This window comes from Nostoc linckia z4 (assembly GCF_002608075.1).
In the GTDB taxonomy this organism is placed as follows: domain Bacteria; phylum Cyanobacteriota; class Cyanobacteriia; order Cyanobacteriales; family Nostocaceae; genus Nostoc; species Nostoc linckia.
The window spans coordinates 1-57,671 of the sequence record NZ_LAHA01000036.1 but is presented as its reverse complement, the minus strand read 5'-3'; the positions used below and the strand labels follow the sequence as shown (position 1 = coordinate 57,671).

The 57,671-nt window shown below is 40.0% G+C and carries 51 protein-coding genes, 3 pseudogenes and 1 riboswitch (1 of these 55 running past the window's edge); of the genes and pseudogenes, 37 read left to right on the top strand and 17 right to left on the bottom strand.

Translation table 11 applies throughout. The features are described from left to right. Together VF06_RS24515 and VF06_RS24510 are read right to left on the bottom strand one after the other, a co-directional pair. Positions 1 to 616, bottom strand: partial view of a GUN4 domain-containing protein gene (locus tag VF06_RS24515; RefSeq protein ID WP_099069843.1) — the 5' portion only. It extends 647 nt beyond the left edge of the window; only the first 616 of its 1,263 coding nucleotides appear in the window; its start codon is at positions 614 to 616; its stop codon lies off the left edge, out of view. A gap of 211 nt (positions 617 to 827) precedes the next feature. Further along, the gene (locus VF06_RS24510; protein ID WP_099069844.1) at positions 828 to 1,568 is read right to left on the bottom strand and encodes a Ycf66 family protein; all 741 of its coding nucleotides are present in this window, start codon (positions 1,566 to 1,568) and stop codon (positions 828 to 830) included. Between the two features lie 331 nt (positions 1,569 to 1,899). On the opposite strand from VF06_RS24510, the gene gnd reads away from it, so the two are divergent. From gnd to dnaB, 9 genes and pseudogenes are all read left to right on the top strand, one after another. Next, positions 1,900 to 3,333 carry an NADP-dependent phosphogluconate dehydrogenase gene (gnd, locus tag VF06_RS24505; protein WP_099069845.1) on the top strand — a complete coding sequence of 478 codons (1,434 nt, stop codon included), beginning with the start codon at positions 1,900 to 1,902 and terminating at the stop codon, positions 3,331 to 3,333. A 449-nt stretch (positions 3,334 to 3,782) separates the two neighbouring features. Beyond that, the gene (gene rplU / locus VF06_RS24500; protein WP_099069846.1) at positions 3,783 to 4,187 is read left to right on the top strand and encodes a 50S ribosomal protein L21; all 405 of its coding nucleotides are present in this window, start codon (positions 3,783 to 3,785) and stop codon (positions 4,185 to 4,187) included. Positions 4,188 to 4,224: 37 nt separating this feature from the next. Next, positions 4,225 to 4,506, top strand: a complete 282-nt coding sequence (rpmA, locus tag VF06_RS24495; RefSeq protein ID WP_099069847.1) for a 50S ribosomal protein L27 — start codon at positions 4,225 to 4,227, stop codon at positions 4,504 to 4,506. Positions 4,507 to 4,756: 250 nt separating this feature from the next. Next, positions 4,757 to 5,674 (top strand): annotated as a pseudogene (locus tag VF06_RS24490) (YifB family Mg chelatase-like AAA ATPase); the annotation flags it as partial. A gap of 105 nt (positions 5,675 to 5,779) precedes the next feature. Beyond that, entirely contained in the window at positions 5,780 to 6,952 is a 1,173-nt protein-coding gene (locus VF06_RS24485; RefSeq protein ID WP_099069848.1) for a tyrosine-type recombinase/integrase, read from the top strand. Then, on the top strand, positions 6,949 to 8,394 hold the full coding sequence (locus tag VF06_RS24480; RefSeq protein ID WP_099069849.1) for a site-specific integrase: 1,446 nt from the start codon (positions 6,949 to 6,951) through the stop codon (positions 8,392 to 8,394). The genes VF06_RS24485 and VF06_RS24480 overlap by 4 nt, the downstream gene beginning before the upstream one ends. A 12-nt stretch (positions 8,395 to 8,406) precedes the next feature. Next, entirely contained in the window at positions 8,407 to 10,881 is a 2,475-nt protein-coding gene (locus tag VF06_RS24475) for a tyrosine-type recombinase/integrase (RefSeq protein ID WP_099069850.1), read from the top strand. Further along, positions 10,838 to 11,773 (top strand): DUF6262 family protein, encoded by a 936-nt coding sequence (locus VF06_RS24470; RefSeq protein ID WP_099069851.1) that lies wholly within the window; start codon positions 10,838 to 10,840, stop codon positions 11,771 to 11,773. The genes VF06_RS24475 and VF06_RS24470 overlap by 44 nt, the downstream gene beginning before the upstream one ends. Continuing rightward, positions 11,766 to 13,076, top strand: coding sequence for a replicative DNA helicase (gene dnaB / locus VF06_RS24465; protein ID WP_099069852.1), 1,311 nt, complete (start codon positions 11,766 to 11,768; stop codon positions 13,074 to 13,076). Before VF06_RS24470 ends, dnaB begins: the two co-directional genes overlap by 8 nt. A gap of 126 nt (positions 13,077 to 13,202) precedes the next feature. Here dnaB and VF06_RS24460 read toward each other — a convergent pair whose 3' ends face one another. The 3 genes from VF06_RS24460 to VF06_RS24450 form a co-directional block, all read right to left on the bottom strand. Further along, complete coding sequence (locus tag VF06_RS24460; protein WP_099069853.1) at positions 13,203 to 13,766, bottom strand: hypothetical protein; 564 nt, start codon at positions 13,764 to 13,766, stop codon at positions 13,203 to 13,205. A gap of 143 nt (positions 13,767 to 13,909) precedes the next feature. Next, positions 13,910 to 14,788 (bottom strand): DNA adenine methylase, encoded by an 879-nt coding sequence (locus VF06_RS24455; protein ID WP_099069854.1) that lies wholly within the window; start codon positions 14,786 to 14,788, stop codon positions 13,910 to 13,912. Then, the gene (locus VF06_RS24450) at positions 14,788 to 15,000 is read right to left on the bottom strand and encodes a hypothetical protein (RefSeq protein ID WP_099069855.1); all 213 of its coding nucleotides are present in this window, start codon (positions 14,998 to 15,000) and stop codon (positions 14,788 to 14,790) included. Before VF06_RS24450 ends, VF06_RS24455 begins: the two co-directional genes overlap by 1 nt. 672 nt (positions 15,001 to 15,672) lie before the next feature. On the opposite strand from VF06_RS24450, the gene VF06_RS24445 reads away from it, so the two are divergent. The 4 genes from VF06_RS24445 (at position 15,673) to VF06_RS41205 (ending at position 20,272) form a co-directional block, all read left to right on the top strand. Continuing rightward, positions 15,673 to 15,921, top strand: coding sequence for a helix-turn-helix domain-containing protein (locus VF06_RS24445; RefSeq protein WP_099069856.1), 249 nt, complete (start codon positions 15,673 to 15,675; stop codon positions 15,919 to 15,921). A gap of 102 nt (positions 15,922 to 16,023) precedes the next feature. Beyond that, positions 16,024 to 18,231 carry a helicase HerA domain-containing protein gene (locus VF06_RS24440; RefSeq protein WP_143863073.1) on the top strand — a complete coding sequence of 736 codons (2,208 nt, stop codon included), beginning with the start codon at positions 16,024 to 16,026 and terminating at the stop codon, positions 18,229 to 18,231. Positions 18,232 to 18,392: 161 nt separating this feature from the next. Beyond that, the gene (locus VF06_RS24435) at positions 18,393 to 19,760 is read left to right on the top strand and encodes a DNA double-strand break repair nuclease NurA (RefSeq protein WP_099069858.1); all 1,368 of its coding nucleotides are present in this window, start codon (positions 18,393 to 18,395) and stop codon (positions 19,758 to 19,760) included. 320 nt (positions 19,761 to 20,080) lie between these two features. Beyond that, positions 20,081 to 20,272, top strand: coding sequence for a hypothetical protein (locus VF06_RS41205; RefSeq protein WP_143861744.1), 192 nt, complete (start codon positions 20,081 to 20,083; stop codon positions 20,270 to 20,272). Positions 20,273 to 20,276: 4 nt separating this feature from the next. On the opposite strand, the gene VF06_RS24425 is transcribed toward VF06_RS41205, so the two are convergent. Further along, positions 20,277 to 20,642 carry a hypothetical protein gene (locus VF06_RS24425; RefSeq protein ID WP_244918134.1) on the bottom strand — a complete coding sequence of 122 codons (366 nt, stop codon included), beginning with the start codon at positions 20,640 to 20,642 and terminating at the stop codon, positions 20,277 to 20,279. A 239-nt stretch (positions 20,643 to 20,881) separates the two neighbouring features. On the opposite strand from VF06_RS24425, the gene VF06_RS24420 reads away from it, so the two are divergent. The 5 genes and pseudogenes from VF06_RS24420 (at position 20,882) to VF06_RS24400 (ending at position 25,884) form a co-directional block, all read left to right on the top strand. Beyond that, positions 20,882 to 21,499 carry a nuclease-related domain-containing protein gene (locus VF06_RS24420; protein ID WP_099069860.1) on the top strand — a complete coding sequence of 206 codons (618 nt, stop codon included), beginning with the start codon at positions 20,882 to 20,884 and terminating at the stop codon, positions 21,497 to 21,499. Positions 21,500 to 21,744: 245 nt separating this feature from the next. Further along, positions 21,745 to 22,371: pseudogene (locus VF06_RS24415) on the top strand (ATP-binding protein); the annotation flags it as partial. A gap of 171 nt (positions 22,372 to 22,542) precedes the next feature. Next, positions 22,543 to 23,574, top strand: coding sequence for a YihY/virulence factor BrkB family protein (locus VF06_RS24410; protein ID WP_099069861.1), 1,032 nt, complete (start codon positions 22,543 to 22,545; stop codon positions 23,572 to 23,574). Positions 23,575 to 23,831: 257 nt separating this feature from the next. Continuing rightward, positions 23,832 to 25,127: an adenylosuccinate lyase gene (purB, locus tag VF06_RS24405; protein WP_099069862.1), complete on the top strand. Its 1,296-nt coding sequence runs from the start codon at positions 23,832 to 23,834 to the stop codon at positions 25,125 to 25,127. Between the two features lie 205 nt (positions 25,128 to 25,332). Continuing rightward, on the top strand, positions 25,333 to 25,884 hold the full coding sequence (locus VF06_RS24400; RefSeq protein WP_099069863.1) for a DUF4126 domain-containing protein: 552 nt from the start codon (positions 25,333 to 25,335) through the stop codon (positions 25,882 to 25,884). A 210-nt stretch (positions 25,885 to 26,094) separates the two neighbouring features. Here VF06_RS24400 and hemH read toward each other — a convergent pair whose 3' ends face one another. Further along, entirely contained in the window at positions 26,095 to 27,261 is a 1,167-nt protein-coding gene (hemH, locus tag VF06_RS24395; protein ID WP_099069864.1) for a ferrochelatase, read from the bottom strand. 94 nt (positions 27,262 to 27,355) lie between these two features. Here hemH and VF06_RS24390 point away from each other — a divergent pair, with 94 nt between their 5' ends. The 10 genes and pseudogenes from VF06_RS24390 to VF06_RS24345 all read left to right on the top strand — a co-directional run bounded on the left by VF06_RS24390 (position 27,356) and on the right by VF06_RS24345 (position 35,893). Next, positions 27,356 to 27,979, top strand: coding sequence for a class I SAM-dependent methyltransferase (locus VF06_RS24390; RefSeq protein ID WP_099069865.1), 624 nt, complete (start codon positions 27,356 to 27,358; stop codon positions 27,977 to 27,979). A gap of 413 nt (positions 27,980 to 28,392) precedes the next feature. Then, positions 28,393 to 28,830 carry a hypothetical protein gene (locus VF06_RS24385; protein ID WP_099069866.1) on the top strand — a complete coding sequence of 146 codons (438 nt, stop codon included), beginning with the start codon at positions 28,393 to 28,395 and terminating at the stop codon, positions 28,828 to 28,830. Between the two features lie 12 nt (positions 28,831 to 28,842). Next, a pseudogene (locus VF06_RS42905) lies at positions 28,843 to 28,953 on the top strand (peroxiredoxin); the annotation flags it as partial. Positions 28,954 to 29,404: 451 nt separating this feature from the next. Next, positions 29,405 to 30,400 (top strand): ABC transporter permease, encoded by a 996-nt coding sequence (locus VF06_RS24375; RefSeq protein ID WP_244918133.1) that lies wholly within the window; start codon positions 29,405 to 29,407, stop codon positions 30,398 to 30,400. Between the two features lie 473 nt (positions 30,401 to 30,873). Continuing rightward, entirely contained in the window at positions 30,874 to 31,455 is a 582-nt protein-coding gene (locus VF06_RS24370; protein WP_099069868.1) for a Uma2 family endonuclease, read from the top strand. A gap of 97 nt (positions 31,456 to 31,552) precedes the next feature. Continuing rightward, on the top strand, positions 31,553 to 32,482 hold the full coding sequence (locus VF06_RS24365) for a polysaccharide deacetylase family protein (RefSeq protein WP_099069869.1): 930 nt from the start codon (positions 31,553 to 31,555) through the stop codon (positions 32,480 to 32,482). Then, complete coding sequence (locus tag VF06_RS24360; RefSeq protein WP_099069870.1) at positions 32,451 to 33,377, top strand: ABC transporter permease; 927 nt, start codon at positions 32,451 to 32,453, stop codon at positions 33,375 to 33,377. The genes VF06_RS24365 and VF06_RS24360 overlap by 32 nt, the downstream gene beginning before the upstream one ends. A 117-nt stretch (positions 33,378 to 33,494) precedes the next feature. Next, the gene (locus VF06_RS24355; protein WP_099069871.1) at positions 33,495 to 34,454 is read left to right on the top strand and encodes an XdhC family protein; all 960 of its coding nucleotides are present in this window, start codon (positions 33,495 to 33,497) and stop codon (positions 34,452 to 34,454) included. Between the two features lie 114 nt (positions 34,455 to 34,568). Next, positions 34,569 to 35,159 carry a nucleotidyltransferase family protein gene (locus tag VF06_RS24350; protein WP_099069872.1) on the top strand — a complete coding sequence of 197 codons (591 nt, stop codon included), beginning with the start codon at positions 34,569 to 34,571 and terminating at the stop codon, positions 35,157 to 35,159. A 290-nt stretch (positions 35,160 to 35,449) separates the two neighbouring features. Then, positions 35,450 to 35,893: a hypothetical protein gene (locus VF06_RS24345; protein ID WP_099069873.1), complete on the top strand. Its 444-nt coding sequence runs from the start codon at positions 35,450 to 35,452 to the stop codon at positions 35,891 to 35,893. Positions 35,894 to 35,964: 71 nt separating this feature from the next. On the opposite strand, the gene VF06_RS24340 is transcribed toward VF06_RS24345, so the two are convergent. Further along, positions 35,965 to 37,911, bottom strand: a complete 1,947-nt coding sequence (locus VF06_RS24340) for an APC family permease (protein ID WP_099069874.1) — start codon at positions 37,909 to 37,911, stop codon at positions 35,965 to 35,967. 1,053 nt (positions 37,912 to 38,964) lie between these two features. Between VF06_RS24340 and VF06_RS24335 the strand changes: the two genes are divergently transcribed. From VF06_RS24335 to VF06_RS24320, 4 genes are all read left to right on the top strand, one after another. Then, positions 38,965 to 39,978, top strand: coding sequence for an alpha/beta hydrolase (locus VF06_RS24335; protein WP_099069875.1), 1,014 nt, complete (start codon positions 38,965 to 38,967; stop codon positions 39,976 to 39,978). Positions 39,979 to 40,144: 166 nt separating this feature from the next. Next, positions 40,145 to 40,241: riboswitch (TPP riboswitch) on the top strand. Between the two features lie 6 nt (positions 40,242 to 40,247). Continuing rightward, positions 40,248 to 41,621 (top strand): phosphomethylpyrimidine synthase, encoded by a 1,374-nt coding sequence (thiC, locus tag VF06_RS24330; RefSeq protein ID WP_099069876.1) that lies wholly within the window; start codon positions 40,248 to 40,250, stop codon positions 41,619 to 41,621. A gap of 160 nt (positions 41,622 to 41,781) precedes the next feature. Then, positions 41,782 to 42,414, top strand: coding sequence for a chloramphenicol phosphotransferase CPT family protein (locus VF06_RS24325; RefSeq protein WP_099069881.1), 633 nt, complete (start codon positions 41,782 to 41,784; stop codon positions 42,412 to 42,414). Positions 42,415 to 42,516: 102 nt separating this feature from the next. Continuing rightward, complete coding sequence (locus VF06_RS24320; protein ID WP_099076773.1) at positions 42,517 to 42,732, top strand: hypothetical protein; 216 nt, start codon at positions 42,517 to 42,519, stop codon at positions 42,730 to 42,732. Positions 42,733 to 42,745: 13 nt separating this feature from the next. Here the strand turns inward: VF06_RS24320 and VF06_RS24315 are convergent, their stop codons facing one another. Beyond that, entirely contained in the window at positions 42,746 to 44,734 is a 1,989-nt protein-coding gene (locus VF06_RS24315) for a S8 family serine peptidase (protein WP_099069878.1), read from the bottom strand. Positions 44,735 to 44,738: 4 nt separating this feature from the next. Beyond that, entirely contained in the window at positions 44,739 to 44,852 is a 114-nt protein-coding gene (locus VF06_RS39450) for a histidine kinase (protein ID WP_143861743.1), read from the bottom strand. Positions 44,853 to 45,230: 378 nt separating this feature from the next. On the opposite strand from VF06_RS39450, the gene VF06_RS24310 reads away from it, so the two are divergent. The 4 genes from VF06_RS24310 to VF06_RS24295 all read left to right on the top strand — a co-directional run bounded on the left by VF06_RS24310 (position 45,231) and on the right by VF06_RS24295 (position 48,507). Continuing rightward, positions 45,231 to 45,797, top strand: a complete 567-nt coding sequence (locus VF06_RS24310; protein WP_257208138.1) for a hypothetical protein — start codon at positions 45,231 to 45,233, stop codon at positions 45,795 to 45,797. A gap of 111 nt (positions 45,798 to 45,908) precedes the next feature. Beyond that, on the top strand, positions 45,909 to 46,286 hold the full coding sequence (locus tag VF06_RS24305; RefSeq protein ID WP_099072601.1) for a type II toxin-antitoxin system HicB family antitoxin: 378 nt from the start codon (positions 45,909 to 45,911) through the stop codon (positions 46,284 to 46,286). After that, complete coding sequence (locus tag VF06_RS24300) at positions 46,283 to 46,708, top strand: type II toxin-antitoxin system VapC family toxin (RefSeq protein WP_099072600.1); 426 nt, start codon at positions 46,283 to 46,285, stop codon at positions 46,706 to 46,708. The genes VF06_RS24305 and VF06_RS24300 overlap by 4 nt, the downstream gene beginning before the upstream one ends. Positions 46,709 to 46,779: 71 nt before the next feature. Beyond that, positions 46,780 to 48,507, top strand: a complete 1,728-nt coding sequence (locus tag VF06_RS24295; protein WP_099072599.1) for an asparagine synthetase B family protein — start codon at positions 46,780 to 46,782, stop codon at positions 48,505 to 48,507. Positions 48,508 to 48,530: 23 nt separating this feature from the next. Here the strand turns inward: VF06_RS24295 and VF06_RS24290 are convergent, their stop codons facing one another. From VF06_RS24290 to VF06_RS24265, 7 genes are all read right to left on the bottom strand, one after another. Beyond that, positions 48,531 to 49,967: a toprim domain-containing protein gene (locus VF06_RS24290; RefSeq protein ID WP_099072598.1), complete on the bottom strand. Its 1,437-nt coding sequence runs from the start codon at positions 49,965 to 49,967 to the stop codon at positions 48,531 to 48,533. 124 nt (positions 49,968 to 50,091) lie between these two features. Then, the gene (locus tag VF06_RS24285) at positions 50,092 to 51,393 is read right to left on the bottom strand and encodes a toprim domain-containing protein (protein ID WP_099072597.1); all 1,302 of its coding nucleotides are present in this window, start codon (positions 51,391 to 51,393) and stop codon (positions 50,092 to 50,094) included. Between the two features lie 118 nt (positions 51,394 to 51,511). Further along, positions 51,512 to 52,945 (bottom strand): diaminopimelate decarboxylase family protein, encoded by a 1,434-nt coding sequence (locus tag VF06_RS24280; RefSeq protein ID WP_099072596.1) that lies wholly within the window; start codon positions 52,943 to 52,945, stop codon positions 51,512 to 51,514. Then, positions 52,933 to 54,732 carry an asparagine synthetase B family protein gene (locus tag VF06_RS24275; RefSeq protein WP_099072595.1) on the bottom strand — a complete coding sequence of 600 codons (1,800 nt, stop codon included), beginning with the start codon at positions 54,730 to 54,732 and terminating at the stop codon, positions 52,933 to 52,935. The genes VF06_RS24280 and VF06_RS24275 overlap by 13 nt, the downstream gene beginning before the upstream one ends. 7 nt (positions 54,733 to 54,739) lie before the next feature. After that, positions 54,740 to 55,363, bottom strand: coding sequence for a DUF3859 domain-containing protein (locus VF06_RS24270; protein WP_099072594.1), 624 nt, complete (start codon positions 55,361 to 55,363; stop codon positions 54,740 to 54,742). Positions 55,364 to 56,166: 803 nt separating this feature from the next. After that, positions 56,167 to 56,451, bottom strand: coding sequence for a hypothetical protein (locus VF06_RS39445; RefSeq protein ID WP_143874526.1), 285 nt, complete (start codon positions 56,449 to 56,451; stop codon positions 56,167 to 56,169). 5 nt (positions 56,452 to 56,456) lie between these two features. After that, the gene (locus VF06_RS24265) at positions 56,457 to 56,855 is read right to left on the bottom strand and encodes a hypothetical protein (RefSeq protein ID WP_099073529.1); all 399 of its coding nucleotides are present in this window, start codon (positions 56,853 to 56,855) and stop codon (positions 56,457 to 56,459) included. Between the two features lie 98 nt (positions 56,856 to 56,953). On the opposite strand from VF06_RS24265, the gene VF06_RS24260 reads away from it, so the two are divergent. Next, positions 56,954 to 57,628, top strand: coding sequence for a response regulator transcription factor (locus VF06_RS24260; RefSeq protein ID WP_099073528.1), 675 nt, complete (start codon positions 56,954 to 56,956; stop codon positions 57,626 to 57,628). Positions 57,629 to 57,671 lie beyond the last annotated feature (43 nt).

The window sequence follows — 57,671 nt, the reverse complement described above, 5'->3', positions numbered from 1 at the left end:
TTTCTCGTAGTCGTTGCAGGTTGTCTGCTTCGTTCAATTGTCTGTTGGCTTCTTCTGCTTGTTGTAGTTCCAGTTTCGGTGTTTCTTCTTGTTCTCTTAGTCTTTGTAAATTCTCGGTTTCTTCTTGCTGCTTGAGTTTTTGTTTACGCGCCTCGATTAATTTATCAGCCGCATTCCAAATTCCTTCAACTACATTTGTGAATGCCTCATCTCGATTATGCCAAGAATTCGAGATCACAGGTGTGGCATTCTTAGGCAAAGCTTGAATTTGAGCTAGGGTTAATGGTGGGTACTTCCAATAAACGCTTCGCAGAATAATTGGAATAACACAAGCCTCTCTAGCTTTATGGCGTTCTATTGCTGTATTAACTTCGACTTCCCAGCAGTATCTGGAAGCGAGGAAGTCTGAACTAATGAGCAACAGAATAATGTCAGCTGTCTTCAGATTTTTCTTAATTTCGTCATCCCACTCCTCACCAGGCAGGATTTTGCGATCGTGCCAAGTAGAAATAATACCACTTTGTATAAAGGGACTCAAATGTTTATCTAGTTCATCCTGTAGAGGTTCGTCTTTGTGAGAGTAAGAACAGAATACCTTGAGCGATACTTCTGCCATTTTGCGTTTCAGGATTAGGATTAAGTTACGCTTTTAGCAAATTATAGTATTTTTACCTGATTTTCCTCAAAAGCTAATAGTAACAGTTTCAGTAGTTTACTTAGGCCATAATAACTAGAGCGATCGCTTTTTTAATGTTGTTCGCTCGATAGATAGCAGAATTTAGTAAAACCCAACATTAACTTAAACATAACGTTGGGTTTCACTTGATTTAACTACCCGGATTATTTGGTGGTGTTGCATCCGGTGGCGTTTCGGCTGGGGGAGCCAGAGATGCATCTGGAGCAATTTCCTCTACGGGAATCTTTTCCTTGTTCTCAGTTTCGGTATCTGGTTGGGCTGCTTCTACCGATTCCCAGGAAGGAGGATTTGGTGGAATTGCTTCTGGTACACTCTCGCTTTTTGCTTCGGTGTCGCTACTAACTGTCTCTTGTGCTGGTTGTTCTGGTGTGGCAGTAGTATTGTCGATAATCTCAACAGCAGGTTGCTCAGTTAATACAGAAGTAATGTCTTCAGGTTTGGTTGTTGTGGATGTCTTTTGACCCACACTTTGTTGCACCTTGTCTTTCACGCCACTCAAAGTGCTACCAATATCCTGTTGCAACTGAGCTACCCTCTCCTGAAGAGACAATTTATTCACCTGTTCCTGAATGCCAGTTTTCACCGTCTCAGGACTAGGCACTTGGGTTTGTTGCGCCTGTGGTGTTAGTTGGCGACGTAACGAAAGAGTTTGCCAGCCAAACCACACCAAAAGAGCGACACTAGCCACATGACCGAGCAATAACCCCCCAGAAATGCGCGGTGCAAACACCCATAAAACTAAGGCATAGAACAACCCGACACCGCTCCAAATAAAATCATTCTTGCGGTGGATTTCTGGGAAAAAGAACGCTGCAATGTAAATGGCTAAACTACCAAGACCGACCACCAAAGCTAGGACATATGCCAGCATTATTCGGTTACTCCTTTGACTAGGGATTGGATATGGGGCATGGGGCATTGGGCATTAGAAGTTGGGAGTTAGGAGTTGGGAGTTAGGAGTTAGAAGTTATTTTCCTTGTCCCCTTGTCTCCCGGTTGGTGAGCGAAGTCGAACCGCATCTCCCCATTCCCCATTTCCTTTTATCAATTGTTGATTTAGATACAACTTAAAATTAATTATCTGTGTTACTTGTGGATTTTTGTCGTTGAGATCAACTCTTAAGGTCTTCTTTAGGAGATCGACGAAAATCTCGGACTACCCTAAAAGATGAAAGGATCTGCAAGAGTTAGCCAAACAAATTTATGACACTACAAAGCTTTGGTGTGATTGGATTAGCCGTTATGGGTGAGAATATCGCTCTAAACGTCGAGCGTAATGGCTTCCCAATTGCAGTTTACAACCGCTCGCGAGAAAAAACGGATGCTTTTATGGCGCAGCGTGCGCCAGGACGGAACGTCAAAGCCGCTTTTACCCTAGAAGAATTTGTCGCCTCATTGGAACGTCCCCGCAAAATCCTGGTGATGGTGCAAGCTGGTAAGCCAGTGGATGCGGTGATTGCTCAACTCAGACCTTTGCTAGATGAAGGCGATATCATTATCGACGGTGGTAACTCTTGGTTTGAAGATACAGAACGACGCACTCAAGAATTAGAACCTACTGGACTGCGATATCTTGGTATGGGTGTCAGTGGTGGTGAAGAAGGAGCGCTAAATGGCCCTTCACTAATGCCCGGTGGTACAACTAGTTCTTACGAATATCTATCACCAATTTTCAACAAAATTGCTGCCCAAGTCGATGACGGCCCTTGTGTAACCTACATTGGCCCCGGTGGTTCTGGCCACTATGTCAAAATGGTACACAACGGTATTGAGTATGGCGATATGCAGCTAATTGCTGAAGCCTACGACTTGCTGAAAAATGCTGCTGGACTAGACCATAATCAGCTACATGAAGTGTTTGCTGAATGGAACACCACCGACGAACTCGATTCATTTTTGATTGAGATTACGAAGAATATCTTCCCTTACATTGACCCAGATACAAATCTACCCCTGGTGGACTTGATTGTTGATGCAGCTGGTCAAAAGGGAACTGGACGCTGGACTGTGCAAACTGCATTGGAATTGGGAGTTTCGATTCCCACAATCACAGCGGCTGTGAATGCCCGGATTATATCTTCTATCAAAGAAGAACGGGTAGCAGCATCTAAAGTCCTCACAGGCCCCAGTGGCAAGTATAGCGGGCAAACCAAGGACTTTATCAACAAAGTACGCGATGCTCTCTATTGCTCAAAAATCTGTTCTTACGCCCAAGGTATGGCGCTACTTTCTACAGCTTCAAAAACATATAACTGGAATTTGAATCTGAGCGAAATGGCGCGGATTTGGAAAGGTGGTTGTATTATTCGCGCTCGCTTTTTGAATAAGATTAAGAAGGCTTTTAACGAAAATCCAGCTTTGCCTAACTTGCTGTTAGCTCCCGAATTTAAGCAGACAATTCTCGACAGACAGACTGCTTGGCGGGAAGTGATTGCGACAGCTGCAACACTGGGAATTCCAGTACCCGCATTTAGCGCATCCTTGGATTATTTTGACAGCTATCGCCGCGATCGCCTACCCCAAAACCTCACTCAAGCACAACGCGACTACTTCGGCGCACACACTTACCTGCGTCTCGATAAGCCAGGAACCTTCCACACTGAATGGGTACCAATTGCTGAAGCTGATAAAAAATAGGCTTTCGCACTCATACACCAGCATATTGTGAAAGTTTAAAGCGTTTTCAACTGCAATTTTGAGAGTGACTCTGAATTTCAGAGTCATTTTTTTATCAAAACCCACCCCTAACTACCACAAAATAATACCATTTTGGATTTTAGATTTTAGATTTTGGATTAGGAATTGCTTTGTACATTTCGATTCTGAAAATCCATCTGTATCATTCTTTTTTCAAATTGGTATAGTCTTTGTTTTGTAAGGTACGTTTTGCCGTGAGCGTCAGCCGAAGGGTTGAAACCCTATCCGCAAGTGGCGTGGCTGAATTTTCCCTGTTCCCTTTTATTGACTTAGACCCTTTAAATAGAATACGATTATAGATTGTCTGTCTAATTCCGCTCGGAACAGGTAGACATATTGCAAAAGCTGGGAAAACCAGCTACCTGTACGGCAACTTCAAGGACAATTCCATGACCTACGCAATTATTGAAACTGGTGGCAAACAAATCAGAGTAGAGCCAGGACGGTTTTACGACATCGAACTGCTTCCTGTGCAAGCAGATGAAAAAGTTACAATAGATACAGTATTATTGCTCCAGCATGATGGCGAAGTCACCATTGGACAGCCACGAGTATCAGGTGCAACTGTAGAAGGGACTGTACTGCGACATTTTAGAGATCGTAAAGTCCTGGTATACAAAATGAAGCCGAAAAAGAAAACCCGCAAAAAACGCGGACATCGCCAAGAAGTTACCAGGCTTTTCATTGACTCCATTAGTCTTAATGGTGCGGTGTTTACTGCTTCAGCTGCAACCGATGGAAGTCCTGCTGTAGATGACACTCCTGCTCAAGAAGCGGAAACCGTTGCAGAATAATAGAGAAAAGATAACGTAGATAAATAACAAGGAAATCATGGCTCATAAGAAAGGAACAGGTAGTACACGCAACGGTCGTGACTCTAACGCCCAACGTCTAGGCGTCAAGCGCTATGGCGGTCAAGTTGTACGTGCAGGAAATATTCTCGTGCGTCAGCGTGGCACTAAATTTCACCCTGGTAACAATGTCGGTATTGGTAGCGATGACACTTTGTTTGCCTTAATCGACGGTGTAGTCACCTTTGAAAGAAAGGGCAAAACCCGTAAAAAAGTTAGTATTTACTCAGTGGCAACCGCTACTGAAGAAGTAGCAAGCTAGAAAATAAGGTGGGGACAAACGACCATTTGCCCCGCCCTTAATTTGATTTCTCAATTTAAAATCCAAAATCTAAAATCCGTCTTGAAAAGTTTAGATGCCTGCGGCAAGTCCCTTCGGGTCTACGCCAGAAGCCTGCGCTCTAACTTTTCGCAAAATCTAAAATACTCTCAAAATTGTCTGTGTGGTTTCACCCATGCCAATTTCCAGACTCATCTGCTAGAGATGCTAAAGGTTTAGTGTTATAGAAAAAATGCTTGCTAGAGTCTGGAGTGCATCAATTGTTGGTATCGATGCTGTTAAAGTAGGCGTGGAAGTCGATGTTTCAGGAGGATTACCGGGAATTGTTGTCTTGGGGCTTCCAGATTCAGCGATTCAAGAATCAAGAGAAAGAGTGAAGGCAACCCTGAAAAATGCAGGTTTCGCCTTTCCTATGCGAAAAATTGTCATTAATTTAACTCCGGCCGATTTACGCAAAGAAGGCCCCTGTTTCGATTTACCTATTAGTGTGGGAATTTTGGCGGCTTCTGAGCAAATTAGCGCTGATTTATTAGGAGATTATCTATTTTTAGGTGAGGTATCACTGGATGGCAGTTTGCGTCCAGTGGCTGGTGTATTACCCATCGCTGCTGCTGCCCAAAAGATGGGAATTATAGGTTTAGTTCTCCCTGCTGATAATGCCCAAGAAGCAGCAGTGGTGGAAGGTTTGGCTGTTTATGGTTGCCAACATCTCTCGGATGTGGTGGACTTTTTAAATAATCCAGGGCGTTACAAACCTGTGCAGATTGCTGATAATTTAGAGACGTTACATGTAACGTCTGTACATTCACCAGATTTACAAGATGTTAAAGGACAAACTCATGCGCGTCGTGCCTTAGAAATTGCTGCGGCCGGCGGGCATAACTTGGTGTTTGTCGGGCCGCCAGGTAGCGGTAAAACTATGTTAGCGCGGCGTTTACCGGGAATTTTGCCGCCTTTGAGTTTTGCTGAATCTTTAGAGGTGACTCGAATTCATTCGGTGGCTGGTTTATTGAAAAATCGTGGTTCTTTAGTACGCGATCGCCCTTTTCGCAGTCCCCATCACTCAGCATCCGGCCCCTCTCTGGTAGGTGGTGGTAGCTTTCCTCGTCCTGGGGAAATATCATTATCTCACAATGGCATATTATTTATGTTTTATATACATTAACTATCTATTCAAAAAAACAACAACAACATTACCATTAATCGTGTAGACTTGCTTTTAAGTAAGTTATTCACGCTATTCACAGTATTCATAGTGGCTAAAGTTCTGGACTCAGTACAACGCCTACCGGACGGTAAAGAATTAGTTCGGTGGCATCTGGTAGATGATAATTATCAGGTTATTAAACCTGTTGAGCAGTTTCTGCGGTTTAAGCAATTAGGCGGTTCTGCTGTCGGAACAATTAAGACATACGCAGAGAAGCTTAAAGATTTCTGGAAATATCTAGACATAAAAGTGCTTAACTGGCAGGACTTTGATCTAGAGGAAATGGCTGAGTTCAACCACTGGTATTTAACTGGTGGGTTGCTGCTTGATGAAAATTTTGTCTCTTCTAACTCAGAAAATATCTTGGTTCCACGTAACGAATCTACAGTGAACCTAGCATTGACTGCTGTGGTGCAATTCTATGATTTTCACGTCAGGAGAAAAACTTTTGATGACAAAAATCTGTGCGTATATAGCAAATTCCGTAGAGAGAAGCAAAGTGGGATGTTTGCAGGCTACAGAAAAAAGTCACCTGTTAAAGTCAGGTTGGTAAAAAATAAGGAGCGGGAAAAGTTTCCTGGTTGTTTAACCCCTGATCAAGTGCATACCCTGATTGATGCCTGTTACCAAGATCGAGACAAGCTAATCCTTTGGCTCCTGGCTGACACTGGTATGCGGAAAGGTGAACTACTGGGGCTTCATTGGTCTGATATAGATTGGAATGCTCGAACACTGAAGATAGTACGGCGAGACAATATTAATCATGCTTATGCTAAAGGTCGGGAACGCGAACTTTCTTTAGCTGGACTTATGACAAATCGAGAGTTTTGCAAAATCCTTAGTAAATACTCTGATATCGATTATCCCCATGATGTTGTCAAAAATTTGGGACATGACATGGTTTTCGTCGTTTTACATAAAGGTTCACCCAGTTACGGTAAACCATTAGAACCGCAAAATCTAAACAAGTTACTAAAACGACTTCATCAAAAAACAGATATCGACATAACAAGGGTATATCCGCACTTGTTCAGGCACACCTTTGCAACTCACAACATTCGTAAGGGAAGGGAAAAAGGGCAAGATCAAGAGAAGACAGCAAAGAGTGTACAACGACAATTGGGGCATAAGTCAATCGCTACAACCTTAGATATTTACGAGCATTCCTTTGACGAGGCTGAAATGTTGAATGAAATGGAACGTGTAACAGAAGGAAAATGACCCTAGCATTACAAGAGGCACAACTGTTTGAAATACTTTCTGATCCTGGAAATATAGCATCTACATATATCACTGATGTAAAGTTGCAACGAGATATCTGGAATATAGAGCAGGACTTACCTCTACTGAGAGAACAGGCACATATAATCGGACGTCAGACTATAAATTTTCAGGGAATTACTCTAGATTGGTTGAAAGATTTACTTAAGCTGGCAACACTTATTGCGGTCGGAAATCGGCGGTGGAGCCTATCTAGGTTAAAGACTATTATTAATTCAGTGAATAGATTTAGTGTTTGGTTGGTTAATCAGGGCTATGTCACAGTATCTGTATTAAATTATCAAGTTGTGCAAGAGTGGGCAGAAAGTGTAAACCCAGTAATAAAAGGTGGTCTTTTAGGATTCCTTTCTGTACTAAAAGAACTAGATTGTATTCAGTTTAAAATTCAATGGAGTTCGCGCTCTAATAAACAAGCGAAATCTCCTAACATTATCCCAGAGGAGGTTAAATATAAAATTGATTTAGCTTTGGAACAACTAGAGAAACCTATCTATCTCATCTTCAAGTTACATGAGGCGTTGGGAACTAGAAGTATAGAACTTTCTAAAATTCCTTTGGATTGCTTAAGGAGACGCAAGGAGATAGACCGAATCCGTCTGTGTACAGGTAAACAAAATGACATAGAACAAGAGCAAGACATACCTGAAGAATTGATACCGCTAGTGCATCAACAGCAGGCATTTGTCCGGGAGCATTTTGGGGACACATTCCCGTGGTTGTTTCCCAACTGGAAAAGCCGTAGGCCACAGTTTTCTAATCAAGGTTGGCCACTCATTTTTGAGTACCATCAAGAGCAAATTAAACAAGTAGGGAAAAAACTTAATCGGATACTAAAATCGCTTATTGAAGAAAACGATATTCGTACTAATGATGGCAAACTGCCGTATGTAACGACTCACATGTTTCGACGCACTTATGCAACAGTCGCTGATCGTATGGGTAAACGCCCAGATTTAATTCAGCATGGGTTACGACATACTAATCCCGATATGCAGGACTCGTATGTTTACGTTTCACCACAACAGCAGGAAAAGCGTATAGAGAGAGTGCTAGTAAACAGAGATGGAGAACGGACTACTATTTATTTTACAGACCAAGATAGTGAATTCATTCGTGAAGAATGGGCAGCTAGACAGGTGGAACTAGGACTTTGCGCTCGACCTGACATTATTAAAGAATGCCAGTCTGAATATGTATGTTTAAGTTGTGAACATATTCGCTTTACACAGGAGCATTTACTTAAATTAATAGAGATAAAACAGACGAACGAACAGTTATTAGATAAATGTCTGGAGAACAATCAATCAGACAGTCGTCGCGCTAATAGCGCTCGTCATTTCATCAGTATTCTCAACCCTATCATTGTTAGCTTGCAACAGTAAAAGAGATACATAATGAGTCAAAGAAAAGCTCAACCTGTGGGTGTAAATTGCCCATATTGTGATAGTTCTGAAACTTTTAAAAAACAAAGACCTCAAGAACGCAAACATGGAATTGTCCAGAGATGGCAGTGTAATAAATGTCGCAAGAGCTTTACTTTGGGCGGTAAGAAAACTCAAGCTCAACCTGCGGGTTTAAATTGTCCATACTGCGAGAGTTCTGAAACTATTAAACATGGAAGCCCTACAGAACGCAAACATGGAATTGTCCAGATATGCTTATGTAATAAATGTCGCAAGAGCTTTACTTTGGGCGGTAAGAAAACTCAAGCTCAACCTGCGGGTGTAAATTGCCCATACTGTGATAGTTCTGAAACTATTAAAAAAGAAAGACCTAAAGAACGCAAACATGGAATTGTACAGCCATGCTTATGTAATAAATGTCGCAAGAGCTTTACTTTGGGCGGTAAGAAAACTCAAGCTCAACCTGCGGGTGTAAATTGTCCATACTGCGAGAGTTCTGAAACTGTTAAACATGGAAGCCCTACAGAACGCAAACATGGAATTGTCCAGAAATGCGAGTGTAATAAATGTCGCAAGAGCTTTACTTTGGGTGCTAAGAAAACTAAAGCTCAACCTACGGGTGTAAATTGTCCATACTGCGAGAGTTCTGAAACTATTAAACATGGAAGCCCTACAGAACGTAAATATGGAATTGTCCAGATATGCTTATGTAAGAAATGTCGCAAGAGCTTTACTTTGGGCCGTAGAGAGAAAAAAAACATTTACCGTGAAGGTAAAGTTATACATAGCTATTGGGATGACTCAGGGTTGCTGATTATAGACAATATTTCTTGTCCGAATTGTAAGCAAAATGAGGTAGTGTTAAAGGGCAAGCATTATGACAATAGAAGCTCTAAGCAAATAAAAACAATGGTTTGCTTAGGTTGTGGTCAACAGTTTAGGGGAGAAGGAAAAGACTGGAATAATAATATAAGACGAAAGCTTGGAAAAACAATCCCTTCTGAGCCTTGGGAGTTTGAGAAAGACAAGTGGGATTTCCGAGAACTCTATCCAGGCATTGAGGAGTACAAATTAAAGGCCTTATTTCTAAACTTTACTAACTGTGGTTCAAAATGGTTCGTAAATTTGCTTAAAACTTATTTCATTTGGCGTATCAATTCTGGCATAAAAGCAACATCATTGTATACGGACATAGATATTTTTAAGCCTTTTGGGCGGTTTCTTGAACAGCAGGACGTAACTTGTATGGAGGAAATAGACCGAAATTTGCTAGCAACTTATTACAATCAAGGACTTTGCAATTTAGCAGATAGTACATTCAGCAAGACTCTTTCCCAACTGTCCAATTTTTTTAACTGGGGAAATGAAACGCAGAATTTTATCACTCCATCTACACTAATTATTTCTTTTGACTTTCCAAAGCTTTTCAATGAAGAACCTGATCCATTAGAAGACTCTGTTATCGAGGCAATTATAGAGAATCTTCATATTTTACCAGAACCACTACAGCTAATGTTCATGCTAGGTTTTCATCTTGGTACACGTCCAAGCGAACTGTGCTATCTTCTTAAAGACTGTTGCAAGCTCGACCAGGACGGGACTATTTGGTGGGTGGAGTTTGAGCGTCAAAAACAATCAGACGAACATAGGCTACCCGTTCCAACTGAGATTGTTCACCTTATTAAAAAGCAGAAAACTTACATTAATCAACTTTTTGGTGATGACTATCCTTACCTTTTCTGCCATTATCAGGGATTAGGGATAACTGGTTATCCAAACTATCCACGCATGAAAGCTATAAAACGCCCGCCAATAGTTGTAGCTCCTGCTAACCCTATGGTTAAAGTCATTAAATCTCTCATCGAAAAATGTAATATCTTAGACAGCAACGGAAAACTGGTAAACTTCACTGGAGCTATTCTACGGCCATCACGAGCAACACAACTTATAAACATTGGCTATAGCCTAAATTTTGTCCGTAGGTGGCTTAAACACCGCCGTCAAAGCACTACAAAGCAGCACTATACGCGCTATGAGCCTGGTCAACTGCTGGATGTAGCTACTGTAATGGCAAATGTTGATCAGAAATTTTATCCCTACGATAGCAATCCTGAAAGCCTAAATCCTGAAAGCCTGCGCCAGAATCCAGAATTACACGAATTGGATGGGCTAAAAATGCTCAACGGGGAACCCCTTTATGGCTACTGCTCCTTCCGTGAATTCTGTCCCCGTTTTGGACGCTGCTACACCTGCGGTTTTCATGTTGCTTCTGCCGATAAACTTTCCCATTACAAATCTCAACTTGAGCAATTAAAAATAAAAGAGGAGATTGCCTTTAGTCAGGGCTCTTCAGAAATTTATGAAAGTTATCAACAAATTGTAAACGCTCTAGAGAGTATTATTGATGCACTAGAGGGAGCAGATGAGCGAGACAATAAAGCGACAAATTCACCGAAACTGGGATGAGGCAGAACGTAACCGTCATGGTCAACAGGTGCGAGAACGTTCTGCCCGTGAACGTGAAGAGAGAGTTATTTCTGCTAAAGCTGTCATTCAGGAAATGCAAGATCAGGGTGTCACTATTAGCCAGAATGAGGTGGCGAGGCGAACTGGTTTCAGTGTTGGCTTTGTTAACAAACACCTGCGTAATGAAATTGAACAAGCACAGAAACAACAGAAGGAGTCCACCCAGAAACCACGCACTGCACGTAACATTGATGTATTAGAAAATGAACTAGAAAAACTCAAAGCATCAAATAAGCGATTGCAAACAATACTAGATGAGCAGCGGCGAATGAACAAAGAGCTTCTAGCACAGGCTGCACAGGTTGTAGACTTAGAGGATGAGGTAAAGCGTTTACGAACTGTAATTAAAGAATTGCAAGGTTCTTCGCTTACTGCCCAAGGAAAGGTAGTTGATTTACCTGTACAAAATCTACCTGCTCAAGGAGATAATGTTGTACCAATTAGTGTTAAAACATCTAAAAATCACAAAGATGAATTAAAACCTCAGCCATTCAGCTTTCTGGAACAAGTTAAAAACGAGTTATCCTTGCTAAATATTCCATTTAATAAAACCTTTCAGGAGCAGATTAAATCAAAACCAGAATCTGTTGTTATCAATGCAATTGAAGCTTTAAAAGAAGCCATAAATGAAGGCGCTAAAATTAATAATTCTAGTAAATGGCTATATGCAGCAATTAATAAAGAATCTGTACCAAATAAAATACTTAAGCCCATATCTAATCGCTATACAACAGATAATTGGAATTATACAGAGTCAACAATAGAGGAAGAATTGGCTTCACTAGAAGAACTGAAAGTTTTAAGTAGTATTTTTAGTCAACCCAATGACTGATAAATTTCTCCCACAGGATACAGATGCCGAAGAAAGCATACTAAGCAGTATTTTGCTAGATGCTAGTGCTATTAGTAAAATCGTTGATAAACTTCCTGTCGATGCTTTTTATTTATCTGCCCATCAACGAATTTATAAAGCAGCTGTAGAATTATATTATCAAGATAAGCTAACAGACATAACGACTGTTGGCAGTTGGTTGTCCGACCACAAGCTGCTGAGAAACGTTGGCGGACGAAATAAACTAGCCCAGTTAGCCAATAATAAAGTATCAACAGACAATATAGATAGCTATACTGAATTAGTTTTAGAAAAGTATAAACGCCGCCAATTAATTGAAGCAGGAACTAAAATTGTTGAGCTAGGTTTTGACACTACTATTGATTTAGAGAACATTATTGACTTATCAGAAGATAAAATATTCAAAATTACAGAAAATAAAGTTGATAAATTTAGCCCAGAAGCAATTAGCAATTCTCTAGCCTTGATTGTGAAGCAATTAGGGCAGGAAGTAACCCCTGCTTTATCCACAGGATTAATGGACTTAGACAAATTAATGGGTGGATTGCTGAATGAAGATTTAATCGTGATTGCAGCCAGAGCTTCAATGGGAAAAACTTGGCTCGGCTGTCATTTTGTAAATCACATTGCTCTAACCTACAATCTTCCCGTAGTGTTTTTCAGTGCTGAGACAAATAAAGAACAGCTAACGAAGCGATTTTTAGCAATGCACGCTAAAATTGACTCTCATCGGCTGATTCATAACAAAGTTTATAAAAGTGAAATAGCTAAACTTCGTAAAGCTTTGGAGGTATTGTATAGCTTACCTATCATTATTGATGATACACCAGCTAGCCTCCAGAATCCCACTAAAATGCGCTCTGCATTGCGTCGAATTAAGTTTGAAAGAGGGAATTTAGGATTGATAGTCATGGACTACATCCAAAAATTAGGAGACAGAGCAGCCTCGAATCGAGCGCAAGCAGTTGGGAAATTTTCTGGTGCATTTAAAGACCTTGCAAAAGAATTTAGCTGCCCTTTTGTGGCATTAGCACAAATTAATCGGGGTGTCGAAAATCAGACTGATAAACGCCCTACAATCGCAGATATCAAGGATTCAGGAGATATAGAACAGGATATGGATGTAGGACTGCTTCTTTATCGAGATGAATATTATAATTCTAATACCTCAGATAATGGTGTAATGGAAATTAACGTAGCAAAGAATCGAAATGGTGCTACTGGAGTTTGTAAAGTTCTTTTTGATGCTACTATTGGAGAATTTCGTAACATCACAGTTTGATTTAAATAACTAATTCACTTAAACTGCCTGTGTTAATACCTTATAACTTAAGTCATTTGCTGAATTAAAAAATCCTGGGTGGGTTATTGGGTTGACGGATATTGCAGGAGTACTCCATTTCAATTGTTAGGCAATACCTTCGCTTGAAACAAAACTTAGCATTTGCTCAATTGATTTTAATGCCGATTGAATATCTGCATTTAGTGCATCTGCCTCAACTTTAATTACAAATGCACTCTTCCCAATTTCTGTCAGAGATTTTTTTATAGTTCTGATTCGTCCCAACGCTGTACGAATTTGCTGAATTTGTTGTTCAACAGCAGCCACATCGAGTTCTGATTCAAAAGTACGCAATTTATTTAACCTTTGCTGGATCACCAAAAAGCGGATAGCAATAATTAAAAATGGATGAGTTGTGGCGATCCAATAACCTGACTCAGAAACTCCCTCTGCCCAATCACCAATTTCCTGCGCTAATCCCTCACGAGAATAACTTAAAAAAATTGCCGAATTTGCAGAACGCCGTACCATTGCTGATTGTAAATGTTGAGTGATTGCTTGGCGACCAAAAGGTTTTGAGGGTCGGCTTCTAACTTCAATGACTATTGACAGTTCTATTGCCACAAGAGATTTATTTGTTAACTTGACCAGAATATCGCCAGTATCTCCATCATGGCCAAGATGCTCCACCTCTGCTCCACTTAACTTCGACCAGTGTTGTAATTCAGCAACGACTAATTGTTCATAAGTTATGCCTATTTTGTTAATTTTTATTATTTACTGCACTTATTGTGACAATTTGATGAATAAAAGCAAAAAGTATTACTCTAACTTTAAGATAATTGTATATATTGCTTTTTATTTAAATTTCCAATAGTAAAATTAGCTACAAGTAATTCTTCACCCCGTTTAGATTTTCGTCCACCAAAGTTAGTCATACCATAAGCTTTTTCCCATTCTAATTGTTTAGCCCAACCATATAATTCTTTAATTTCTTGGCAGCTATCAATTGTCATTAACCAATCATGAGGACAATCTTTTAATAGGTTTGATAAACGTTGATGATCAAATGTTCTGTGTAGGTTGCCATTTTTCCCGTACAAACCAGAAGCCTTAGAAGAAAAGTAAGGTGGATCTAAAAAAATAAATACTTCCTTTCCTGGAGCTTTTATAACTTCCTCATAGTCTAAATTAGTAAAATCAACATTTTCTAAAACACCCATCATTTTTTTTAATGTTTCAATGCTAGATAATGTAAAGCGTTGACAATATGCAGCTTGAGTCATACCCCCACATTCAGAGGAGCCACTAGATGTACTACGATTTAATATAAAAAACTTAGCTGCTGTATTTAATTGGTTATTAGTTAATTTATTAAGTTTAGACATAAATCTTTTGCGGAAAATTTGCCATTCTCTACAATTCCCTTGCTCTCCTTTATATTCTTCTCTAATTTCTTCAACTATATTCGCTAGTTGATATGCATCAAGTTTAACTTGTTGCCAAAAATCTATTAGTGAAGTATTTAAATCATTTCCCCAATAGCTTTTTGCTAAAGAGTTTTCCACAGCATAAATAAGTACGTTAGCACCTCCTAAAAAAGGTTCTCTAAATTCTTGACAATGAGGTAAAAACTGAGATAAAAATGGAACATCTTTTTGCTTTCCTCCAGGATAACGAAGAGGTGATCTATAAATACGTTTAAAACTCATTAATCTCCTACAAATACTTCTTCTGCAAGGTTTAACACTTCTTCCCAATTATCATCAAAAGGAAGAGGAATATATGTGAATGTCTCAAAAATATACAAATAAAATTGATATAACACTGAAATAGGTAAATTTCCAAAACCAGCTTGACATAATCCTTCTAAAAATGCTCTAAAATTATTATCTATATTATTACAATCAAATTGATCTACCATAATAATTGTATTCCAAATCGATCCAAGTGTTATAAGAATTTTTTTCGGCTTACCCTTTTGAAAACTTATTTTATATAAATACAATTATTTACTAGTATGGAGGAGATGCAACTAGTATTCTTAATACAACCATTAAATAAGTTTAACGCTTGTATTGATAATTTTAAGTATTTATTATATAGTTTATTACTAGTATACTTGAGGTTTGAACATTTATTGTATTGCCCAAATTTTAAATACTTGTAATACACAAATTTATATGTCTTAATAAATTAATTTTTTACAGTTTTGACATAACCTAAAATAATAAATATATTATTGCTAAATATTATTGAAAATGTCTAAGCCTATTTTAAATAGGTATATAAAGTTGGTTCTTCATTATTTAGTATGCTGAATATGTATTCTAAAAAGCTTAAAACTTTTGCTAGATAATAATAGCATTTATTATTTTTAGCATTTTATGCTTATGTGCCAGATTTAGGCTTTTAAACTGGATTCTAAAGCCAAGTTATGAGAATTAACTAAAAGTTTGGAATCACAGATACTAAAGAGCCGTAAAGTTTTGTATCAAAATTTAGTATTCCTGGTTTATGAGTGTCAATGCGGGTATGATGTACCAAATGGTATAGCACCTGCTATTTTAAGCTAGTGAATCAAGTTTAGAGGTTAATGATTATTAGAAAACCCTTAGCTATCAACCAGCCAGAGGTAGGACAGTTACTTCGTGAAATGCGGCTATTGGCTGGGCTTACACAAGAGCAATTTGCTATCAATCTAAACGTCAGATATAGCACAATTAATCGTTGGGAAAACGGACATTATAAACCCTCACCATTAGCAATGGAGAAGATTGAGGGGATATTAGAGTCAATGGGTTCTAAAGGAGAGAGCTTGTTGGCGAAATATTTATTAAATTAATTTGAATTAAAAGTTTTATGCTTGTTCAGGTTTCGTATATGCAATGGGTTTAGTCATTGCATCTTAATAAGTGCAAATTTAAAGTTGATTTGTTACGCAAAATTGATTAATAAAGGAAAAATTATGCTAAATATGTCTCTTGGGTCTCAAATTATTAACGAAGAACTTCTAATTAGATCATTATTATCTGATGCTACTCTTGTAGGTGGTATTTATACTATGGGTTACAATGAGTGCCTTGTCTTAACTAATGATTTATGGAAAAAGCAAGCAGGAGGAATTCCACAACATTGCTTTCTGCTTGCTACAGCATTAACTCCAAATGAAGCATTAGATGCAGATGATGAAGAAATAATTTTGTTACGCGTTGTTAACCCAGCACCACTTCCTGCTGAGTCGGAGTTAGTACAAGTACGCTCTGAAGCTATGCGAACAATGATTGAAACTAGTGGTTCAACAACTGCTGCAACAACACCAGCAATTTTAGATGTATTGACTCGTAACGAAATTCAATTTTCTGCACTCAAGGCTAAAGTTTTAGGAACCTTTTATGACTTAGAAGTAGGCCCAAAAACAATTTTGGAGTTCGGTAGCGATATTGAAACATTTTATTCATCCAGTCGGTATAAAGTTTATAAACCTTATGGTCAAAGTCTTGCAATAATAACAAGTTATCCAGAGATTACACAAGCAGAAGAGCTAGAACGTCAGAATACTAATACTTCCCCAAGACGTATACAAATTGGGACAGTACGATATAGTTCTACCAATCGAAGATCCCGAATGAATGCTGGACGCCCTCAGGACGTTGCAGTACCTGTAAGGGTTAATGTTAAAGATTTTGTGGCATTAAAAACTGCTGTTTTTGGTATGACTCGACTAGGTAAGTCTAATACCATGAAAACGATTGCTACTGCTGTTTGCCAGTATGCTGCTGAAACAGGACAAACGATTGGTCAACTTTTGTTTGATCCAGCAGGTGAATATGCTAATGTTAACGTTCAAGATCGGACAGCTTTGAGCCAAATTGGGCATGAATTTGTAACAGTATTTAGATATGGTATCAATAGTGTCGAACCTGGAATTAGACCATTGGCTTCTAATTTTTATTCAAATGACACTATAGATGTAACTTGGGCAATTATAACTGCTTATTTAAACCCAAGGAGCCAGACATCAAACTATATTAGAAGTTTTCTTTCTGCGGACGTTATTGGCCCTGCCGATCAGCAAACTGATCGCGGGGCTTATCAAAGAGCCAGAAGAAGACGTGCTGCGTTGTATGCCACGCTTGCAAAAGCTAATTTTTTAGTTCCTGATAATTTTAATATCACTATTGCTGTTAATGCTAGCATTTTAGCACAAATAAACCAATCTTTACCAAGTGATATAGCCCAATTAAAAACAGTTAGTAATGGAATATTAACTTTAAACAAACAAAACTTAGTTTCTTTTTGGCAAGCTTTCCTGGCTGCTCACTCTACTGCTATTGATAATGCTAAAAATACAGCAAAAGCTGCCAATAAAAAAAATCCTACTCCTACTCAAGATGAGCTAAGAGCAGCAAAAGAAGCATCGGATATAGAAAACCTTTTTAGCGATTGGTTAGATGCTGAATTAGAGGCAATTTTAGCTTTGTTCAAAGGCTCTGTTGGTACTGGTTTTCGTTTATTAGAACCACTACGTGTTTATCATTCACTTGTCAGCACAAGTGACTATGCTGAAGCAGTTCTTCAAGAGTTAGTGCAAGGTAAAATAGTTATCATAGACCTTTCTTTAGGCTCTGAAACAATTCTTAAGTTTTGTTCTGAAAGAATAATAAATTATATAGTACAAGATGCTTCACGCCGATTTTCTGCTGGAGATGAGCCACACCAAATTCAAATTTATATTGAAGAAGCCCATCGCTTATTTAATCGCGATCGCATGAATGTTCCTGAAGAAGCTGACCCTTATGTGCGTCTAGCTAAAGAAGCCGCTAAATATAAAATTGGTCTAATTTATGCTACCCAAGAAGTTAGTAGTGTTGACCCATTTATTCTTTCTAATACATCTAATTGGCTTGTAACGCATTTGAATAACCATGCAGAGGTTAAAGAGCTTTCTAAATATTACGATTTTCAAGATTTCAGTGATTTGACGTTGAAATCAGAAGATGTAGGGTTTGCACGTATAAAAACCCGTAGTGGTCGCTACATTATTCCTACACAAATTGATCTGTTTGACGAAGCTAAAATTTTAGCAGCACGCGCTGCTTGTCTTAGTAATCTGGCAATAAAATCTTTAAACACCTCGACACCAGAGCCATAAAACAGGGCTTTACCGAAATTACTAAAGTTATTAGTAAGCGAAAGCCTGACTAAGCAAAAATTTATTTAATTTATTCTCTATTTCTTGCTCAGTCAGGCTTAAGTTAGTTTTTACATCACAGGTTGCTTAAGTCTAAAATACTGTCTTTACTTAGATACTAAATGGGGAATATCATGCCTTATTTGAATCAATCTGGCGGCTTTGAACGTTCTAGAAGTATTGGTCATGTCCCTATAGCAGAGAACGAGTTAATTAAAGAAAGCCTAAGAAGCTTTCGCATTTATAACGATCAAGAAAACCTTAAAATTGATTCTAGCCTCCTTATTAGCGCAAATACGCTTGGCACAACAGAAACTTCTATTCGCTGGGTTTTTTCTTTTGATGGCTCTCCCCAAGAAGTAGTTACCAAAAAAGCTTTTCCGAGTACTCGAATTGGCTATGTACAAATTGCTGGTATTTTAGTGAATCTAGAACAAATTCTTAATCAAGGACGAGAACACTTAGTTGACCCAGCTATTGTCCGAACAGCTACCAAAGAAGCTTTATATTCTATAGTGCTTCCGGGATCTAACGTCTGTCGTCTTGATATGCCAACTGTCAAAGATTCCTGGCGAGCGCAAATATTTGATATTTTTGAGAGCTATACAGTCGAAGGTACTTCCCTCCTTAACATATTCAAGCTTTTAGTGGAACGCAGTAATAAAAACTCTCGCAATAATGGAGTAATTCTTGCTCGTTGCTCTGCTTCCCATTCATGTTCTAGTAGAGATATTGATGTGCCTTTTACTGGAACTGTCTGTCCTTCTTGCGGTGGGCAATTGTTTCCTACGGATGCACTGAGGGTACACGAAGAAGTATCGGAAGAGCAGAAAAATGAAGCTGCCCTTAATCGTTTAATGAGCTGCCTTGAACATATTACAATGGTTGGATACTTGTATTTTCTTTGGCAGCGGCAGCCACGAACTCTAGGATCTGTGTCTTGCATTATGGATGGCCCACTTGCTATTTTTGGCCCACAAGCTTGGCTTCATGCTCCCATCCTGAGATTTCTGCATGAACTACAAGAATCATTAACACAAAAGCGGTTAAAACCTCCCCTAATTATAGGTATTGAAAAGGGTGGTCAATTTGCTGAACATGCTGCTGCTATTAAACAGCATATTCCACCTCAGAACCTGATGTTACTACCTGATAATTACATTTACCAACATATTTTAGCTTCCAGACCATTATCAAACTCTATTTACGGCTACGAAACTTACTATGGTCAAAAATTCTTTTATAAAACTGCTACTGAGCAGTTGTTAACAATAACTATTCCTAAACTAAGCCAGACAGTAAATGATCCACATAACCCAATATATTATCAAATCTTGCCTGATAGCTTGGCATTATTAGACCGTATTGGAACAGCACTCTACAAAGATGCTGTTATTCCTGTTGCCTTAGCCCATTCTTATGCTTCTATTCCTTTGAGAACTGGCTCAAGAGTTTTAACACTTCTCTCAAAAGATTTTTTAGGTCAATAATGCCGAGATATTTAATGGACTTCAGATAAAAAATAGCCTCAAAAATCATTACAATTGTTTATCTATGCCAGAGCAAGCAGTGAAGAGACTAGTTTAGCAGGCGGCACTACAAAATTTTGTAGGCGTCGTGCTTTATATAATGTTCGGCTAATCACTTATGATTACTGCATCTGTGCAAAAATCCCAAAAGCATCTTCTCCGAATAGATTATATGTTGACAGAAGCTAATTTTAGAATAGTTCAAAATTTATGACAAAAACTTATAAAGTTACTTTGATCAATGAATACAAAGTAAAGCTCAAGAAGATGGCTCAATGGGAATGAGCGAGATCGTCCTCGTGAAGCCAAGACTTGATTGGCTAGAAAATTATCATACTCAACAAGCCTTGCTAGACGCAACAAGGAGTGTACAACATTCTAATGATCATTGGGGATGGCTTGCCAAACTGCTATCCTGGGTGTCTGGATTGAAACCTATCAATGCTGAAATTCGCTTGATAAAGATGGAATAATAATTTACCGCTCCAAGACTTCCAACTGATAAATTCTCAAAGATGGATATTCTGTCATTAAGCGCCAGCAACAGTGTTCAGGTGGTAAAGAAGGTCTGTCATTGCAGCGATATAAAAATACTGGCTCATCTCTTAGCAGCCCTGTTACCGCTATTTGTTTCCAATCCTGATCGCCTAAATCCCAAATTAAATGCGACCTACCAAAATATCCTGCATTCATTAGGCTAGCAAACAACCACTCCATAATTTGTTGAATTTGCTCTGCATCCTGTCCGCTATCGCTTTGACCGTAGCATTCGATTTCAAATTTCTCAGATTTTGACTTTATCAGTCCGAACAGCAGGGATGGTATTTTTAAAAGACTGTTCATTATCCAGACACACCCATTAAATACACTTATAGCGGCAAAAGGTTAATTTTAGTGTTCCCAATAATTGAGATGGTGTATCAAATATCTATAAATATTTAATTAGCTTTTTCAAGTAGACATTTTATAAATTAATAGTTAAAAATAATTTATTGTTGTACAAACGTTCCAGCATAAAATTTTTAACTGACAATTAAATTACAATGTCAGCAATATTTTATATAAACTAACTAGCTATATTTATGGTTACAGCTACTAATAGCCAAGTTGTTACTTGGAAATTTATTGAAACTGAGTCAATTGGTGGAGCAGGTTATCAAGGCGAACGAATTGTTTGGGACACACTTCGTCAGAACTTGACCCAAGGAGAAGGGATTGCAATATGGGGGTATCGCGCTTTCTCCCACGAGGAACAAACTCGCCGTGAGATGGATATTTTAATTCTTAGCAAGAATTTGGGGTTAGCAATTATCGAAGTTAAATTTATCGATATCAATGATATTGAAAACATTAAGGCTAACCAATGGAAAGTGATACCTAGTTTTCACAGCAAATACCTCGCTCCCATCGAGCAAGCTGAAAAACAAGCGCTTGCTATCATAAATCGCTGTGACGAAAATTTATTACTTAATAATAAGGTTGCAGCCAGAGTTATTGTAGCTCTACCAAAAATTACACGTCGTGCTTGGAGAGATAAAGGATTTGACGATAACCATCTTGCCTGTCCACCCATTATCTTTAAAGATGATTTAGAACGGCAACCAGATTTACTTGATTATATTGACAAGAATGCTACGGTAATTCGTAAAGTTAATTCAAGTTTTAACGATCGCAGCTTTTTATCAATCGTATATTTTTGAGTCTTACACTTGAATTTTTGAGCCATTTATGTTTTAAGGTGGCGAGTCCCATTGGGGTAGCATTTTTGCTACTACTTACCTTGGTATAAACAAAGCCATCGGGTAATGTTAATTACAGTTTGGTCAAAATTGCGTGTCTTATTTGAATGTAAGAGAAATGTACAGGAAAAAGGTATTATTTATCGTTTATATGAATGTCATACAGCTACAAAGCTTATTTTGCAAGGGTTATAAAAAATAACTATATAAAATATCCTGATGAACTGACGGAATTTAAACGCGATGTTTTAGAATTTCTGCGTCAACCTTTAGAAGATGGTTTTGTGACGATTTCCCGTACTAAATTATCAGTGATGTTTCCCGCGCAGTTTACTTTGGTGGCGAGTACCAACCCTTGTCCTTGTGGTTATTATGGCGATACTATCCAACAGTGTACTTGTTCTCCCAGGCAACGCGAGCAATATTGGGCAAAACTTTCTGGGCCGTTGATGGATCGAATTGATTTACAAGTGGCGGTGAATCGCTTAAAACCAGAAGAAATTACCCAACAACCCACAGGAGAAGCATCAACATCGGTGCGTCAACGAGTACAACAAGCACGCGATCGCGCAATTAATCGTTTTCAAACAGAAGCAAATCTGCGTTGCAATGCCCAAATGCAAAGTAATCATTTGCAAAGATGGTGCAAGCTAGATGATGGAAGTCGCAATTTATTAGAAACGGCAATTAGAAAATTAGGTTTATCTGCAAGAGCAAGCGATCGCATTCTCAAAGTAGCACGGACGATTGCAGATTTAGCAGCCGAGGAAGAGCTAAGACCGAATCATGTAGCAGAAGCAATTCAATATCGCACAATTGACAGAATGCAGTAAAAAGGAGTCAGAATTCAGAATCACAAGTCAGGAGTCAATATATCGCAGTACAACTCGGAATTCCTCCTCAAGTCAGCTACAGTAATATCCTGGGGAAGATGTGCCTCATTAGCAAATCAGTATCCAATATATCAGGGACTAAAAAACATCCCCTAGAAGGAGACTGGCTTAATGAATTTGCAGGCGATTTGGAAGTTGTTCCAAGAGACTTTTCAGGAATGGAGTGAGGATAAAGCCTCTCGGTTAGCCGCAGCGTTGGCTTATTACACGATTTTTTCTATTGCACCATTGCTAATCATTGTAATTGCGATCGCTGGTGCGGTGTATGGAGAAGAAGCCGCTAGGGGTGAAATTGTCCGACAAATTCAAGGTTTAGTCGGGGCGTCTGGAGCAGAATTCATCCAAACAGCCATTCAGAATGCTAACAAACCACAAACTGGTATGATGGCGTCGATTATTAGTGTTGGAGTTTTGCTGTTAGGTGCTACTGGTTTATTTACTGAATTGCAAGATTCTCTTAATACAATTTGGGAAGTCAAACCGAAACCCGGACGCACTGTAACTAACATGATTCGCCTACGCTTTCTCTCCTTTGCAATGGTGTTAGGTATTGGTTTTTTACTTTTGGTATCTCTGATCATTAGTGCAGCTTTAGCAGCATTAGCCACTTACTTTAGTAATTTAATACCAGGTGTTGATTTTCTCTGGCAAATTCTCAATTTCATTATTTCTTTTGTCATTACTACATTCCTATTCGGACTAATTTTTAAAGTTCTACCAGATGTCAAAATTGCTTGGAGTGATGTTTTAATTGGAGCTAGTCTCACTTCATTTTTATTTTCCATTGGCAGATTTTTATTAGGGCAATATTTAGGGAATGGTAGTTTTGGTTCCACCTATGGTGCTGCGGGTTCCCTAGTGGTGATTTTGGCCTGGGTTAATTATGCAGCACAAATTCTTTTTTTTGGTGCTGAGTTTACTCAAGTATATTCTAGGAGGCATGGAAGTGGAATTACACCTACTAAACATGCTATACCTCTGGATGAGAAAACCTCTACCGATCAAACAACAAACAGCAACAATACTCCTCAGAAAAAGCAAAGTAATAATAAACAGTCTTTTTCTAAATTAATCAGCCGCTTAATTCGCAATTTTACCAAACCCAAACGCTTGAGATATAAAAGAAGAAACCAGCATTTTTAGTTGCTCAAAAGTCAAGTTAATGGGTATGTAATTAATTCGTCAAAGCAAAAAAGCTGGGCGTAGCCCGTCGTAGACATGGCTACTTACGGCTGACGGTAATAATTTTACTGTCAGATTTTTCATTTACATTTTCTGATTGCCTATTGCCCATTGCCTATTCCCCATTTCCCACCTGAACAAGCAAATTCACAAATCAAATCAGATTCCTATATGCTAAATAAACTGTAAAATATGACCGTTGTATTCTGTGCCAGATTGTGATTGAGCGTTATACTCTGCCCGAAATGGGTAATTTGTGGAGTGAAGCCTATAAGTTAAAAACCTGGCTGCAAGTAGAAATCGCAGTTTGTGAGGCTCAGGCTGAGTTGGGTTACATTCCGTCTGAGGCTGTTGAGGAAATTAAAGCAAAGGCAAATTTCGATCCAAAGCGGGTGCTAGAAATTGAAGCTGAAGTTCGCCACGATGTAATAGCTTTCTTGACAAATGTCAATGAATATGTTGGACATGCCGGACGCTATATTCACTTGGGATTAACTAGTTCCGATGTACTGGATACAGCTTTAGCACTGCAATTGGTTGCTAGTTTGGATGTATTATTGCAACGTGTGGAAGATTTGATTGGTGCGATTCGCCAAAAGGCACAGGAGCATCGTCATACAGTGATGATTGGTCGATCGCACGGTATTCACGCCGAACCGATCACTTTTGGTTTCAAGCTAGCCGGTTGGTTAGCGGAAGTTTTGCGACACCAAGAACGCCTGAGAATTCTGCGTCAAACCATTGCCGTGGGTAAAATTTCTGGTGCAGTGGGTACCTACGCCAACGTCGAACCGCGAATAGAAGCCATCGCTTGCCAAAAACTCGGACTGCAACCAGATACCGCGTCAACACAAGTAATTTCCCGCGATCGCCACGCCGACTACGTGCAACAATTAGCTTTATTAGCGGCATCCATCGAACGCTTTGCGGTAGAAATTCGCAATCTCCAAAAAACAGACGTTCTAGAAGTCGAAGAATTTTTCGCCAAAGGACAAAAAGGCTCCTCAGCCATGCCACACAAGCGCAATCCCATCCGTTCCGAACGGCTCACAGGAATGGCACGACTTGTGAGAAGCCATGCCGGTGCAGCCTTGGAAAACGTTGCCTTATGGCACGAACGGGATATTTCCCACAGTTCCGTAGAACGGGTAATTTTACCAGATAGTTGCATTTTGACTCATTTTATGCTGGTAGAAATCACTGAGTTAGTGAAAAACCTGCTGGTTTATCCTGAGAACATGGAACGCAACCTCAATTGCTACGGCGGCGTTGTCTTCAGTCAAAAAGTGCTACTAGCTTTGATAGACAAGGGATTGAGCCGTGAAGAAGCTTATGCGATCGTTCAAGGAAGCGCCCACGCCGCTTGGAACAAGCCAGAAGGCAATTTCCAAGACTTAATTAGCAAAGACCCCCGCGTTACCGAAAAATTGTCCCCAGCAGAACTAGAGGTGTGTTTCGACCCCCAACAACATCTGCGGCACTTAGAAGAAGTTTACCAACGGTTAGGAATTTAAATCTTATTGGGGAAAGGGAAAGGGGTAAAGGGAAAAGGGGAAAGATTAAATTGATTCCTTTTCCCTTTAACCTTTAACCTTTTCCCCTGCTTCCCCCATGCCCCATGCCCAAAAAATACTTCTAATCTGCTGCTGTAATTACCAACAACGGTGGGTAGTATACATAACAAATACTTACTTGTTTATTCGTGCTGCGAGTGCTTTGATGATTGAAATCCTAGCTACGCTCTCTGCTTCTGCGGCAGCAGGAATGAGAATAGGCATACCTTTGCTGATTATTGGACTGTTGCAGGGAAGCAATTTGTGGTCGCAAGTTCCAATTTTATCTCATATTTCTCCACCAATATTATTAACCTGCCTTACCAGTTGGTCGTTAGTTGAATTATTAGCCTCAAAGAAACTATGGGGACAAAGACTCCTACAAATGATTCAGTTATTAATGTCTCCCCTTGTGGGGGCAATTATGGGGCTAGCGGTAGCTTCTGCCACAGCAACACCACACTGGCTGATTGGCTTAACTGGTGGTTTGTTAGCTTTAGTACTCCAGCTAGTTCAAGTGGGTTGGTTCTATAGGTTACGCGGCTTACCCTTATGGGCAGTATTTCTTCAAGATACCTTATGTATTGCTCTGGTACTTTTTGCCTTTGATGCTCCCTGGCAAGGAGGATTAATTGCTTTAATTTTGCTGTGGTTTGCAGTTCGTAGCGCTAAGCAGTGGTATGACTGGTATCGCCAGGGAGTGGTGATTAGGGAGTAGGGAATCGGGAATCGGGATTGGGGAAAAGGGGAAAGGTTAAAGGGAAAAGGAGGGATCTTTCTTTTTCCCTTTGCCCTTTACCCTTTGCCCTTTACCCTTTACCCTTTACCCTTTACCCTTTGCCCTTTACCCTTTACCCTTTACCCTTTACCCTTTACCCTTTACCCTTTCCCCTTTCCCCTTTACCCTTTACCCTTTACCCTTTCCCCTTTATTGCAATATTCCAATCATATGCAATATACCCTGACCGGTAATCAGCTCGATGATTAAGGCAATGAAGCCCAGCATGGCAATGCGACCGTTCCACACTTCGGCGCTAGTGGTGAGACCCCACTCCCAACGTTCTTGGGGATACATTTTCACCATTTTTTTCATTTGGGCTGCTTGGGACAGCTTGAAACTGGGGTTTTTCAGCGCATCAATCACTAATTCGGCTAGTGCGTTAATAAATACTGGATGGGTATTGGGAGCTGGTACGCGACGGAAGTTGTGAATTCCTGCTTCTTCTGCCACTTCTCGATATTCAATATCGATTTCTTGTAGTGTCTCAATGTGTTCTGAAACAAAACTGATGGGTACGACTACCAAATCTTTCACACCTTGTGCGGCTAGTTCTTTCAGGGCATCCTCAGTATAAGGTTGCAGCCATTCCACTGGGCCGACGCGACTTTGATAAGCCAAGGTGTGGGCATTGGGTCGATTGAGGGTCTCCATAATTAAGGCAGTACATTCCTCAATTTCTTGTTGGTAGGGGTCGCCTGCTTCTTCAACGTAGCTTTTGGGGACTCCGTGAGCGCTGAAGAAGATATGAACGTCATTTGGGTTGGGAAATTGTTCGAGTTCTTGGGCTATGAGTTCCGCCATTACTTGCAGGTAGCTTGATTGTTTGTACCAGGAAGGAATGACGGTGTAATCAATGCGTTGAAGTTTGGGGTCTTGTTGCCAAAGCTTTTCTAAAAGCCGGAAGCTGGAACCACTGGTACTGATAGAAAACTGGGGATAAAGTGGCAAGATTACCAGCTGTTCTACATTATCCTGGGTAAGCTGGGCGATCGCTTCTTCTGTATACGGATGCCAGTAACGCATTCCCACATAAATATTAGCTTGTTGCCCTAAATAACTTAATTGTTCTTTGAGGGCTTCACCTTGGGCTTCTGTAATCCGCCGCAGTGGGGAACCGCCACCAATTTGCTTATAATTTTCTTGAGATGTTCTGGTTCGTCGGGTGGCTATGAACCAAGCTAGGGGTTTTTGCAACCAACGAAACGGTAGGCGAATAATTTCCGGATCGGAAAATAGGTTGTACAAAAACGGCCCCACATCCTCTAGCTTATCGGGGCCACCGAGATTGAGTAATAAGACGCCTACACGACCCATAGCAGTTACTTTCCCCCGATACTTTTCAGGTTTTTTACTAATGTTAACAATATATCTTTATTAAATATAAAGCTTAATAGCAAGGAAATATGCAATGGCAACAATTTTAAGAGATTGGAGTTACCGCTATCAGTGGTTATATGACGGTATTTCTCGTTTAGCAGCCTTAAGTGTAGGTGGTGAAGGTCGTTTTCGACAACTTGCTTTGCAAGGCTTAACAATTGACTCAGCTACTCAGGTTTTAGATTTATGTTGCGGTAGTGGCCAAACAACACAATTTTTGGTAAAACTGTCACAAAATGTAACAGGACTAGATGCTTCGCCTTTTTCCTTGCAACGGGCACGGCAAAATGTACCATCAGCTTCTTACGTGCAAGCTTTTGCTGAGGAAATGCCATTTGCAGATAATCTGTTTGATGTGGTGCATACCAGCGCTGCACTACACGAAATGCAACCCCAGCAATTACGAAAGATTATTAATGAAGTTTATCGGGTGTTGAAGCCAGGAGGAGTATTTACTCTGATAGATTTTCACGCTCCCACAAATCCCATATTTTGGCCTGGAGTATCACTATTTTTGTTGTTGTTTGAGACAGAAACGGCTTGGGAATTATTAAAAACTGATTTACCTGGTTTGTTAACAGAAACTGGGTTTGAGGTGGGTAAGCCAACTTTGTATGCAGGTGGTAGTTTGCAAGTTATACAAGCAAAGAAGTAAAAAATGGGGCGTTTGTATTCAGGACTTTAGTCTTTGCTTTTTTAAGCACTAAAGTGCTTACTACAAACCTCTCAAAACTTTTGCGATAGGCCGTGAGTTGGTACTCGCGCACAATCTACCAGACTCACACTATCTCAATTAAAAACAGGAGGCCAAAGTTCTGATACTAAAATTTATCGCTCACGGAACAACTCACAGACATCGACTAGCGATTTACTACAGAAGATCTTCGCCTCCAACTTAACCGAATTTATCCATCAATTCAAACTTAATAGACCACTAATCGCAATATATTTTTGCTTAAGTGTCTTATCTGTCCTTATATTTCTGCTTAAGTGTCTTAACTGTCCTTGCATCTGTTTTTCAGTCATGTTAAGTTCTTTACGAAGTTTTCGATTTACGTAGAGAAAATCATGAAAAGTATTGCTAAATTCGGACGACGCTTAGTATCAGTGTTGTTAGTTGTGGTTGTAAGTACCTTGATGTTTTTGCCATCACCAGCGATGGCGGCTAATTGGGTGACCGTTAATGAAGGAAATTTTGAAAGCGAATTATTAAAATCCGACAAGACTGTAATTGTACTTTTGGTTTCGGATGCGTTCCCTGAAGATGTCAAAACAAAGTTAAAATCTGAAGTTGAAAAGACTTATGGTGATAAATACAAACTTGCTGTAGGCAGTGCTGAAGAGAATGGATACATTTACAACACTATTCTCGCACCACGAATATACCCACCTTTCCCAGGAATTACTGTCGTCAAAAACGGTCGACCGTTACAGGGAATATATATTAATCCAAATTACCCCTCACAAGCATTTGAATTCATCAACCGTATAATCGAAAATAGCTAATTTTTAATACCTGAATACGTGCAAACTCATCTTGATGAAGTTTGTCTAGCAGGTTGGCAAGAAGGAGATCGAACAATGGTTCCCGATGGCGTCAAATCTAAAAGTTACTTCTCTGCCGTATAAGTTTCTCAAGATTGACAATATGAACTAACAATTAACCCGTTTATGCGGGTTTTTTTATTGCCAAAATGGTTTTACCGTACTTAGTCGGTGTTGGGTTTCACTTCGTTCAAACGCCACTTGCTACCCTATGAGTTCCGCGTTAGCGTTACAAGCCTCTTAACCCGTCCAACGCAGGGCTGCCCCAACCTACAATTTTTGGCTACATTAGACCTCTTGCAAAAGTACTTTTTGCAAGAGGTGGGAAAAGGGAAAAGGTTAAAGGGTAAAGGAAAAATACCAAACCTTTCCCCCTTTCCCCTTCTCCTTTTCCCGACTTCTGCAAGAAGTCTATTTTAGCTTTGCCACCCCACTACTTAAGATTTACTTTATAAATAGTTTCTAATTTACATTTATGCTCATTCAACTTGAACCCCGTAGTGTCCCGTCGAAAATATGGCAAGTTTTATCACCTATGGTTGCAATACTGGCAACGGTGATTCTGGGATTTATATTATTTTATTCACTGGGTAAGCCGCCGATCGCTACTTTACAAACTTTATTAATTTCGCCTTTAACCAACTTTTATGGATTGTCAGAATTAACTGTCAAGGCAGCACCAATTTTATTAATTGCTGTTGGTTTATCGGTGTGTTTTCAAGGTAAGGTGTGGAATATTGGTGCAGAAGGACAGTTTACTATCGGCGCGATTTGTGGTAGTGCTGTAGCTTTAGGTTTTCCTAGTATTAATAATTATAGTTTATTGCTACTGAGCTTAATTGCTGGCGTGTTGGGTGGTGCTATTTGGGCAGGTATTTCTGCTTGGCTGAAGGTGAGATTTAATACGAACGAAATTCTTACAAGTTTGATGTTAAATTATATAGCAATTTCTGTTTTAAATTATTTGGTACATGGGGTATTAAAAGATCCCCAAGGATTTAACTTTCCTGAATCTGCACCTTTTAGTAAATTTGCTAGCTTACAACCATTAATTGCTGGTACAAGGTTGCATTTAGGTGTAATTTTCGCAGTTGTGGCGGCTGTGTTAATTTGGGGAGTATTGCGACAAACGTTTTTTGGTTTCAGCGTCCGGGTAATTGGTTCTAGTGCTAAGGCTGCGGTATATGCTGGGATAGATAGCGATCGCATTATCTGGCTAACTCTCCTCATTAGCGGTGGCTTAGCAGGTTTAGCTGGTGTTTGCGAAGTGTTAGGCCCTATTGGTCAACTACGCCCTAGTATTTCTCCTGGTTACGGCTACACTGCTATTATTGCTGCTTTTATCGGTAGATTAAATCCACTGGGTATTATTTTATCTAGTTTACTCATAGCACTTTTGTATGTAGGCAGCGAATTAGTACAAATTAAATTGGGACTTCCTTTAGCTTTAGCTGGAATGTTTCAAGGTATTTTATTCTTTTTTGTTTTAGCAGCAGACATACTAATTTACAACAGATTAATAATTAAATGAAGATTAATTTCCTAGTCTAAATGATGAATTATCAATTCTGACTCCTGACTTGTGAATTACAGGAATTACGCACAGGTAGTACCATTTCACTTTATAAATGATACAAATACAAGCGTAAGGGCTAACAGCCGTTCGCCCCTACAGGTTATTGTATGTGTATCAATATTTTGGTGAATTGGTATAACGGAAAATCGTAGACGCATTAGCGAAGCGGTAGCGACGTTCGCGCAGCGTCTCGCAGAGAAGGAGCGTCAGCGGCTTACCGCAGGCTACCACAGAGAACGCAGCGAAAAGTCGGAGCGCCGGCTTCCGGCGTACACCGAAGGGGTTGCCGCAGGCATCTGAACTTTTCAAGACAGAGGACACGGAGGAATAAGAGTTTCAAAGAGTTTTTGCGTAAATTCTAAATTAGTTAAAAACTTATTAATTAGCACTATTTAGCTACAATCAATCCAAGCTTATAAAATCTTGGTATGATAGCCATCCCCCAGCAACCCCAAAAAATGACCGTTGAGGAATATCTGGAATGGGAACCTCAGCAAGACGTTCGCTATGAATATGTCTATGGCGAAGTGTTTGCCATGACAGGTGGTACAATTCCCCACAATGACATTGCTTTAAATCTCTACACTGCTCTACGTCCTCATCTGCGTTCTAGGGGTTGCCGAGTGAATGTGTCAGATGTAAAAGTGCAAGCCAATTTTCAGAATCAGTACTACTATCCTGATGTTATCGTCAGTTGTGACCCTCAAGACATCAACGCCCGCAAATTTATTCAAAACCCCAAGTTGCTTGTCGAAGTTCTTTCTCCTAGTACAAGTGCTAAAGATAGAGGGGAAAAATTCACTTACTATCTGACAATCCCCAGTTTACAGGAATATATCTTGATTGACTCCGAAAAAATCTCCGTTGAGCGTTACTGTCGGGGAGAAGGAAGAATGTGGCTTTATTGTCGTTATACTGCTGGAGATACCATCACCTTATCAAGCATTGAATTTGAGTTTCCTATAGAATTGCTGTATGAAGGTGTTGTCTTAGAAACAGAAATATACTAAAAGCATACCTGATGTTGTTGTAAGCTGTAATAAATATGTATTAGCTAGTTATGAATGGCAAATTATAATCAAAAATAATAAAGTGAGGAGATTGAATGTGTCTAAGGAAAAATTATCTGTAAGTTTAAAATTGATAATTATTACGTTAGCGACTTGTACTACAACTTTAGGTATAAGTTTGCTGCTAGATACAACAAAACTTAATTATTTATTGGGAATTCAACCGTTAAAAGGTGAAAAAGAGAAAGTAAGTCATGATAAAGCAATCATTGGCTCTGCACAAGCTGTCTTTTCAACAGCAAATCAAATAAATCAAGTACCGAACAAATTTCAGGGAACAGTTATTTATCAAGGGAAACTCAAACCAACTGAAAAAGTCATCGCCCTCACTTTTGATGATGGTCCCAGTCCTAAAAATACAGCGCAGATATTAGAAATTTTACAGAAAAATCAGATTAAAGCTACGTTTTTTATGATTGGGCAAATGGTAAAATACTTTCCCCAGGTTGCCAAGCAAGTTGCAGCTGATGGGGAGGTAATTGGTAACCATACATGGCATCATTCCTATCGCCGTATGAATGTAGTGAGTGCGGCTAATGAAATAAATACTACAGCAGACATCATCTATCAAACTACAGGAGTGAAAACTACTCTCTTTCGTCCCCCTGGTGGCTTTTTAAATAATGGATTAGCCGACTATGCTAAAACTCAGAAATATACTGTCATTATGTGGTCAGAAGTATTGGGAGACGCTGAACGTCCTTCACCTCAAGTGGCAAAGATGGTCAAAAATGTACTAAAAAATGCCAAACCAGGAGCAATTGTACTAATGCATGATGGTGGCGGAAATCGTTCTCGCACTGTCCAAGCTTTACCGCAAATTATCGATGGTTTAAAGGCACAAGGTTATAAATTTGTGACAATACCCGAACTACTGGAAATACAAGCCCAAGAAAAAAATTTGGTCACACCAGTATCACCTATAGTCACAAATCATGAATATCCAAACCATCAGTTTCATCATTAGTGATAGCATACGAGCAGCAACACCTCTGATTTTTGCAGCATTAGGTGAATTAATCACTGAAAAATCAGGGGTGTTAAACCTTGGTGTTGAAGGAATGATGTTAGTTGGAGCTGTGGCTGGTTTTATTGCTGCTTCAGTAACAGATAATATTTACTTTGGATTATCCATCGCAATCATATCGGGAATAGCGATCGCTCTCATTCATGGATTATTAACAATTACTATAACTGCCAACCAAGTGGCAACAGGTTTAGCCCTAAGTATTTTTGGTTCCGGACTCAGCGCTTTTATTGGTACAGGTTATGTGGGTAAGACAATTACCGGAATACAACCTGTTGACATCCCGATTTTAAAATCTATTCCGCTTTTGGGTGAAGTTTTATTTCATCAAGATATTTTGGTGTATGCTTCAGTCGTTTTAGTGATAGCGGTTTGGTGGTTTTTACGAAGTACCCGCGCGGGTTTAGTGTTGCGGAGTATTGGCGAGTCACCTGATGTTGCTGAGGCTTTGGGTTTACCTGTTAACAGAGTTCGTTATTTGGCGGTAATGTTTGGTGGGGCCATGGCTGGGTTAGCGGGGGGTTATCTTTCCCTTGCATATACGCCCCTCTGGACGGAAAATATAACTGGTGGACGAGGATGGATTGCGATCGCATTAGTTGTGTTTGCCACATGGAAACCTGAGAGAATCCTTCTTGGTGCATACTTATTTGGCGGCGTTGGTGCTATACAATTAATACTCCAAGGATTAGGAGTTAATATTTCTCCTGATATTTTGTCTTCTTTACCTTACCTAGTTACTATCTTGGTATTAGTGTTTATCTCACGAGATAATACACGCATAAAATTAGAGACGCCTGCATCATTAGGACAATCTTTTAGATCTAGTCATTAGTTATTAGTCATTGGTGATTTAGGGTTAGTGTAATAAGGGTGATTTCCAAAAAGATAGATTTTTAAGTTTTCAGTGATTCAACTTCATTTAAATAGTTAATTAGAGATTACTAATCATGTGCTTGAGTTCTACCAACAACTAGCAAAAACATTAAAAAATAGTGCGGCAGTTCTAGCCACTGTCACTAATACGAAAGGTTCCACACCCAGAGAAGTAGGCGCGAAAATGTTCGTTGATGCTGATGGTAAAACCGTGGGAACAATTGGCGGTGGTGCTGGGGAAGCAAAAGTTTATCAACAAGCTTTGCAATTACTAAAAATCGGTAAAAAGCAATTTGTAGAAATCGATTTATCTGGCGTACTTCAACGAGAAACTCAAGGTGTTTGTGGCGGCACAATGCAGGTATTATTGGAATTGTGGTCAGGCTCTCAAAGCTTAAATTTAGTCAATAAAATTATAGATAAATTAACATCTGGATATTCGGCAACAATTATCACTCCATTTAATACAGATGAAAAACCTTATTTAATCCCAGAAACAAACGTAATTGCATCATTACACAACACAGGATTAATTGAAACTTTAGTACCACCGCCAAGACTTTTAATTATTGGTGGAGGACATATTGCAATTTACCTAGCGCAAATAGCTAAAATAGCAGGTTTTCAAGTTATTGTACAAGACGATCGCCCTGATTTTGCCACAAAAGCAAGATTTCCCGATGCATCGCTGGTGCTAGCGGAACCCATCGACTCAATTCAAGAAATATTAAATAAAAATACTAATTTATATGTTGCTTTAGTTACTAGAGGTTATCTCCAAGATTTAGCTGCTTTACGGCTATTATCTAATTATCAATTGCCATATATTGGGATGATTGGTAGCAAAAAGCGAGTCAACACTGTATATAAAACACTGCAAGCTGAAGGTTGTTCAACTGAATTTTTTAATCAAATATATGCACCAATTGGTTTGGATATTGGTGCTTTAACACCAGAAGAGATTGCTGTTAGTATTTGTGCTGAATTAATTAAAGTGCGCCGTGGTGGAACGGGAAATTTTTTATCTAGGGAGTAGGGAATGGGGAATCAAGGCTTGCTTTTTATCATAAATAAGGTGAGAAATTCGGGAATTGTGAGGGCGTATGGCCACTTGATAAAACGCTGTAAATAGGAGTCTTATATTTAATTTGTGAACTTTGCTATTGTTCTTGCAGCCGGAAAATCTACCCGCATGGGTACTTGTAAAACTTCACTTCCTTGGGGTGCAGGTAAAACATTATTAACTTATCAACTAGAACAGTGGTTAAGTTTAGGTTTTACCCCTGTGGTAGTGCTAGGTTTACACAATAGCCACAAACAAAAAGATTGTCTTGTTGGGAGTTTAAGTGTAATTAATCCTCATAGTAATGCGGGGAAAACAACCTCGATTTTGGCAGGGTTCAAACATGTTCCCCAAGACTTTGATGTGTTGGCAATTTCAGCAGTTGACCAACCGAGAAAATTAGAAATTTACCAAACATTATTACTAGCACACGAAAATAATTCAGCGTTGATTACTGCACCGACGTATCAAGGCAAAATGGGGCATCCATTGTTATTTGATAATCAAATGCGATCGCATTTAGAAAATATTCGAGAAGAGACTCTCGGTTTACGTCAAGTTATCCAAGAATTTTATCAGGAAATTTGCAAGGTAGAGTTTGATGAATCTTCTGTTTTATTAGATATCAATACGCCAGAAGTTTATCAAATTCATTTGGGATTGTGTACGAAAGCTTAATTTTTTTAACGCAAAGGTTCGCAAAGGTTAACGCAGAGGTTCGCGGAGTTTTTTGAGTCGAGGAGTTATGAAGCCCATTTTGATGGACAGTTGTGGTAATGAGAAAATATAGCAAAAGTTTGAAATGTTCTGCTATTAACTTTAGGCTTAATTGAGTACTATTGAAATCTATTAAAAGAGCGAATTTTTTTGATAACTTATGATGACATAACCTCTATCTTGGGAGTGATTTGGCTCATGAACCAGATGGAGTAAATATAAAGTACAAAAGCAAACGGACATTGTGTTCTATGAAACTGAATTATTTTACAAAGGGGCTTTCTGTTGTAGGACGTTGGGTAGCTACAACATTGTTTTGTGTATCAGCGATCGCTTTTATTTGGCATGGTGGATTTGTTGTCAATAACTCAGCAATGGCTAGTCCAACAACAAACTTAATTGCATCTGCTGATTTGGATGATGCTAAAGGTAAAGCTAGTGAAGATGCTGGACGCACCAAAAATTTCGTCCGAGATACACGAGATAAGCTCAAAGAAGCAGCAAGAAGCAATGCTAATAAAGTAGACGAAGCAACGGATAATGGTAGCTTTGTTGGCCGCAAGGCACAAAGAGATGCAGCCCGCATCCAACAAAGAGCAGATGAAGATGCAGCTCGCACACAAAAGGCAGTAGACGATACCAAAAATGCTGTTCAACGCACTGTTGATAACATTAAGGACGCTTTCAGTAAATAGGCACTAGGCAATGGGCAATAGGCAATAAGAAAAGTTATTGGTTGTCTGTTGCCTATTCCCCGTTCATTCCTTCATCCTCCAACATGCACGCCAGGACGGCTTTCGGGATTTTTTTCAGCGCGACGGAGTACTTCACGGGTGAGGACGGCTATATCACCTTCACCAAATAAAATAAAACGCAGTAAGTATTGTATGGGGTTTCCCTCTACCCAACCGAAGTAAGCATGGGGAATTTTACCTGTTCGATCGCGAATGTACAATAATAAAGCGGCGATGGCATTGGGTACTGCGGCACTCTGGGCACGTAAAATGCGATAATCTCCAACTTGCACGCCTTTGACTTTAATCACCTCGGCAAATTCCGAAGCATCTGACACTAGAATTTCTAAAAACAAAATTGGATCGTCGGTTGGTATGTGGTTGTCTTCGCGTACCTCTTTCTCTTTGTAAGAATACTCTTCGATATCCCCTGTATTCAAACGATTAGCAATTATTCGTATTGCTCCCCGGCTTTCTTCGGCGATGAATTGCTGGGCAATATCATCAATTTCAATTCGCTCGACTCGCAGTTCAGTGGAACGCCAAACGCGAGAAATCAAGGAAGTGAAAATGATTCCACCGATAAAACATGCAGCAATGCGAATCCCTTCTGGTCTTTCGATGATATTAACTACAGTGGTATACACAAACAACACTGTAATGATGCCAAAGATCAAGGTTGCGCGCTTCTCTCGGTGACGGCGAGCTGATAAGGTGACGGCAAAGGCGGCTGAGGTAATCAACACTAACACGCCAGTTGCATAAGCCCCGCCTTGAGCTTCGACATTAGCTCGAAAAATGATTGTGACAATAAAAGCGATCGCTGTATACACTAACACTAAAGGTCGGCTGACTCGTGCCCAATTGGGAGCCATACCATAGCGCGGCAAATAACGAGGCACAATATTTAGTAGTCCCGCCATTGCTGATGCACCAGCAAACCACAAAATAGAAATCGTGCTTAAATCGTAAATTGTACCAAAGCTATTGCCTAAATAAAGATGGGCTAAATAAGCAAGGGCGCGTCCGTTGGCTTTGCCTCCCTCTGCAAATTCTGGGGCGGGAATCAGTAGACTAGTTATAAAACTACTGGTGAGTAAAAAGAAACTCATAATCACAGCAGCAGTAGTCAGCAGCTTACGTGTATTCTGAATCCTGGTTCTAGGATACTGATGAGTGTCGCTGCTACTACCTTTAACCAAGGGCATAACGGTGACGCCAGTTTCAAAGCCTGATAATCCCAGCGCTAATTTGGGAAATACCAAAAGAGCTAAACCGACGAGTAACAAAGGATTAGAATTGCGGGCAAATAAGGCAGTTTGCCAATCGGCGATCGCTTGTGGGCGAGCTACGATATGATACAAGCCGACGCTAACCACAATCAAGTTGAGCAGCAAATAAACTCCCACTAACAACACTGCAATACCGATGGCTTCTTTGAAACCTCTCAAGAAAACTGCCCCTAGTAATGCAATTAATATCAAAGTAATAGCGATAGTTTGATCGTGAAGCCAATTTGCAGCTAGGGGATTTTCGATAATATGGGCGGTAGCATCAGCAGCCGATAAAGTAATGGTGATAATAAAGTCCGTTGCTACGAAGCCCAGTAGACACAATACCAGTAATTTGCCTTGCCACCAGGAGAGTAAACGCTCTAACATGGCGATAGATCCTTCTCCATGAGGACTTTCGGCGGCAATGCGTCTATAGATAGGCAATGCACCAAACAGCGTCAGCAAAACTAAAATCAGCGTTGCCACAGGAGAAAGAGCGCCAGCTGCCAGTGCTGCAATTCCAGGTTGATAGCCTAGAGTCGAGAAATAATCTACACCAGTCAAGCACATCACCTGCCACCAAGGATGCTGGCGATGTGATGTTTCCTTGGGGAAAGGCCCTTGCCGCTTTTGTCTATTTTCTTCCAGCAACCAGCGGATGAACTGTTTGCTGAGCCTTTTTGTTGAAACAATTGATTTAGCCATCAAATATGCTTGTATTGCAGAAGTCAAAGTGGCTGATATAATCTTTGCTTTTTTTGGTGTGCCCTCTGTTTTGCAAGAGTGCTGAGTTAGAACTTAAGAATTGGGAGTTAGAAGTTATTATTCTCCTCCCGTTCTTGCCACTGCCTAAAGAATTATTTGTCAACAATTTTACCTACGCTGACAGCCCTAACTCTATCATCAAATGTACCAGAAATTGACCTTCGATCCAAACCAGTTAAATTAAGGTTATTGGCAATCATAGAAATGCGATCGCTCATATTTTAAGTAAGATCGGCAGGATATTTGAGATAATTAAGAATATAACTCTTGCCATAGCGAATGGATTGCGAAGACGTAGTTTAACTTAATAGATGATTGCATCTCAGTTATGCTTGGCGATCGCCTCTACACGCAATACGGTTCGGATAAGCTGAACTTCCCTTGTGGTTTGGGAAAAGGTTAAGGGGTAAGGGGTAAAGTATGTATTTGAAACCTTTCCCTTTTCCCCTTTAACCGAACCGTATTGCCTCTACACCGATGTGCATACTTAGTTACTTCATCAAAAACATAAATTATAGTCAAATTCAATAAGTAAAATACTTAATTTCTTTCTCATTTTTTGGAAATGCTTTCTCAAATGCCAGTTTGCTTTGCCATTTTCTTGTTTTACTTAAGTAAAAGTAACTTTTGCTTTCTCAAATTCCAGTTTGCTTTCTCATTTTCGTGTTTTCCTTAAGTAAAATCAGCTTTTGCTTTCTCGTTTTCCTGTTTTACTTAAGTAAAAATAACTTTTGCTTTCTCAAATTCCAGTTTGCTTTCTCATTTTGGTGTTTTCCTCAAGTAAAATCAGCTTTTGCTTTCTCGTTTGAGTAAATTGTGTACTAATTTAAGTCATTAACGCACTCAAAACAACCATCCTCTTTTAACTCGTGAGTGCTAGATTATCCGAAATAACCGAGGCCTTCATTTACCTTGCTATGATAAACATTTGACCAGACTTTTTAATTTCTGCGCTGGTTGTGTTGTTTACAAAAATTTATAGCTTAGCGATAAATGAAAATTGGCATTCAAAAAACAGTAGAAATCCTGGAGCAAGTTCACCAACTAGAATCGACAGTAGGTCTCAAAAATGAAGCTTGCCGTTCTAAATTTTTGATTCACCCTGACTCCACATCAAAAGTTTTTTTGTTTTTGCATGGTTTTACAGCAGGGCCTTACCAGTTTGAGCCGCTGGGTAAAGCCTTCTTTAACAAAGGATATAACGTTTTAATACCTTTACAACCAGGTCATGGGCGTTCAGGCAACTGGAGTCGTCAAAATCCTCCACCACTACCAACAGATATTCAGATATATCAACAATTTCTTCTGGAATGGTTGCAGATTGCAAAAACATTAGGCAAAGAAGTTGTAATTGGTGGATTATCATCAGGTGGAACTTTAGCTGCTTGGTTAGGTTTAGAACATCCCTTGGAAATTGACCGCACTTTATTGTTCGCGCCTTTTTTCGGTAGTCGTTACTCAATATTCGATGCACTGATGGAGATCTTGCCCATTTACTTTGAATGGTTTAACAAAGATGCACCTGGGAATTTTGGTTATAAAGGTTTTCGTCTTCCGGCGTTACGGATATTTCTTCAATTGGCAAAGGAGATTTTAGAAAAGGCTCAAACCTCTGTTTGTGCCCCTATGTTAATGGTATCTAGTGAAGCCGATAGTGCTGTTAGTCGCTCCAAACATCAGGATTTTTTCCTCAAAGTACTTAACCAGCAACCAAAATCCTGGTATTACTGTTTCGATGATTCGCTGCACATCGAACACCGAATGATGACAAAAATAGAAGACAATGATTATGAGGAATTAGTAATTACCCTTGCGAAAGCATTTGTTGAAAGTGATTTGACTTGGCTAGAGTTTGAGCAAATGGCAAAGCGAATTGCCCAAGGACAAGCCTCTGACCAAATTATGCGAGAATTAAACCTCGATGCTCAAGTTTCCCAACAACTATCTGCAATGATGACTCAAGGTTTTGGCTGTGAGGATCTCAAGTGCATTAATCCATATAAATGAAGGAGGGAAAGGGGTAAAGGGAAAGGGGTAAAGGGAAAGGGAAAGATTAAATTTATTCCTTTTCCCTTTAACCTTTAACCTTTTCCCTTACCCCCTGCCCCCTACTTCTCACCTCAGGAATTGTTAACACCTGCGATCGCAACCATAAGCAAGGTGCTACAATCAACAACCATGCTAGGGGTGCCTACATCATCAGGCTGAGATCACACCCTTAACACCTGAGTCTGGGTAATACCAGCGGAGGGAAGCTGTTTACTGAGGAATTCAATATGAGAACAGAATGGGTTGCTAAGCGGCGTGGGCAGAGTAATGTATCTCAAATGCATTATGCACGCCAAGGTGTTATCACCGAAGAAATGCACTACGTCGCCCAACGGGAAAATTTGCCTGCTGACCTCATTCGTGAGGAAGTAGCGCGGGGAAGAATGATTATCCCAGCTAACATTAATCACACTAACCTAGAGCCGATGTGCATCGGCATCGCTTCTAAATGTAAGGTAAATGCTAATATCGGCGCTTCACCTAATTCTTCCAATCTTCAAGAAGAAGTGGATAAGCTAAATCTGGCAGTGAAGTACGGTGCTGATACTGTTATGGATTTGTCTACAGGTGGCGGCAATTTGGATGAAATTCGCACCGCCATTATCCAGGCTTCCCCAGTTCCCATTGGTACAGTGCCAGTTTACCAAGCTTTAGAAAGCGTCCACGGCACAATTGAAAAGCTAACCGCCGATGACTTTCTCCACGTCATCGAAAAACACGCCCAGCAAGGGGTGGACTACCAAACCATCCACGCCGGGATTTTGATTGAGCATTTGCCCTTGGTGAGAAGCCGCATCACTGGTATTGTTTCTCGCGGAGGCGGAATCTTAGCACGGTGGATGCTGCATCACCACAAACAAAACCCGCTTTACACCCACTTCCGGGACATCATTGAAATTTTCAAAAGATACGATGTCTCTTTCAGTTTAGGAGATTCCCTGCGTCCTGGCTGTACTCATGATGCCTCGGATGCAGCACAATTGGCTGAATTGAAAACCTTGGGACAGCTAACCCGCAAAGCCTGGGAACATAATGTACAGGTGATGGTGGAAGGCCCAGGACACGTACCAATGGATCAAATTGAGTTCAACGTCCGCAAACAAATGGAAGAGTGTTCTGAAGCACCTTTCTATGTTTTGGGGCCATTGGTAACAGACATTGCTCCCGGTTATGACCATATTACCTCAGCGATCGGTGCGGCGATGGCAGGATGGTACGGTACAGCAATGTTGTGCTATGTGACACCAAAAGAACATTTAGGATTACCAAATGCCGAAGATGTGCGGAATGGGTTGATTGCTTACAAAATAGCAGCTCACGCAGCTGATATTGCTAGACATCGCCCTGGTGCAAGGGACAGAGACGATGAACTTTCCAAAGCCCGTTACAACTTCGATTGGAACCGTCAGTTTGAATTAGCACTAGACCCCGAAAGAGCTAAGGAATATCATGATGAAACTCTGCCAGCAGACATTTATAAAACTGCTGAATTTTGTTCCATGTGCGGCCCGAAATTCTGCCCAATGCAAACCAAAGTTGATGCCGATGCGCTGACAGAATTAGAGAAGTTTTTAGCAAAAGAAACTGTGAGCCAAAGTTAATTCGTATTTGGGTATGGGGTAAAACCCTTTGGGTAGGGTAAAGGGAAAAGGGAAAAGGGTAAAGGGTGATGAGGGATCTTTCCCCTTTGCCCTTTGCCCTTTGGCGAAGCCATCTCCCCACTCCCCCGTAAACATACTAGAAAAGAATGCGAGGAGTGTGATGGTGGGAGAGACACAGGAGCTAGGACGGATTATTATCTTGAATGGTGCGCCGCGATCGGGAAAGTCGAGCATTGTTGCAGTAATTCAAGAGACGTTTGATGGGGTATGGATGAACTTGGGTGTTGATAGATTTATGCAAATGACTCCCGCACGCTACCTGCCTGGAATTGGTTTGCGGCCAGGGGGAGAACGCCCAGATGTCGAACCCCTGGTTCCGATTTTATACAGCGCTATGTATGAATCCATTGCTGCCCACAGTCGCTTGGGACTGAATGTGGTGGTTGATGTCGGACATCATGACGCATACGCAATTCACCGGGGCATTCTCGCCGATAGTGCCCGACGTTTAAACGGATTGCCTGTCTTGTTCGTGGGCGTTCGCTGCCCCATTGAGATTATTATCCAAAGACGGCAAAACACGGGGTGGAAGGCGGTTAATACAGCCGTGCCAAATCCAGTTGAGTTATGGCAACGTGAAGTCCATATCCCCGGTATCTATGACCTTGAAGTCGATACTTCGTTGTTAAGTCCGGGTGCGTGTGCTGAGGTGATACGCCAACACTTGGCTAATAGTCCGACACCATCAGCATTTCAACGACTTGCTACACTGTCTGCCAACAACGTGAGTTAGACAAACCTTACCCTCTCAACTTCCCTCTCCTAAAACGCGCTACCGCATACACACAAGTCTTTTAAAATTGTTATGTAAGGCAGAAAAGGTTAATTTTTGCTCTTGGATGCAACAAAAGTGCAAGGCGATGCAACAAACGTGCAAGGCGATGCAACAAACGTGCAAGGTGATGCAACAAAAGTGCAAGGTGATGCAACAAACGTGCAAGGCGGTGCAACAAACGTGCAAGGCGATGCAACAAACGTGCAAGGTGATGCAACAAAATTGCAAGGCGATGCAACAAACGTGCAGGTCAAGAGACTTGTGTGTATACCGTAGCCGTATAATTGGCTTAAAACGCTATTTCGATGGTGAAGCTGCGAATTTTTCCGGTATCTAGATTAGCTTTATCTTGTACTTCCAGCGTCCAATTTCCTTGGGGATTTTTACCTTTAAAGGCAGCAAGTTTGGGGGTGTTCACTTCGTCATAGGTTGTTTTGATGTTATCTGAAGATCCGCCAAGGCGATCGTGGAGAATTATGGGAGATACGCCTGTTTGGGCTGGGGGGTTGAGTGTAACTATAAGGTCGGCAATGTAAGTATGCTCGATGTCTACGCTCACTTTGATCGATTTTACCAAGTTGGTATTGGCGATCGCTAATTGTAATTTTGATGTTTGCAAGTCGTTAATTGGTACATCTTGCACTGCTTGGAATATGCCGATGGGTGATGGTTGATTTGGCTTGGCTAATTCTACAGCTTTGAGAGCATTGATTCGACCGTAACCGTAGAAGGGACTGCGGCCGTTAGCATCATATTTACCTCCGGCTTGGTCGATGCGATCGCAGGAGCGTTTAATGATATCTCGCACTTCATCCCAACGCAGATTTGGGTTTCTGCCAATGATTAAGGCTGCTACACCAGCTGCACCCGGACAAGCGCTAGAGGTTCCACCGAATTCATTTGTGTAATTACCTACGTTATCACCCAAACCGACTTTACCAGAGTTATAGCCGACTTTACCAGAGCGATCGGTCGTCCAAATTCCAGGAGTTTGAGAAGTATCACCATGATTACTGGGAAAGGCGCACCAGATTGCTTTACCAAAGTCGCTATAAGCGCTTCTTGTGCCGTAGTCGTTACAAGCTGCCACAGCAATGACATTTTGGTAGCTGGCGTAACCGTCGTTATCCACGCTTTCGTTACCATTACCAGCAGCGAACAAAACTACACAGCCTTTGCCGTTACGTCCATTATTAATTGCAAAATCGATCGCTAGTCTTGTGGAGTCAGGTAGAGGCACTTTTTGGTTGTGTAAAGGATCTTTTGCTTCAAACCAAACACCATCTGCGGGGCCCCAGCTACAAGAAATCACATCAGCACCATTTTGAGCCGCCCAAACAAAAGCATCAGCTTCGTTTTGCGATCCCAGCGCCGAAGCTAAACGAATTGGCATCAATTTTGCACCAGGCGCAACACCAGATGCACCAAAGTTACCGTTTGCACAGGCTACTCCTGCACAGGCTGTGCCGTGATGATCCTCATTTCCTGGTCTGGGATCGTTTGTTTTACGCGTCACATCACGGGGAGCAACAATTTTTCCAGAGGAACGGAATTCTTCATGGTCGAGATCCACGCCATCGTCGATAATTGCAATAGTCGCTCCCGTACCATCGCTTAATTTCCAAGCCGCCTCAACATTGGCATGGGCGTTGATAACTTTACCATTAATTGTTGTTTGCTTGAGATGCCACTGCTGGGGAAAAATTTGACGTGGGCGTAATTCACGCACTAATTCCGGATGACATAACTCTACTAGAGGTTCATTGAGAAGTGTTTGGCTGATATCAAAGATGGCTAAACCAGTATTGACAGGTGCGCTGACAAAATAAGCATTGCGGGCATACCCAAGTTTGCGTTTAATTGTTAAGTTATAACGTCCTAAAACTTCCTCACATACCCCTGAATCTTGGCGATTATCGAATTTAACAAAGAGGTTTTCCGTATAAATTACAGGTTCTTGGGATCTAGGATCGACGAGAACCCGTCCTGCAAATTCAACCTTCGGTTCATCATTGAGAATTGACCTGGCGCGATCGCGCAAAGCAGTTCCTTGAAGTGGAACTTTCGCACGCAGAACTTCTACACCAGCTTGTCGAAACCGCGTTGTTAACTCAAATTGATTGAGAATACTACGAGCCGCAATAGATACAGGTACAACTTCAAAAGGCCTTTGAGCCACCAAAGAACTGCGGTTCTCGGTACGAACTACAATGTGTTCATCACTAATAGCAAGCTCATAACGTTGACCATTTTGGCCGCCATAGCGAACTTCAACCATAATTTCATCTCCTAATATTTATTGGGCATTGGGCATGGGGCATGGGGCATTGGGCATTGGGCATTGGGCATGGGGTAGAGGGGAAAAACTCATCTCCCCTGCTTCCCTGCTCCTTCATCTCCCTTATCGATTTTCATGTGTTATATCTGAATTAGGGCAAAGAAAAGATATAGCTTAAGCAGAATTTAATCTCTCTAACTTCATACAAGTCTTGAATTCTTCTTTCCAGAAAAGAGGGATTAAAAGTCAGGTTGATTTATGAATCTTCACTATTAGTGGGCATATATTAGGACTCATATTTTATTTGGTGAAAAAAACTCAGTACATTTTTATTCCTTTTTACCTGTTTCCTGTTCCCTATTCCCTAGCTTCACGAGTAAGTTCAGAAATCAAATCGGATTGCTATGTAATAAAGATTTGTATTTCATGCCACTAAAAAACGCTATAACATCATTAGAACTTCAGAAAGATGATTTATTTTCCTGCTGAGTATTTTTTGACAATATATTCTCTACCCCCGATCGCTGAAGTGAGATTCCAACAAGATTACTTTTCTGAGTATCCCCAAAAAATTCGCGTTGACAGCAATGGCTCTGCTGTATCCTACACTCGTCAACCTGGGTACTATGCAATACATTACAATCAACCTGGTACGGTGTCTCCAGGAGCGATTTTACAACTCAATGAAGGAGCAAGCGCAATTTTTTCTGGCGAACCCAATCAATCTGAAAAAAATACATTGAGTCCAGTTTATACACTAGAATCCAATGGTTCCCTTGCTGTACCAACTGGGCTAGTGTTCATTCGTTTTGCTGGAGGTATTAATGTAGAATCTCAGCGCGAAGCCATCAATGGAGCAGGTTACGAGGTAGAGCAAAGTCTCGCCTATGCACCAAACGCGGCCTGGTTGCGTCCCCGTTCAGGTAATATTGTCGATGCGATCGCTGGAATTTCTCAGTTACAAGCGATACCAAATGTTGAGAATGTCGAACTTCAAAAGGGGAAAGGGGAAAGGGGAAAGGGGAAAGGGGAAAGGTTTCAAATACATCCTTGTAACTCTTAGCCCTTAACCTTTTCCCAGACCACGGAAGTTCATACTGGTTATCTGAACTGTATTGATTCATAACCAATGACTAATGACTAATGACTAATAACTAATGACTAGAGGTATTTTATGACTAGTAATTTGCTGAAAAATACAGTTGATTCATCATCAAAATTGAACTATTCAGTATTAGTTGAAGCAAAAGAAAACGGATATCAAGCAACAGTTTGGGGTTTACCAGATTGTCAGGTATTTAGTGCAACGCGGGAAGAAGCTCTAAAAAATTTACACGAACTTGTGAATTCTCGCTTTCAAAATGTCGAAATAGTAACTCAAGAAATAGAAGCGGCAAAATCAGAACATCCTTGGATGAAATTTGCTGGTAAGTATAAAGATGACCCACAATTCGATGATATGCTGGCGGATATTGAAGCATATCGGCAGGAACTGGATGCAGAAATGGAAGAGTATTATCGCCAATTAGATCTGGAGGAAGAAATTAAGTGAATTTTTGGATACTGGATACAGATACTTTTTCACTTTTTCAAAGGGCGCATTTATTAGTAGTTCAACGTGTAAATACAATCCCTACAGAACAATTAGCTACCACAATTGTTACCTTTGAAGAACAAATGTATGGAAGGATGAATCGGATTAGAAGAGCCGATTCACAAGAATCATTAGTATTTGCGTACATACAATTAAATGAAACTTTGAAAGATTTTAAAACTATTAACGTACTTGATTACAATCAAGAAGCTGCTAATTGCTATACAGAACTGCGGCGACAAAAAATTCGTATTGGAACTCAAGATTTACGAATAGCGTCAATTGCAATTACCAATAACGGGATTTTGGTAACGCGGAATCAACGTGATTTTTGCCGCGTACTTGAGTTAAAGTTTGAAGATTGGACGCTGGAAAATTAGGGCATTGTCTATTATTCTGCTGTATAAAATACTTAATTTAATGCGGTAGTTATCGCACGTTAATTATTAATATGCTATTCAATATTTTCAAAAATTTTCAATCTAATATTTCACCGATTGATGTTTATTCTAGCTGGTATGTAGTTTGGGGAAAATTAAATAGTCTCACAGCAGATGTAGTTTGGCGAGATGACAAGTTTGCTGTGATTTCTGCGCTGACTAGTGAACAATTTGCACTCAGTTCTACAGAACAATTTGTAGTAGTCGGTGATGTATGGTTAACTAATCGGCTGGAGTTGCTGCAAAAATTGAAAGTTGATGCAAATAATTTTTCTGAAAACAATTGTCAATTGATTGCTGAACTTTGGGAAAAGTTTGGTTGTGAATGTCTGAAATTGTTGGAGGGGATGTTTGGGTTAGTCATTTGGGATCGCCATCAGCAAGTATTATGGTTGGGACGCGATCGCATTGGTAGCCGGACTCTGTATTACACTACTACTGGTACAATTCGCGCCATTGCGCCAAAAATGCGAGCGATCGCATCTTATCATTCAAAGGATGTGGATTTGGTGGCGTTGCGGGATTATCTCTGTTGCGCCTTCGTACCGGGAGAACGCACACTTTGGGAACAGGTGCGAGAAGTGCGTCCGGGAACTGTTATGGAAGTGTCTGCAAACAAAGTTTATAGTTACTGGGAATTGCAACAGCAGATTACAGGGGAGGATGAATCTTTAGTATGGCATGGCCATCGCTTGCGTTCTCTTTTAAATCAAGTTGTTGGAGAATATTTACCGCAAAATGCACCTGTTGGTGTTTTCCTTTCTGGTGGTTTGGACTCTAGCAGTATCACAGCTTTAGCAGCAAAGTTTCATCATCACCCAGTACATACTTATTCGATTCATTTTGGTACTGAATGTCCCAATGAATTAGAGTTTTCTAGTTTGGTGGCCGAACATTGTCAAACTCAACACCACATTCTGGAAATTACTTTTAAAGATATGTGGGAATGCTTACCCCAAACAATGGCGTATCTTGACGATCCTATAGGCGATCCGCTGACAGTGCCAAATTTCCTTTTAGGAAAAATGGCACGGGAAAATGTGCAAGTTATCCTCAATGGTGAAGGTGGCGATCCTTGTTTTGGCGGCCCGAAAAATCAGCCGATGTTGATGAATAGTTTATATGGTTCAATTAATAATCAAGATTCATTACAAGCATATCTGATTGCGTTTCAAAAGTGTGCCTTAGACTTGCCACAACTTTTGAAATCAGATGTTTGGACAGCAGTGAAAACAGAAGCATATGTATTTTCGTCTGATTTAAATTCCGATGTGAATTACTTAAATAAGTTAATGGCTTTAAATATCAAATTTAAGGGAGCCGACCATATTTTAACAAAGGTGAATAACTTAACTCAAGCAGCAAATTTACATGGGCGATCGCCACTTTTTGACCAGCGAGTTGTTGACTTGAGTATGCAGATTCCTCCAAAGTATAAACTTTCAGGGGTAGAAGAAAAAGCAGTACTCAAACAAGCGGTTGCTGATATTTTACCAGAGGCGATTATTCATCGTCCCAAAAGTGGCATGATGGTACCCGTACAGATGGGTTTTCGCAAGTATTGGCAACGAGAAGCGAGAAAGTTATTGTTAGATAATAAAAGTGCGATCGCACCTTATTTTAATCAATCATTAATACGAGATTGGCTAGACTATAAAGGCGATATTTGGGGACGCTACGGCGTTAAACTGTGGTTATTGGTCAGCTTAGAAATTTGGTTACAGGTAAATAAAAAGTAGTAGTAAAGTTGATACTGATAACGCTAACCAAAACTTTCAATACTGTTATAGAATGTACTACTTCCGTCATTTATACTAATCAAGTTGTCATCATTAATATCTAAATTTTGATTTGCAGCAATGCTACGGTTTACGATTTGAATTAATTTTTGTGGCTGCAAGGATTCTAATTCAACAAAATTACCATCCATTAACCATTTGAGTTCTTCATACCTCAGACTTTGTTGAATTTGTGTAGATAATTGTTGAGCTTGTGATGCTGATTCTTCGGTTCTTTTAATCCATATTTTCTGGCTTTTGAGTACTTGACGTGGCAATATCCCAAGGTCAATAATTTTTACATCACTATTTTTAAACCATTCATCATGAGAACGTAGATAATGCACTAAGCTAACTCCTCCAGGACTACAATTATGTAATGCATAAACTTTCAAATCAGGATTGCGGCGGAGCATTTGCATGGTAATTTCAAAGATACTTTCGGGATATTTGGTGATACTGAATATGGCACAATTTGTTTCAAAATGAAAATTATTAGCAATGAGAAATTGAGCAATAATATCACTATCACACACTAACAATCTATCAAAACTATAAGCAGTAATATCATTATTTATATTGACATTTTTTATATTTGTTTTATAAACATCAGAAAGTAATTTTTTAATCGAACCATTGGTTTTTTGCCAGGGATTCATCAATTCATAAATTGATTGATTATTAAACCATCCAGGATTATATATTTTCTGAGTAACTTTGATTACAGCCCGATTTCCTTTTATTAAATCGCCTAAATAAATGGAAATATTTGATATATATCTTCCCAAATATATTGCGATTATTCCTAATAAAATATAAGACCAATTATTAGAAAAATAAAAAAATTGGCTCAAGATGATGCCTATAATTAATATTAATACATCTTTGAGTAATTGGCTAAAGATATTTGTATCTGGTTGAAGGCGCTGAGACCTCATTTCATCAGAGGATGATGAATTAGCAGCATCTTGAATTTTGAAGAAACAAGCTAAAAAAGAAGTAAGCAAAAATAAGAAAAATTTGACACTGAAGGGAGTAATTTTAATATTTAGTTTGACTAAAGTTAGATGAGCATAAATATTCAAAACAGTATAAAGTAAAAACACTAATACACTGATACCAAAGCAGAGATTAAAATTGATGCGATGAATGTTGATTTGTTTGGACTCTATGATGCTTGGTTTTGTATTTGGTGTGAATTTTCTATCGATAAAATATTTGAATTGACCGACAGTAAAGTATAAAGTATTGTTAGCAGAAATTTGAGCGATCGCATTTGCAAAAAATTGATCTGTTAAATTTTTACGGCTAGTGTGACTAGTGGGTTCAAATACAAATCGATGACTACAATTTTTACATTTACCCGAATTTAATTTTCGCTCTCTAAGTTTATTATCAATTCCACATTTAATGCATTTCATGTTAATTATTTAGCTAGATTGTTGGAAGTTTTGATAAAGGTATGCAGAGGTTTGTTTCAGAATAATTAGTTGGGTATTTGTAAACAATTATGATGATGAAGAAGAATAAAATTTGAATTTGATATTAACCAAAACTTTGAACGACGTAGATATCATTTCCTGTCTCGCCAGTTAAAAATAAACCACTGTCAGAACTTTCAATATTTTGGCTATCAGCAATACGTTTTTGCAAAATTTGAATTAGCCTTTGGGGAGTAAAAGATTCTAATTCGACAAATTTACCTGACTCTAAAAATTCTATTTCCTCAGCAGATAAAATTTGACGGATTTCTGTAGTTAATTTTTTGGCGGCTTGTGCTGATTCTGAAGAAGTTTGAATAAACATTCCACGTTTAGCAGCAATAATTTGACGTGGTGTCAGTCCAATATCAATAATTATAATGTCGCTATCTTGAAACCATCTAGGACTACTGCGTAAATGGTGAACTAAACCGATTCCTTGGGGACTGCAATCATGAAGTGCATAAACTTTCAAATCGGGATTTCGGCGTAGCATTTGCATCATAGTTTGAAAAATGCCTTGAGGATAACCAGTGATGCTCAGAATTGCACAGTTGTTTTCAAAATGGAAATTATTAGCGATTAATAGTTGAGCAATTGTAGCGCGATCGCAAACGATTAATCTATCAAAACTGTATGCAGTAACATCTGGATTAAATGTAGTCAGGGTATTGTCTTCTCGTGGTGAAGGAAGAATTTTAACAATTAAACCATTGATTTGTCGCCAGCGTTCGATCCAATTTTCAAACTCGTTTTGAGAAAATAAAAATTCCTGGGTTGATAGTCCAGAATTTTGTAGCTGTTGAGTTCCCAAATATATCGATACCATTCCCAAAACGACGCTCAAAGTAAAGGCATAAAAGGAATTGATAATCAATATGCTCCCAGAAATTCCTCCCCCTAAAATGATGATTCCAACAATTTGTAATGCTCTAGCATTTGCTCTGCGACTTTTGGCATTAAGTTGATGAGAATCGCTATTTTGAAAAATATTCAAAATATAAATAGCGTTAAAAATAAATAATAACAAGGCGATAATATCTTGATTGCCAGTAGTTATCTGAGCCGACCAAAAAATTATAAGTATGCTGAATATTAAATAACCTATCAATAAGCTGAACACAGAGGAAAATGACTTACTGACAATCCGCATATTTAACAAATAAAATAATTGTTTAGGTGTAAAAAATAAAGTGTTATTAGCCGAAATATCAGATAAAATTTTGGCGAATAACGGGTCAGTAATTTTGACTTTATTCATACTCATCGGTTCAAAAGCAAACGGATGATTGCATTTTACACAGCGACCTTGATTAGCTGTCCGGTCTTTTAATTTATTATCAGTTCCACATTTAATACACTTCATAATTTTGATTGAATATTAGTAGTGAATCTTGATATCATGTCCTGTTAAATCTAAGATTTGGGTAATCTTCTCCCAAGGTGAGACGCTACGCAAACAATCAGTGGCGGGTCTCAATCCCCTACCCATTGATTCTGTATTCTGAATTCTGAATCCTGAATTCTGACTTCTGACTTCTGTATTCTGAATCCTGAATTCTGACTTCTGACTTCTGAATTCTGTATTCTTCTTCAACCAACACCTGATTTGCCAATAGAACATTGTAATCTTCCCGTTGGCGAATTAGGCGATGTCTGCCATTTTCTAACAAAACTTCCGCCGGTTTAGGACGGTGTAAAAAGTGAGATGACATAGCATAGCCATAGGCTCCCACATCTAAAATGGCAATAGCATCACCAATTTTTAATGCTGGGAGTTGGCAATTTTTTCCGAGATAATCTCTTGAGTAAGTTGTGTTACCGCAAACATCAGTTGTGAATAGAGAGTGGGGAATGGGGACTTCATCAACCAAGGATTTTGTTTTTCCTTGTCCTCTTTCCCAAGTGATGATTTTTCGATGTCCACCGTGTACTGGAGGTACTGAAAGATTAGCAACGGTGGTGTCAACTCCGAGAATTTGTTTGTCTTTTTGCCATTTTACAGAAACAACTTCAGCAAGCAAAGTTGCACATCCCGCGATCGCAGCTCGTCCCGGTTCAATTACCAAATCAATTTTCTTTGGTAAACAGGTAAGTTTCTTGCTTAACTCAGCACCAAATTTTTCCCAATCAAACCCCACTGCGTTGTGCTGATAGGGATAGCCAAAGCCACCACCAAAATTCAAATATTCCCAATCTGGTAATAGTTGTGCTGTAGCTATTAATTTATCGATTACCTCAGTGAAAGCTGCTGTGGCATTAGTTCCCGTCCCCCGATAGAAATGTAAACCACTCAGCTTTAGTCCAACTTCATTAGTTAAAGCAATGGCTTGAGCAAATTCTTCAGGACAAACGCCAATGCGGCTATCTCCGGTAATTTCCGGTAAATTAACGCGTAAACCCAAGCGGGGTGGGGAAATGGGGGGATTATTTTGGTTTAGTGTGCTTTTGCTAACTTTATTTGTCAAGATTTGGCAACACAACTGTAATTGATCCAAACTATCTAAATTGAGAGTTGTGACTCCCCAATTCAGGACTTGTGTCATCTCTGCGTGGTTTAGATTGCTACCACTGTAAACAATTTCACTGGGATTGAAACCTGCTTGCAAACCTAGATAAATGTCTCCTGGTGTATTGGCGTGGAGTCCCCAGCCAGCAGAGCGAAAAATTTTTAACAGCGCAATGTTACCATTAGTGACGCTGGCAAAGCGAAATTGTGTACGAGGATAGCTGACTGCCTGAGTAATATATTCAATAGTTTGGCATAAGCGATCGCCATCATAAACATAAAGCGGAGAACCGTAGTGATTCAGTAACTCTTGAGCAAGTTCTTGAGTGAATGGGGGAGATGGGGACATGGGGACATGGGGAAAATGACTCTTAACTCCTAACTCGTGACTTTTATCTAAGCTTGCCATCGCTTATAATTCCTCCACAACCAAGGGGGTAACCAAAATGGATGATTCCATGATTGTTTGCTGAAGTTTTCATTTAAGAACTGCCATCGCCAAAGTTGCCACATAATTAATAACCAGAGAATTTCACCAATTCGCCTACCTTGAATAGCACCTCCCAATTTACCTTCAACTATTTGGGCGGCGATGTGGGGATAAAAATGATTGTTAGCATTGAGTGTTTCTGGATTAAGCCACACACCAATTTGATGCCACAAATCATTAAAACACCAAGAAGTTAAGGGAACTCCCATACCACGTTTTTGTCGCCAAACAATTTCAGGGGGTAGCCAATTTTCCACAGCACGTTTGAGGATATATTTTTCACAAGCTCCTTGTAAGCAAAGTTCTCCAGATAAACGAAATGTCCACTGTGCTAAATCTAGGTTACAAAAAGGCGATCGCACCCACAATCCATGAGCCAATCCCAAAGCACTAGCACGAGGATGGATATTCTGCGCTCCTTTGAGCATTAAACTGGCACGCCGGAGACGATGCAGCAAAGCAGGACATTCAGTAGCATCGAGAGCCGTTAACAACCAATCTTCAGGATGCAAATTCTCGATTTCGCCATATATTTCTGGTTGATAAACTTGAGATTCATAGCCCCAAAGACGATGAAAAGTCCGGAGATATTGCTGGATAAAAGTTTCCTCGCCGGCGGGATTTGCTGACTGATAAATTCCTGCGGCAATTAAAGGTTTATTCGTCCAACCTGCAAATAATTGATCTCCACCTTCCCCATTAAAAATTATCTGAGTTTCTTCTCTCGCTCTTTGAAATAGCAGGTACAACGGAACACACACGCCATCACCAAAAGGCAAATCCAATGCTTTCACCGTAGGAATTAAAGCATTTTTAATATGATTTGGCTGTGCTGCTACTTTTACTAAAGGAATTTTGAGAAATTGGGCGACTTGTTCGGCATAGGGATATTCTGGAATCCCTACGTTACCAAAATCCAAAGTGTAAGCGCAAACTTTTACCCCTGCTTGCACCAGTAACGCCGCCACCACAGAAGAATCAAGTCCGCCAGAGAGAAACACCCCCACAGGCTCATGGCTAAAATCGGCAATTTGTTCTGTAATGGAATTTTTCAGCAGGATTTGTAATTCTCGAATTGCTGTAGTTTCATCTGTTAACTGTTCTGGGGCTTGTCGCCAAGAATTAATATTTCGAGATTTTGGTGTTTGCAGATTATTTAAATTGCCATCGTGCCAAATCAATTCAGTGCCCGCCGGAACTGCAAAAACTCCAGTCACAGGAGTTAAAGGTGTGGGAACATAGGAAAAACAACTATAACCATATAAACCAGGAATACTCACATCTGGTTCTTGCAAAATTGGTAACAAAAGTTTTAATTGAGTTGCAAACCAAATTACTTGTCTTTGGACAGTCCAATACAAAGGCATTTTTCCGAAAGGTTCTCTACCCAAAATTAGGCAATTACTTTTTTCTAGACTTACCCAAGCATCTGGCGCACTGAATATTCCTGAGGCCGAAACACTAGCAATTTGATTTTTTAACGGTGAATAATTTTTATCCCGTCCTATATAAATAACATTGCAAACAGGAAGCAGATGATTTTCTGGTGTATCTGTAAAAACCACATCTAACTCTGCTTGCGAAGGGAAAAAAGTCTCTCCCCTCCTAGAGGAGAGGTTTTGCAAAACATCACTTAACAGCGCTTCCAACCAATGTTGAGCGCCGTAACCCCAATATCCAAGAAAATGATGTGGGATGTTGTCCATAATTGGACTAGTTCACTTGAAAAGTTTCGTTGCTAATTTGACGCCCTTCCAAGAACATTTGCACCTGCCATTTGCCAACAGTTGCAGCTGAATTAATCGTGTGGCGACATTGAGTATTCCAAACTGAGGTATTAATTTCGCGGGTTTGATAGTTGTTTTGCTTGACAATTTTACCTTTTGGATCTAACCAATTACACGAAAGAGTTAGTTTTTTACCCAAAGGTGCATCCTTCAAGGTGACACGATAAAAAACTTCTGCATTATTTTGGCGAGAAATTGTATTTAAATTACTGCTATTATTTTGTGCTGAAGTGATGCGGTCTTGTTGAGCAGAAACACGAGCAAGTGCAGAATTTTGTTGTTGGATGACAAATATTGTAGATGCACTCACCACTGCTAATAATGCCACCACACCAGAGGTAATCCATCGATTTTGACGTTGTTGCACTGAAAGGGCTTGACGACGATGCAACTGAACTATAGCTTCATCTAGTAACTCAGGCGGTAAGTTCATCTCCTGTAAAATTTCTTTAACTTGTTGCTGGTCTAATTCTGCTTCTCGACGCGTTTGCAGACTTTCAACTTCAGTGACTATTTGTGCTAATTCCTCTTGAGTCAGTCGCTGCGTCATAGCTTAACTCCTGTTAAAAAAAAGTTGTGCAATACGAAGAGTGTTTGGGAGAAAATGCCCTACTGAATTAGGGAAGTCTTAACCGGGAACAGCGATGAAAAACTTGAGTTTTGGGTCTGAGGTACAGTTTAAAAAAGATGTTTTTACGAGACGCAAAGCACGATTTTAAACGGTGTCCTTGTCACAACCCCACACTATGACGCGTGGGTTTCCCTGTTAAGACTTGCCTCTAAATACATTCCGATGGTTCGCATCATAAACTACAAGTTTGGCTAATTACTTTTCGGAAAAAATCCGAAAAATATTGCCAAATTGGCAAACCAGTAACTAGATTTTTGATGTTTGAGGATTAGCCGATTCCAGCTAGTTTGTGATGGCGATCGCTGTTCTGATTATAATTAAATGTTTTACTCGATGCTCAAGTGCCATGGTCACTAACAGCGAAAACAACATCCAACGCAGCTGTTATCATTAAACCCAGTGCTGAGTTAAGTCAGTAGGCGTAAATAATTGTAGTTACGAATAGGCAGGTAGCAGTGAGCAAAAAGTACGAGGGGAAAGAATTTGAGCCTTGTTTACTTTTATTTACACAGTTTGATTTTATTGTGCCGACTTACTTACCTTAGGAGAAACTAATTCACTCGTTTTCAAAACCCTTAATGTCCTGATTATTTGTTGATTTTTTAACATAATTGAAAATTTTTGATAATTTTGTTTTTAAAATGTATCCAAAATATTAGATAAATTATTAAAAATTTAAATTTATTTCTGAACACCAATAGCTAGTTACTTTTTGCTACATTTCATTGGGCATTGGGCATTGGGCATGGGGCATGGGGCATTGGGCATTGGGCATTGGGGATGGGGCATGGGGCATGGGAAGAGGACAAGGTAGACAAGGTAGACAAGGTAGCAATCTTTCTCTCCGAAGTTCTGATGGTCGGAAACCTCCGCTCAGACTTCTCTCCTTGTCTCCCTTGTCTCCCCCCTCTCCCCATCCTGATGGTCGGAAACCTCCGCTCAGACTTCTCTCCTTGTCTCCCTTGTCTCCCCCCTCTCCCCATCTCCCCATCTCCCCATCTCCCCATCTCCCCTACTCCCCCACTCCCCCACCCACGTCCACAATCAGTTCCTTGATTCGATCCTGTGGTAAGCCTAACTCCTGACTGAGAGTGGCTTGAAGTTGGTTCATATCGGTGATGGGAAATTCAAATACTATGCTTTTGAGAACTGAGTTACTGGTTTTAACGTTCACCCGTGAAATTCCTTGTTGTCTGAGGATTTGCACTTCTATGGCCGCTACTCTTTTTGTCATTTGCCGTGATGATTGAGTATCGGCTAGCAGGTATTTTTTGGTGAAATGATAGCGACTCAAAATTCGATCTCCAACAAAGCCGCTTCCCAGCCAAAAAACTAGTCCAATCACGGGTAAGGACAACCAAAACACAAACCCCAGCGATCGCAACACTTGAAAACGTTGAAGTTGCTGCATGGAAAGCATGAGATAGAATACTTACTGTTACTTCTGTGTTATTTCACCTTAATCCTAAAACTAGGAAGTAAGCAAAGACAGCAACTTAAGCAAATGGAATGTTGATCTTACTAGTAGAAGATGACGCATCGCAGTTAGAGCCACTAAGAGCAGCATTGTTAAAAGCGGGGCATATAGTAGATGCAGTGACTGATGGCGAAACAGGACAGTGGTTTGCCCTACGCAAAGATTATGATTTGCTAATTTTAGATTGGATGTTGCCCAAAGTCAGTGGCGTAGAATTGTGTCAAACCTACCGACACGCAGGTAAAGTAGCTCCCATACTCATGTTGACAGCCAAAGACACTGTTTCCGATAAAGTCAAAGGTTTAGATGCTGGAGCCGACGATTACTTAGTCAAGCCCGTGGATGTGCTGGAATTATTGGCACGGGTGCGGGCACTGGGAAGGCGATCGCCAATGTGGCAAGGAGATATACTCACCTTGGGCGATTTGCAACTTCATTTATCCAACTTGATACTTGAACGCGGTTCCCTAACAACTCAGCTTTCTAGCCGCGAGTTTCAACTCATGGAATATATGATGCGTCATCCCCGCCAAGTCTTATCTCACGGTCAAATTGAGCAAGCCCTGTGGAATTGGGGAGAAGAACCAGAAAGTAACGCAGTTACCACCTTAGTTCGCCGTTTACGCCAACGGCTACAAACTATTGGTATCAAAGATTGGATAGAAACCGTACATCGTATGGGCTATCGGTTAAATCCGCCAAGTTAGTGGAGAGTGGGGAGATGGGGGAGGTGGGGAGATGGGGGAGACC

Coding starts and splice junctions, on each gene's coding strand:
- VF06_RS24510 (WP_099069844.1), bottom strand. CDS start 1,568: ATGCTGGCATATGTCCTAGCTTTGGTGGTCGGTCTTGGTAGTTTAGCC.
- gnd (WP_099069845.1), top strand. CDS start 1,900: ATGACACTACAAAGCTTTGGTGTGATTGGATTAGCCGTTATGGGTGAG.
- rplU (WP_099069846.1), top strand. CDS start 3,783: ATGACCTACGCAATTATTGAAACTGGTGGCAAACAAATCAGAGTAGAG.
- rpmA (WP_099069847.1), top strand. CDS start 4,225: ATGGCTCATAAGAAAGGAACAGGTAGTACACGCAACGGTCGTGACTCT.
- VF06_RS24480 (WP_099069849.1), top strand. CDS start 6,949: ATGACCCTAGCATTACAAGAGGCACAACTGTTTGAAATACTTTCTGAT.
- VF06_RS24475 (WP_099069850.1), top strand. CDS start 8,407: ATGAGTCAAAGAAAAGCTCAACCTGTGGGTGTAAATTGCCCATATTGT.
- VF06_RS24470 (WP_099069851.1), top strand. CDS start 10,838: ATGAGCGAGACAATAAAGCGACAAATTCACCGAAACTGGGATGAGGCA.
- dnaB (WP_099069852.1), top strand. CDS start 11,766: ATGACTGATAAATTTCTCCCACAGGATACAGATGCCGAAGAAAGCATA.
- VF06_RS24455 (WP_099069854.1), bottom strand. CDS start 14,788: ATGAGTTTTAAACGTATTTATAGATCACCTCTTCGTTATCCTGGAGGA.
- VF06_RS24450 (WP_099069855.1), bottom strand. CDS start 15,000: ATGGTAGATCAATTTGATTGTAATAATATAGATAATAATTTTAGAGCA.
- VF06_RS24445 (WP_099069856.1), top strand. CDS start 15,673: ATGATTATTAGAAAACCCTTAGCTATCAACCAGCCAGAGGTAGGACAG.
- VF06_RS24435 (WP_099069858.1), top strand. CDS start 18,393: ATGGGGAATATCATGCCTTATTTGAATCAATCTGGCGGCTTTGAACGT.
- VF06_RS41205 (WP_143861744.1), top strand. CDS start 20,081: ATGAGCGAGATCGTCCTCGTGAAGCCAAGACTTGATTGGCTAGAAAAT.
- VF06_RS24425 (WP_244918134.1), bottom strand. CDS start 20,642: ATGAACAGTCTTTTAAAAATACCATCCCTGCTGTTCGGACTGATAAAG.
- VF06_RS24420 (WP_099069860.1), top strand. CDS start 20,882: ATGGTTACAGCTACTAATAGCCAAGTTGTTACTTGGAAATTTATTGAA.
- VF06_RS24410 (WP_099069861.1), top strand. CDS start 22,543: ATGAATTTGCAGGCGATTTGGAAGTTGTTCCAAGAGACTTTTCAGGAA.
- VF06_RS24400 (WP_099069863.1), top strand. CDS start 25,333: ATGATTGAAATCCTAGCTACGCTCTCTGCTTCTGCGGCAGCAGGAATG.
- hemH (WP_099069864.1), bottom strand. CDS start 27,261: ATGGGTCGTGTAGGCGTCTTATTACTCAATCTCGGTGGCCCCGATAAG.
- VF06_RS24390 (WP_099069865.1), top strand. CDS start 27,356: ATGGCAACAATTTTAAGAGATTGGAGTTACCGCTATCAGTGGTTATAT.
- VF06_RS24385 (WP_099069866.1), top strand. CDS start 28,393: ATGAAAAGTATTGCTAAATTCGGACGACGCTTAGTATCAGTGTTGTTA.
- VF06_RS24375 (WP_244918133.1), top strand. CDS start 29,405: ATGGTTGCAATACTGGCAACGGTGATTCTGGGATTTATATTATTTTAT.
- VF06_RS24370 (WP_099069868.1), top strand. CDS start 30,874: ATGATAGCCATCCCCCAGCAACCCCAAAAAATGACCGTTGAGGAATAT.
- VF06_RS24360 (WP_099069870.1), top strand. CDS start 32,451: ATGAATATCCAAACCATCAGTTTCATCATTAGTGATAGCATACGAGCA.
- VF06_RS24345 (WP_099069873.1), top strand. CDS start 35,450: ATGAAACTGAATTATTTTACAAAGGGGCTTTCTGTTGTAGGACGTTGG.
- VF06_RS24340 (WP_099069874.1), bottom strand. CDS start 37,911: ATGGCTAAATCAATTGTTTCAACAAAAAGGCTCAGCAAACAGTTCATC.
- VF06_RS24335 (WP_099069875.1), top strand. CDS start 38,965: ATGAAAATTGGCATTCAAAAAACAGTAGAAATCCTGGAGCAAGTTCAC.
- thiC (WP_099069876.1), top strand. CDS start 40,248: ATGAGAACAGAATGGGTTGCTAAGCGGCGTGGGCAGAGTAATGTATCT.
- VF06_RS24325 (WP_099069881.1), top strand. CDS start 41,782: ATGGTGGGAGAGACACAGGAGCTAGGACGGATTATTATCTTGAATGGT.
- VF06_RS24315 (WP_099069878.1), bottom strand. CDS start 44,734: ATGGTTGAAGTTCGCTATGGCGGCCAAAATGGTCAACGTTATGAGCTT.
- VF06_RS39450 (WP_143861743.1), bottom strand. CDS start 44,852: ATGAAGGAGCAGGGAAGCAGGGGAGATGAGTTTTTCCCCTCTACCCCA.
- VF06_RS24305 (WP_099072601.1), top strand. CDS start 45,909: ATGACTAGTAATTTGCTGAAAAATACAGTTGATTCATCATCAAAATTG.
- VF06_RS24295 (WP_099072599.1), top strand. CDS start 46,780: ATGCTATTCAATATTTTCAAAAATTTTCAATCTAATATTTCACCGATT.
- VF06_RS24290 (WP_099072598.1), bottom strand. CDS start 49,967: ATGAAATGCATTAAATGTGGAATTGATAATAAACTTAGAGAGCGAAAA.
- VF06_RS24285 (WP_099072597.1), bottom strand. CDS start 51,393: ATGAAGTGTATTAAATGTGGAACTGATAATAAATTAAAAGACCGGACA.
- VF06_RS24280 (WP_099072596.1), bottom strand. CDS start 52,945: ATGGCAAGCTTAGATAAAAGTCACGAGTTAGGAGTTAAGAGTCATTTT.
- VF06_RS24275 (WP_099072595.1), bottom strand. CDS start 54,732: ATGGACAACATCCCACATCATTTTCTTGGATATTGGGGTTACGGCGCT.
- VF06_RS24270 (WP_099072594.1), bottom strand. CDS start 55,363: ATGACGCAGCGACTGACTCAAGAGGAATTAGCACAAATAGTCACTGAA.
- VF06_RS39445 (WP_143874526.1), bottom strand. CDS start 56,451: ATGGGGAGATGGGGAGATGGGGAGATGGGGAGAGGGGGGAGACAAGGG.
- VF06_RS24265 (WP_099073529.1), bottom strand. CDS start 56,855: ATGCAGCAACTTCAACGTTTTCAAGTGTTGCGATCGCTGGGGTTTGTG.
- VF06_RS24260 (WP_099073528.1), top strand. CDS start 56,954: ATGTTGATCTTACTAGTAGAAGATGACGCATCGCAGTTAGAGCCACTA.